Annotated in this window: 49 protein-coding genes and 2 pseudogenes (2 of these 51 cut by a window edge); 39 read left to right on the top strand and 12 right to left on the bottom strand. The window is 69.8% G+C overall.

The window, feature by feature from the left end; all coding sequences use genetic code 11:
• Both BM417_RS28405 and BM417_RS28400 read left to right on the top strand, forming a co-directional pair.
• Positions 1 to 1,836, top strand: partial view of a heavy metal translocating P-type ATPase gene (locus BM417_RS28405; protein WP_093601420.1) — the 3' portion only. The gene continues 411 nt to the left of window position 1, outside the view; 1,836 of the gene's 2,247 nt are visible here — the last part of the coding sequence; its start codon lies beyond the left edge, outside the window; its stop codon occupies positions 1,834 to 1,836.
• Positions 1,837 to 1,893: 57 nt separating this feature from the next.
• Complete coding sequence (locus tag BM417_RS28400; RefSeq protein WP_093601418.1) at positions 1,894 to 2,682, top strand: alpha/beta fold hydrolase; 789 nt, start codon at positions 1,894 to 1,896, stop codon at positions 2,680 to 2,682.
• A 45-nt stretch (positions 2,683 to 2,727) separates the two neighbouring features.
• On the opposite strand, the gene BM417_RS28395 is transcribed toward BM417_RS28400, so the two are convergent.
• Positions 2,728 to 3,306 carry a TetR/AcrR family transcriptional regulator gene (locus BM417_RS28395; RefSeq protein WP_093601416.1) on the bottom strand — a complete coding sequence of 193 codons (579 nt, stop codon included), beginning with the start codon at positions 3,304 to 3,306 and terminating at the stop codon, positions 2,728 to 2,730.
• 180 nt (positions 3,307 to 3,486) lie between these two features.
• Here BM417_RS28395 and BM417_RS28390 point away from each other — a divergent pair, with 180 nt between their 5' ends.
• Positions 3,487 to 3,966 (top strand): DUF2269 domain-containing protein, encoded by a 480-nt coding sequence (locus tag BM417_RS28390; protein WP_093600940.1) that lies wholly within the window; start codon positions 3,487 to 3,489, stop codon positions 3,964 to 3,966.
• On the opposite strand, the gene BM417_RS28385 is transcribed toward BM417_RS28390, so the two are convergent.
• Together BM417_RS28385 and BM417_RS28380 are read right to left on the bottom strand one after the other, a co-directional pair.
• The gene (locus BM417_RS28385) at positions 3,956 to 4,531 is read right to left on the bottom strand and encodes a TetR/AcrR family transcriptional regulator (RefSeq protein ID WP_177320651.1); all 576 of its coding nucleotides are present in this window, start codon (positions 4,529 to 4,531) and stop codon (positions 3,956 to 3,958) included. The genes BM417_RS28390 and BM417_RS28385 overlap by 11 nt on opposite strands.
• A 20-nt stretch (positions 4,532 to 4,551) precedes the next feature.
• Positions 4,552 to 5,955, bottom strand: a complete 1,404-nt coding sequence (locus BM417_RS28380; protein ID WP_093600936.1) for a DHA2 family efflux MFS transporter permease subunit — start codon at positions 5,953 to 5,955, stop codon at positions 4,552 to 4,554.
• A 136-nt stretch (positions 5,956 to 6,091) separates the two neighbouring features.
• Between BM417_RS28380 and BM417_RS28375 the strand changes: the two genes are divergently transcribed.
• The 5 genes and pseudogenes from BM417_RS28375 (at position 6,092) to BM417_RS49330 (ending at position 8,890) form a co-directional block, all read left to right on the top strand.
• On the top strand, positions 6,092 to 6,454 hold the full coding sequence (locus BM417_RS28375) for a BlaI/MecI/CopY family transcriptional regulator (RefSeq protein WP_093600934.1): 363 nt from the start codon (positions 6,092 to 6,094) through the stop codon (positions 6,452 to 6,454).
• Complete coding sequence (locus BM417_RS28370) at positions 6,451 to 7,380, top strand: M56 family metallopeptidase (RefSeq protein ID WP_093600932.1); 930 nt, start codon at positions 6,451 to 6,453, stop codon at positions 7,378 to 7,380. Before BM417_RS28375 ends, BM417_RS28370 begins: the two co-directional genes overlap by 4 nt.
• Before the next feature lie 558 nt (positions 7,381 to 7,938).
• Positions 7,939 to 8,412, top strand: a complete 474-nt coding sequence (locus tag BM417_RS50340; protein ID WP_093600931.1) for a peptidase inhibitor family I36 protein — start codon at positions 7,939 to 7,941, stop codon at positions 8,410 to 8,412.
• 183 nt (positions 8,413 to 8,595) lie between these two features.
• Positions 8,596 to 8,673: pseudogene (locus BM417_RS50335) on the top strand (peptidase inhibitor family I36 protein); the annotation flags it as partial.
• A 1-nt stretch (position 8,674) separates the two neighbouring features.
• A complete protein-coding gene (locus BM417_RS49330) occupies positions 8,675 to 8,890 on the top strand; it encodes a hypothetical protein (RefSeq protein ID WP_245822211.1) in 216 nt (71 codons plus the stop codon).
• Between the two features lie 9 nt (positions 8,891 to 8,899).
• Here BM417_RS49330 and BM417_RS28360 read toward each other — a convergent pair whose 3' ends face one another.
• Positions 8,900 to 9,892, bottom strand: a complete 993-nt coding sequence (locus BM417_RS28360; RefSeq protein ID WP_093600930.1) for an ArsR/SmtB family transcription factor — start codon at positions 9,890 to 9,892, stop codon at positions 8,900 to 8,902.
• 379 nt (positions 9,893 to 10,271) lie between these two features.
• Positions 10,272 to 10,629 (bottom strand): annotated as a pseudogene (locus BM417_RS28355) (tetratricopeptide repeat protein); the annotation flags it as partial.
• Between the two features lie 242 nt (positions 10,630 to 10,871).
• On the opposite strand from BM417_RS28355, the gene BM417_RS28350 reads away from it, so the two are divergent.
• Positions 10,872 to 11,063: a hypothetical protein gene (locus BM417_RS28350; RefSeq protein ID WP_093600928.1), complete on the top strand. Its 192-nt coding sequence runs from the start codon at positions 10,872 to 10,874 to the stop codon at positions 11,061 to 11,063.
• 11 nt (positions 11,064 to 11,074) lie between these two features.
• On the opposite strand, the gene BM417_RS28345 is transcribed toward BM417_RS28350, so the two are convergent.
• Positions 11,075 to 11,671 carry a nucleotidyl cyclase domain-containing protein gene (locus tag BM417_RS28345; protein ID WP_093600926.1) on the bottom strand — a complete coding sequence of 199 codons (597 nt, stop codon included), beginning with the start codon at positions 11,669 to 11,671 and terminating at the stop codon, positions 11,075 to 11,077.
• Positions 11,672 to 11,917: 246 nt separating this feature from the next.
• Here BM417_RS28345 and BM417_RS28340 point away from each other — a divergent pair, with 246 nt between their 5' ends.
• Both BM417_RS28340 and BM417_RS28335 read left to right on the top strand, forming a co-directional pair.
• Complete coding sequence (locus BM417_RS28340) at positions 11,918 to 12,994, top strand: helix-turn-helix domain-containing protein (protein ID WP_093600924.1); 1,077 nt, start codon at positions 11,918 to 11,920, stop codon at positions 12,992 to 12,994.
• Positions 12,991 to 14,163, top strand: a complete 1,173-nt coding sequence (locus tag BM417_RS28335; RefSeq protein ID WP_093600922.1) for a hypothetical protein — start codon at positions 12,991 to 12,993, stop codon at positions 14,161 to 14,163. Before BM417_RS28340 ends, BM417_RS28335 begins: the two co-directional genes overlap by 4 nt.
• Here BM417_RS28335 and BM417_RS28330 read toward each other — a convergent pair.
• Entirely contained in the window at positions 14,144 to 14,629 is a 486-nt protein-coding gene (locus tag BM417_RS28330; RefSeq protein WP_177320648.1) for a GNAT family N-acetyltransferase, read from the bottom strand. The genes BM417_RS28335 and BM417_RS28330 overlap by 20 nt on opposite strands.
• Before the next feature lie 116 nt (positions 14,630 to 14,745).
• Here BM417_RS28330 and BM417_RS28325 point away from each other — a divergent pair, with 116 nt between their 5' ends.
• From BM417_RS28325 to BM417_RS28310, 4 genes are all read left to right on the top strand, one after another.
• Positions 14,746 to 15,858 carry a TIR domain-containing protein gene (locus BM417_RS28325; protein WP_177320647.1) on the top strand — a complete coding sequence of 371 codons (1,113 nt, stop codon included), beginning with the start codon at positions 14,746 to 14,748 and terminating at the stop codon, positions 15,856 to 15,858.
• 80 nt (positions 15,859 to 15,938) lie between these two features.
• On the top strand, positions 15,939 to 17,357 hold the full coding sequence (locus tag BM417_RS28320; protein ID WP_177320646.1) for a 5'-methylthioadenosine/S-adenosylhomocysteine nucleosidase: 1,419 nt from the start codon (positions 15,939 to 15,941) through the stop codon (positions 17,355 to 17,357).
• Positions 17,358 to 18,007: 650 nt separating this feature from the next.
• Positions 18,008 to 18,691 carry a response regulator transcription factor gene (locus tag BM417_RS28315; RefSeq protein ID WP_093601414.1) on the top strand — a complete coding sequence of 228 codons (684 nt, stop codon included), beginning with the start codon at positions 18,008 to 18,010 and terminating at the stop codon, positions 18,689 to 18,691.
• Positions 18,688 to 20,127: a HAMP domain-containing sensor histidine kinase gene (locus BM417_RS28310; RefSeq protein WP_093600914.1), complete on the top strand. Its 1,440-nt coding sequence runs from the start codon at positions 18,688 to 18,690 to the stop codon at positions 20,125 to 20,127. Before BM417_RS28315 ends, BM417_RS28310 begins: the two co-directional genes overlap by 4 nt.
• A gap of 41 nt (positions 20,128 to 20,168) precedes the next feature.
• Here BM417_RS28310 and BM417_RS28305 read toward each other — a convergent pair whose 3' ends face one another.
• Positions 20,169 to 22,316 (bottom strand): MMPL family transporter, encoded by a 2,148-nt coding sequence (locus BM417_RS28305; protein WP_093600912.1) that lies wholly within the window; start codon positions 22,314 to 22,316, stop codon positions 20,169 to 20,171.
• Between the two features lie 204 nt (positions 22,317 to 22,520).
• Between BM417_RS28305 and BM417_RS48005 the strand changes: the two genes are divergently transcribed.
• The 3 genes from BM417_RS48005 to BM417_RS28295 are packed head-to-tail and all read left to right on the top strand — an operon-like array spanning position 22,521 to position 24,846.
• On the top strand, positions 22,521 to 23,717 hold the full coding sequence (locus BM417_RS48005) for a hypothetical protein (protein ID WP_093600910.1): 1,197 nt from the start codon (positions 22,521 to 22,523) through the stop codon (positions 23,715 to 23,717).
• Between the two features lie 14 nt (positions 23,718 to 23,731).
• Positions 23,732 to 23,896, top strand: a complete 165-nt coding sequence (locus tag BM417_RS48000; protein WP_177320644.1) for a hypothetical protein — start codon at positions 23,732 to 23,734, stop codon at positions 23,894 to 23,896.
• Positions 23,893 to 24,846 carry a Rieske 2Fe-2S domain-containing protein gene (locus BM417_RS28295; protein WP_093600908.1) on the top strand — a complete coding sequence of 318 codons (954 nt, stop codon included), beginning with the start codon at positions 23,893 to 23,895 and terminating at the stop codon, positions 24,844 to 24,846. The genes BM417_RS48000 and BM417_RS28295 overlap by 4 nt, the downstream gene beginning before the upstream one ends.
• A 162-nt stretch (positions 24,847 to 25,008) precedes the next feature.
• Here the strand turns inward: BM417_RS28295 and BM417_RS28290 are convergent, their stop codons facing one another.
• Both BM417_RS28290 and BM417_RS47995 read right to left on the bottom strand, forming a co-directional pair.
• Entirely contained in the window at positions 25,009 to 25,674 is a 666-nt protein-coding gene (locus BM417_RS28290) for a response regulator (protein WP_093600906.1), read from the bottom strand.
• A gap of 437 nt (positions 25,675 to 26,111) precedes the next feature.
• Positions 26,112 to 26,519 (bottom strand): hypothetical protein, encoded by a 408-nt coding sequence (locus BM417_RS47995; RefSeq protein ID WP_177320643.1) that lies wholly within the window; start codon positions 26,517 to 26,519, stop codon positions 26,112 to 26,114.
• A 437-nt stretch (positions 26,520 to 26,956) separates the two neighbouring features.
• Here BM417_RS47995 and BM417_RS28275 point away from each other — a divergent pair, with 437 nt between their 5' ends.
• Positions 26,957 to 27,529 carry a DUF3885 domain-containing protein gene (locus BM417_RS28275; protein ID WP_177320642.1) on the top strand — a complete coding sequence of 191 codons (573 nt, stop codon included), beginning with the start codon at positions 26,957 to 26,959 and terminating at the stop codon, positions 27,527 to 27,529.
• A 126-nt stretch (positions 27,530 to 27,655) separates the two neighbouring features.
• Here the strand turns inward: BM417_RS28275 and BM417_RS28270 are convergent, their stop codons facing one another.
• Positions 27,656 to 28,018, bottom strand: a complete 363-nt coding sequence (locus tag BM417_RS28270) for a DUF4440 domain-containing protein (RefSeq protein ID WP_093600902.1) — start codon at positions 28,016 to 28,018, stop codon at positions 27,656 to 27,658.
• A gap of 77 nt (positions 28,019 to 28,095) precedes the next feature.
• Here BM417_RS28270 and BM417_RS28265 point away from each other — a divergent pair, with 77 nt between their 5' ends.
• From BM417_RS28265 to BM417_RS28185, 17 genes are all read left to right on the top strand, one after another.
• Positions 28,096 to 28,911: a MerR family transcriptional regulator gene (locus tag BM417_RS28265; protein WP_093600900.1), complete on the top strand. Its 816-nt coding sequence runs from the start codon at positions 28,096 to 28,098 to the stop codon at positions 28,909 to 28,911.
• Between the two features lie 656 nt (positions 28,912 to 29,567).
• Positions 29,568 to 32,987: a penicillin-binding transpeptidase domain-containing protein gene (locus tag BM417_RS28260; RefSeq protein ID WP_093600898.1), complete on the top strand. Its 3,420-nt coding sequence runs from the start codon at positions 29,568 to 29,570 to the stop codon at positions 32,985 to 32,987.
• Positions 32,984 to 35,077, top strand: coding sequence for a protein kinase family protein (locus BM417_RS28255; protein ID WP_093600896.1), 2,094 nt, complete (start codon positions 32,984 to 32,986; stop codon positions 35,075 to 35,077). Before BM417_RS28260 ends, BM417_RS28255 begins: the two co-directional genes overlap by 4 nt.
• Positions 35,078 to 35,081: 4 nt before the next feature.
• Complete coding sequence (locus BM417_RS28250) at positions 35,082 to 35,366, top strand: hypothetical protein (protein WP_093600894.1); 285 nt, start codon at positions 35,082 to 35,084, stop codon at positions 35,364 to 35,366.
• Positions 35,367 to 35,379: 13 nt separating this feature from the next.
• The gene (locus BM417_RS28245) at positions 35,380 to 37,119 is read left to right on the top strand and encodes a hypothetical protein (RefSeq protein ID WP_093600892.1); all 1,740 of its coding nucleotides are present in this window, start codon (positions 35,380 to 35,382) and stop codon (positions 37,117 to 37,119) included.
• Positions 37,116 to 39,038, top strand: coding sequence for a hypothetical protein (locus tag BM417_RS28240; RefSeq protein ID WP_093600890.1), 1,923 nt, complete (start codon positions 37,116 to 37,118; stop codon positions 39,036 to 39,038). The genes BM417_RS28245 and BM417_RS28240 overlap by 4 nt, the downstream gene beginning before the upstream one ends.
• Positions 39,039 to 39,040: 2 nt before the next feature.
• Positions 39,041 to 40,399 (top strand): hypothetical protein, encoded by a 1,359-nt coding sequence (locus tag BM417_RS28235; RefSeq protein WP_093600888.1) that lies wholly within the window; start codon positions 39,041 to 39,043, stop codon positions 40,397 to 40,399.
• On the top strand, positions 40,399 to 40,899 hold the full coding sequence (locus BM417_RS28230; RefSeq protein ID WP_093600886.1) for a hypothetical protein: 501 nt from the start codon (positions 40,399 to 40,401) through the stop codon (positions 40,897 to 40,899). Before BM417_RS28235 ends, BM417_RS28230 begins: the two co-directional genes overlap by 1 nt.
• Positions 40,899 to 41,507, top strand: coding sequence for a hypothetical protein (locus tag BM417_RS28225; RefSeq protein WP_093600884.1), 609 nt, complete (start codon positions 40,899 to 40,901; stop codon positions 41,505 to 41,507). Before BM417_RS28230 ends, BM417_RS28225 begins: the two co-directional genes overlap by 1 nt.
• Complete coding sequence (locus tag BM417_RS28220) at positions 41,500 to 44,202, top strand: P-loop NTPase family protein (protein ID WP_093600882.1); 2,703 nt, start codon at positions 41,500 to 41,502, stop codon at positions 44,200 to 44,202. Before BM417_RS28225 ends, BM417_RS28220 begins: the two co-directional genes overlap by 8 nt.
• Before the next feature lie 102 nt (positions 44,203 to 44,304).
• The gene (locus BM417_RS28215) at positions 44,305 to 45,909 is read left to right on the top strand and encodes a serine/threonine-protein kinase (RefSeq protein ID WP_093600880.1); all 1,605 of its coding nucleotides are present in this window, start codon (positions 44,305 to 44,307) and stop codon (positions 45,907 to 45,909) included.
• Positions 45,906 to 47,447, top strand: coding sequence for an SPFH domain-containing protein (locus BM417_RS28210; protein ID WP_093600878.1), 1,542 nt, complete (start codon positions 45,906 to 45,908; stop codon positions 47,445 to 47,447). The genes BM417_RS28215 and BM417_RS28210 overlap by 4 nt, the downstream gene beginning before the upstream one ends.
• Positions 47,434 to 48,990 carry an Hsp70 family protein gene (locus tag BM417_RS28205; protein WP_143138830.1) on the top strand — a complete coding sequence of 519 codons (1,557 nt, stop codon included), beginning with the start codon at positions 47,434 to 47,436 and terminating at the stop codon, positions 48,988 to 48,990. The genes BM417_RS28210 and BM417_RS28205 overlap by 14 nt, the downstream gene beginning before the upstream one ends.
• 1 nt (position 48,991) lies before the next feature.
• A complete protein-coding gene (locus tag BM417_RS28200; protein WP_093600874.1) occupies positions 48,992 to 51,463 on the top strand; it encodes a hypothetical protein in 2,472 nt (823 codons plus the stop codon).
• Positions 51,460 to 52,320 carry a hypothetical protein gene (locus tag BM417_RS28195; protein ID WP_093600872.1) on the top strand — a complete coding sequence of 287 codons (861 nt, stop codon included), beginning with the start codon at positions 51,460 to 51,462 and terminating at the stop codon, positions 52,318 to 52,320. The genes BM417_RS28200 and BM417_RS28195 overlap by 4 nt, the downstream gene beginning before the upstream one ends.
• Before the next feature lie 3 nt (positions 52,321 to 52,323).
• Positions 52,324 to 53,565, top strand: coding sequence for a GTPase domain-containing protein (locus tag BM417_RS28190; protein WP_143138829.1), 1,242 nt, complete (start codon positions 52,324 to 52,326; stop codon positions 53,563 to 53,565).
• Positions 53,566 to 53,620: 55 nt separating this feature from the next.
• The gene (locus tag BM417_RS28185; protein ID WP_093600868.1) at positions 53,621 to 54,067 is read left to right on the top strand and encodes a hypothetical protein; all 447 of its coding nucleotides are present in this window, start codon (positions 53,621 to 53,623) and stop codon (positions 54,065 to 54,067) included.
• Positions 54,068 to 54,089: 22 nt separating this feature from the next.
• Here BM417_RS28185 and BM417_RS28180 read toward each other — a convergent pair whose 3' ends face one another.
• Entirely contained in the window at positions 54,090 to 54,527 is a 438-nt protein-coding gene (locus BM417_RS28180; protein WP_093601411.1) for a nitroreductase family deazaflavin-dependent oxidoreductase, read from the bottom strand.
• A 133-nt stretch (positions 54,528 to 54,660) separates the two neighbouring features.
• Between BM417_RS28180 and BM417_RS28175 the strand changes: the two genes are divergently transcribed.
• From BM417_RS28175 to BM417_RS28165, 3 genes are all read left to right on the top strand, one after another.
• A complete protein-coding gene (locus BM417_RS28175) occupies positions 54,661 to 55,071 on the top strand; it encodes an ATP-binding protein (protein ID WP_093600866.1) in 411 nt (136 codons plus the stop codon).
• Positions 55,072 to 55,250: 179 nt separating this feature from the next.
• On the top strand, positions 55,251 to 56,900 hold the full coding sequence (locus BM417_RS28170) for a SpoIIE family protein phosphatase (RefSeq protein WP_093600864.1): 1,650 nt from the start codon (positions 55,251 to 55,253) through the stop codon (positions 56,898 to 56,900).
• A gap of 77 nt (positions 56,901 to 56,977) precedes the next feature.
• Positions 56,978 to 57,671 carry the 5' portion of a GAF and ANTAR domain-containing protein gene (locus BM417_RS28165; RefSeq protein ID WP_093601409.1) on the top strand. It continues 95 nt past the right edge of the window, so only the first 694 of its 789 coding nucleotides appear in the window; the start codon lies at positions 56,978 to 56,980; its stop codon lies off the right edge, out of view.

The raw sequence follows: 57,671 nt of genomic DNA, 5'->3' as shown, positions 1-57,671 counted from the left end.
CCGTTCCACAAGGCCGCGTGGACCAACCTGCGGCACGGCGCCGCGACGATGGACACGCTGATCTCGATCGGCGTCGGCGCTGCGTTCCTGTGGTCGCTGTACGCGTTGTTCCTGGGCACCGCCGGTGTACCGGGCATGACGCACGGCTTCTCCCTCACCGTCGAGCGGATGTCCGGCGCGGGCAACATCTACCTCGAGGTCGCAGCGGGCGTGACGACGTTCATCCTCGCCGGCCGCTACTTCGAGGCCCGCTCCAAGCGTCGCGCCGGCGCCGCACTGCGTGCCCTGCTCGAACTCGGCGCCAAGGAAGTCGCGGTGCTCCGGGATGGACGCGAGCAGCGCATCAGCATCGACGACCTGTCGGTCGGCGACCGGTTCGTCGTGCGGCCGGGCGAGAAGATCGCCACGGACGGCGTGATCGAGGAGGGCAGCTCGGCGATCGACGCGAGCATGCTCACCGGCGAGTCGGTGCCGGTCGAGGTCACCACCGGTGACGCGGTCGTCGGTGCGACCGTCAACGCGGGTGGCCGGCTCGTCGTACGCGCGACCCGCATCGGCGCGGACACGCAGCTGGCGCAGATGGCCAAGCTCGTCGAGGACGCCCAGAGCGGCAAGGCGGAGATCCAGCGCCTGGCCGACCGGGTCTCCGCGGTCTTCGTGCCGATCGTGATCGCACTCGCCGTCGGAACGCTGGCGTTCTGGCTCGGTGCCGGTTCGGGTGCCTCGGCGGCGTTCACCGCCGCGGTCGCAGTGCTGATCATCGCCTGCCCGTGCGCGCTCGGTCTCGCCACGCCCACCGCGTTGCTGGTCGGCACCGGCCGCGGCGCGCAGCTCGGCATCCTGATCAAGGGTCCGGAGGTGCTGGAGTCCACCCGGCGGGTTGACACCGTTGTGCTGGACAAGACCGGCACGGTGACCTCGGGGCAGATGAGCCTGGTCGAGGTCCACTCGGCAGACGACGTGACCGAGGAGGAGGTGCTGCGCCTGGCCGGTGCGCTGGAGCACGCCTCCGAGCACCCGATCGCCAGGGCGATCGCCACCGGTGCCACCGAACGCGTCGGCGAGCTTCCCGCGGTCGAGGGCTTCCAGAACCTTGAGGGCCTCGGAGTCCAGGGTGTCGTCGGCGAGCACGCCGTCCTCGTCGGCCGCGCTCGCTTGCTCGAGGAGTGGAGCGTCCGGCTCAGCGAGAAGCTCACCACCGCCAAGAAGGAGGCGGAGGACAAGGGCCGTACCGCCGTGCTGGTGGCCTGGGACGGCGAGGCACGCGGTGTGCTGGTCGTGGCCGACACGGTCAAGCCCACCTCGGCCGAGGCGATCACCGGACTGCGAGCGCTCGGTCTGCGTCCGGTTCTGCTGACCGGGGACAACGAAGCCGTAGCCAAGGCCGTGGCCGCAGAAGTCGGGATCGACGAGGTCATCGCCGAGGTCCTGCCCAAGGACAAGGTCGACGTGGTCAAGCGCCTGCAGTCCGAGGGCCGCGTGGTCGCGATGGTCGGCGACGGCGTGAACGACGCCGCCGCACTGGCCCAGGCCAACCTCGGGCTCGCGATGGGCACCGGCACGGACGTCGCCATCGAGGCCAGCGACCTCACGCTCGTGCGGGGTGACCTGCGGGCTGCGGTGGACGCGATCCGGTTGTCGCGCCGCACGCTCGGCACGATCAAGGGCAACCTGTTCTGGGCCTTCGCCTACAACGTGGCCGCCCTGCCGCTGGCCGCACTCGGCCTGCTCAACCCGATGATCGCCGGGGCCGCGATGGCGTTCTCGTCGGTGTTCGTGGTGAGCAACAGCCTGCGCCTGCGGGGCTTCCGCAGCGCGAACAAGCACACCGTCTGACCAGGTGGTCCGGCTCGCATCCGCGAGCCGGACCACCTGCACACTGAGGGGGCAGTGATGCAGGACAGCTACGTCACCAGGGCAGGCGCGAAGATCGCCTACGAACTCACCGGATCCGGACCACTTCTCGGCTACGCCCACGGCGTCTTCCTCAGCCGCGCCGCAGTCCGCCGCCTGCACCTTCTCGACTTCGACGCCCTCGCGGCCGATCGCCGGCTGCTGACCTACGACCAGCGCGGCCACGGGCACTCGACCGGCCGCCCGATCGCGGACGACTACCGCTTCGAGAACTTCACCCTCGACCTGCTCGCCCTGCTGGACGGGCTGAGCCTCGACGAGCCGATCGACTTCATGGGCTCCTCGCTGGGCTGCGACGTCGCGTTGCGCGCCGCCCTCGCCGAACCCGAACGCTTCCGCAGCCTCGTGCTGATCATTCCACCGGTGGCGTGGGAGGAAGGTCCGAACCAGGCACGGCAGTGGTACACCGACAGCGCCGAGGTCATCGAGTCGCGCGGCGCCGCGCACTGGCGGCAGGAGTGGGCCAGGAGGGAACCTTTGCCGATCTTCGCCGACTACCCGGCCTTCGACCTGACGCCCGACATCCCGGACGAGCTGCTCGCCCCGATCCTGCGCGGCATCGGCGAGTCGGACCTTCCGGCGCCGGAAGAGATCGCGACGCTCGCTCATCCAGCGCTGATCCTCACGTGGGACACCGACCCGTTGCATCCGGTGTCGACTGCGAAACGTCTGCACGAGTTTCTGCCCGACTCGACTCTGCACGTGTCGACCACCGTCGCGGACGTGCAGACCTGGACGACCCGAATCGCCGACTTCCTGGCTCGTTAGGAACTACCTCGAATACCGGCAGGTGGGGCGAACAACGAGACAAGGTCAGGCGATCGGACGAAGGCCGGCGAGCGTGACCGCGACAAGCCGGCGAACAGCAGCCTTGGAAGGCAAGGTGCCGGCCGCGGCAAGTGCGTGAACGCAGTAAGCAGCGAGTTCCGCAGGAGCCACGTCTGCTCTGACCTCACCGGCCGCCGCGGCCTCGGCCAGCAGGTCGCGGATCACGTGACGAACCTGCTCCTGTGCGTGACCGACCTGCTCGTCGCGGTGCAGGAGCGCCACGAGGTCGGTGTCGAAGTGGCCATGCGAGCCGTGCGAGATCACAGCGAACGCCTCGAGGACTGCTTCGAGGCGCTGGGCAGGCCCGACCGCCTGGTCGCGAACGTCGATCAGATGGGCGAGGTGGTGAGCGATCCGCTCCGCATGCCAGGCGCGCAGGATCGCCTCGACATCCGGGAAGTACTTGTAGAGCGTCGCGCGCCCGATGCCAGTCTGCTCCGCGATCTGCGACATCGTCACGTTCAGCAGGCCACGCTCGGCCACCAACGCCGCAGTGGTGGCCAGGATCGCGTGACGCACGTCGCGGCGGTGTGTCTCGATCGTCTCGTTCCACAGCTTCGGCACGTTCACATCCTACGGGATCGAGACACTACGTCTTGATAAATACAGAGTGTCTCGTAAACTGTCGTTCATGGCTGACACACCGCGTTGGGTGAAGATCATGGGCATCGTCATTGCCGTGGTGATCGTGTTGTTCCTCGTCTTGCTCGGTCTCCCCATCGAGCACGGCCCAGGCATGCACCGATGAAGCCGCGCCTGCGCAAGCTCGCCCTGGCCCTGCACATCGCGTCCTCGGTGGGCTGGTTCGGCGCCGTGCTCACGTTTCTGGCCGTGGCGGTCGTCGGGGTGACCACTCAGGACGATCGCGTAGTGCGCGCCGCGAACCTGATCGCGGAACCGATCGTCTGGTACGTGGTTCTGCCGTTCGCGGTCGCGTCCCTGTTGACCGGCCTGGTTTCGTCGCTCGGCTCCGCATGGGGCCTGTTCCGGCACTACTGGGTGATCTTCAAGCTGGCGCTGAACGTGTTCGCCACCGCGGTGCTGCTCATCTACACGCGCACGGTGGATCAGTTCGCCGCGGTCGCGGCTGATCCGGCTTCCGACCTGGCGCCGCTGCGGTCGCCGACGTTCGTGGTGCATGCCGGTGGAGCCCTCGTGGTTCTGGTCGTGGCGTTGACACTCGCTGTCTACAAGCCACGCGGTGCGACCGGGCTCAGGATTTGAGGGCGGGCAGCAGGGTCGCCTCCAGCACATCGGCTGCGTCGTCTGCCTTGAGCTGTCCGGTGTTGACGTCCTCCGCGGCCGCGTGCAGCAGGCTGTAGACGGTGGTCACGAGCCAGGTCATCGGCAGGTCGGACCGGATCACGCCCTCCAGCCGGCCCCGTGCGAGCAGGCCCTCGACGTGGTCGACGACCTCGCGATGCCGTTGCCGCAGCCGGACCGGGCCAAGCTCGCGCTGGGCGAGTTCGAAGAGCTTGCGGTGCTGGTTGAGCACGTGCCAGGACGTCCGCAGCAGCCGCCCGAACGCCTCGGTCGCGGAGCCTTCCTCTGGCGCCGCTTTCCTGATGACCTCGCCTGCCTCAGCGATTGTCCGGTCCAGCACTGCTTCGAGCAGCACCTCGCGGGACGGGAAGTGGGCATAGAGGGTGACCCGGCCGACGCCCGCGGCACGCGCGATCGCCACCATGCTCGACTGCGGTTCCTCGGTGAACAGCACCAGGGCGGCGTCGAGGATGGCGGCGATGTTGCGTTCGGCGTCAGCGCGGCGCCGGGTCTCCGTAGTGGCCACGTCCGGAAGCCTACGGCCGATCAGTGCGCGAACACCGGACCATCGGTCGCGGGCGGACGGCCTGCCGGAACGAGCAGCGTCGCGCCCACCGCGGCCACGGCTGCCGCGATCGCGGTCGCGGTGAACGCGGCACCAAAGCCGGCGATTGGGCCGCCTCCCTGCAGGCTCTGGGCGGCGATGGTCGACACGAACGCGATGCCGAGGGTGGCCCCGAGCTCGTGCCCGGTGTTGATCAGGCCCGACGTCGTGCCCGCGTCATGGGGACCGACGTGCGCCATCGCCGTAGTCGTCGCCGTGACGAACGTGGCCCCGAGGCCCAGACCGGAGATCAGGAAGCCGGGCAGGACCGCCGTCAGGGCGTTCCCGGAGGCCGGCACCTGGGCCAGCAGCACCGCACCCACCGCAGCGAGGCCGAACCCGACGGCGACGGCCGGGCGTCCGCCGAACCGGTTCACGACACGAACACCGAGGTGGGTGCCGAGCCCGATCACCAGCGCCACCGGCAGGAAGATCAGCCCGGTCTCGAGGGCGTCGAGGCGCAGCACGTGCTGGAGGTACTGGGAGTTGAGGAAGAAGTTCGCCAGCAGCAGGCCGGAGGCGGCCAGCATGACCAGGTTGCCGGCCACCACGGGGCGCCGGGCAAGCAGCTCCAGCCGCACCAACGGCTCGGCGACCCTGCGTTCGACGACGACGAACATCACGAGCAGCCCAAGGCCGGCGGCGAGGAAGTACGGTGTGCTGCCGCCACCCCAGCCGGTGTCCCCCGCGCGCACCAGCGCGTAGATCAACGCGCCGATCGCCAGCACCACGATCAGCGCACCTGGAATGTCGACCTTCCCCGGTGTCCGTCCACTTCGGCCGGACGGCACCAATCGCGGCAGCAGCACAGCGACGAAGACGCCGACGGGCACGTTGATGAAGAACACCCACTCCCAACCGGGCCCGGCGGTGAACAGGCCGCCCAGAAGAACTCCGACTGCGGCGCCCGCTCCGGCGATCGCCGCCCACACGCCGAGCGCACGGTTGCGCTCCTTCCCGTGGAAGGTCGTGGTGACGATCGACATCGCCGCCGGGGACAGCAATGCCGCACCGACGCCCTGTGCGGCGCGCGCGACCACCAGTGTGGTCGCGTTCCCGGCGAACCCGGACGCCAGCGACGCGACCGTGAACACGGCCAACCCGACGAGGAACACGCCCCGTCTGCTGATCGTGTCGGCCAGCCGGCCGCCCAGCAGCATCAGCCCGCCGAAGCACAGCGTGTACGCCGTGACCACCCACGTCAGCGCTGCGCGGTCCAGTCCGAGATCGGTCGCGATGACCGGAAGCGCGACGTTCACGACCGTCACGTCCAGGATCACCATGAACTGGGCCAAGCACAGCAGCACCAACACCCACCAGTTCGTTCGCACGGCGATCTGACTCATACCTACCCCTTAACCCGAACACGTATGTTCGAGTTAACGTACGCCAAGGCAAGCCATAAGTCGAACAGTGATGTTCAGTTTAGTGTGCTGTCTCGATGCCCAGGCATACTTCCCATCTGCGGAAGGGGTATCGACGATGCGCGGACTGGGTGAGCTGGAAGCCGCGGTGATGGACGTGCTGTGGCACGCCCGAGAGCCGCTCAAGGTGCGCCAGGTGCTCGAACGGCTGGACACCGGCAAACAACTCGCCTACACCACCGTGCTCACCGTGCTGGACAACCTGCACCGCAAGGGCTGGGTGTCCCGCGAGCTCGAGGGCAAGGCCTACTCGTACCAGCCCACCATCAGCCGCGTCGAAGCCGCTACCAACGCCGTGCGCGACGTGCTCGTGGCCTCCGGCGATCCCGAGGCAGCACTGCTGCACTTCGCGCAGTCCGCGACCGCCGAGGAGTCCGCGGTGCTGCGCCGGGCCTTCCGCAAAAAGGCCACCGGGAAATGACTGTCGCGCTGGCCCTGCTGCTCGGGTCCGCCGCGGTGGGCTGGCTGGCACCGCGCCTGCTGCGGCGACTCAGCGACCCTGCGGTCGCCGTCGCCGCCTGGCTCAGCTCGATCATCGCGGTCGTGGCTACCTCGGCCGTCGCCATGGTGCTGCTCCTGCTGCCCGAGCACGGCCTCGCCGCCCTCGACAACCTGCACCACTGCTGGGAGTCGGTGACCCACGGCACCACACCCACGATCGAAGCGATCAGCGGCATCGCCGGCGGCACTCTGGTGACCGCGCTGCTCATTCGGTGCGCGATCGTCGGCGCACGCGGCGCCCGGCAAAGGGCCCGCGCCCGCGAGGAACACCTCTCCGTCCTGCGCCTCGCCGGACGACGCGAACCCGGCGCGCACCCCACGGTGTGGCTCGACCACGACCGCCCGCTCGCGTTCAGCCTCGCGGGCAAACCCGGCATCGTTGTCGCCACAGAAGGACTACACCGCCACCTGAACCCCGACGAGGTCGACGCCGTCCTCGATCACGAGCGAGCGCACCTCGACGGACGTCATCACCTGCTGGTCGCCGCCGCGAACGCGGTAGCCGCCGCACTGCCGATCCTGCCGCTGTTCAAGCGCGCGGCGAACGCGATCGGCGAACTCGTCGAGATGTCAGCCGACCTGACCGCCGCGCGCACCCACGGCGCCGACACCGTCCGAGCCGCCCTCTTGCGCGTGTCGTGCCACGGCGCTCCGAACTCCGCCCTCGCGATGAGCAGGGACGCATTGGAGGTGCGTCTGGACCGCCTGCAGCGGCACCGGCTGCCGAATCGCACGCGCAGGCTGGTTTCGGGCGGGATCGCCAGCATCACCGCCATGGCGCTCCCCCTCGCCGGCGCGTCCGCGGCGATGTTCACACTGATGCTGCTGACCTGTTCGCCGAACTGACGGTCGCCGACGCGAACAAGCCGACGGCCGCACCAGTTGATCCAGCGAGCACGATCGCGCCCGCCCACAGCGACACCGGCCAGCACGGGGCGAGCACGTGCCACCAGAAGGTCTGCGGCGATTGCACCGACCGTGGCCCCGACAACAGCGCCCACCGGGATCAAAGGGAACCCGATGACGGCTACCGGCGGCCACGCGTCGACATGCCTCTTCCATCGATATGGGCCTCGGCATCCAGCCCTACCCCTACCGGGTATCGAAGTCGAAGACGCCGGCACGACCATCAGCGCGTGCCCGCGGAACGGGATCGCCGCATCTCCGATCATGGTCGTCGCCGGCAGCGCCTCGGCCTGGTCCGCACAGCGGTAATCCCGCCCTCAAGCTACGAGAAGCCCAAGTTCGCGCGGCACGCTGGAGTATCGAATTTCGCGCGACGAAAGTTGACGCCGCGGTCAGTCCGGGTCGGGTGGAAGGGCTTCGACCAGGTTCGAAGGACCCTCTCGGCGCGTGGCGGTCTCGGCATACTCCGCGTCCCGCACATCAATCTCAGGGGGCAAGATGAGAAAAGCATTGTGTGTGCTGTTGGTTGTTCTCGGAGCCTTGGCCAGCCTGGTGAGCACCGCCACCGCCGACACCAGCCCCACCGACACCGCCACGACCCGGCCCGCCACGACGGGCAGGGCGCAAACGCCCGATTCCGGTGTCACGCCGCAGGCTCTGAGCTGTTCCTCGGGCAACCTCTGCGTCTGGCCGGTCACCGATGGCAGCCGCAACCGCTGCAGTTGGCTGAACAGGGACAACGACTGGTGGAACACCCCCGTCGTGTGCAGCTGGTCGTCCAGCCAGACGGTGAAAGCCATCTACAACAACGGCACCAGCTCGAGTTTCAGCGGTGTCTGCCTGTACGCCAACGCGAACTACAGCCACTGGCTGTACTACGTACCCCAAGGCCAACAGTACGTGCCCGGCCCCCAGTACATCGTCAGGTCACACCGCTGGGTGAGTTCTGGCAACGAGTGCTTCAACTCCTAGCCGACGTCGTACAGGGCTACTCCGCCGCGCCGACAGAGTGCGCTCAACGCGGCGGGGTGGCCCTCGGCCGCCTCCACGTCTCAAGGATGAACAAGGGAAAAGCACTGTGCGTGCTTGTTCGCCGCAGCATTCGCGCTGTCGTCGTCGGCGGGTATCGCGGCGGCGAAACCGCAGGACGTCTCGGTGCAGGTGTTGTCGTGCCCCAGCGGCGACTTGTGTGTGTGGCCGGCCATCGCCGGCAGCGGCAACCGCCGCAGCTGGGATGCCGTCGACCCCAAACTGGCTCTGTTCGTGGTCGCGGTCCAAGCCGGTGCGGGTCGTCGACAACAACACGAGTCCGAACTCGGCCGGGGTGTGCTTGCACTCGGCCCCGTACATCGCCTACTTCCTCCGCCACGGCGGGCAGGCCCAGGGGTGGCCGGGAGTGATCGTCCGCTCCCACCGGTGGGTCGAGGAGGCGAACGAGTGCTTCCGCTGAACGCCGCGCTCAGCGATCGGCGGCGAGCATCCTCAGCCCCAGCGGCGTGATCAGGTGATGGGCGAAGTTCTCCTCGCGCTCCGTGGCGATGAGACCGGCCTCGCGCAGGACGCCGGTGTGGTGGCTCACCGTGGCCGGGGCGACGCCCACCAGCTTCGCGAGCCTGGTGGTGGTGCTCCCGCCGACCACCGACCGCAGGATCGACGCCCTGGTGGAGCCCAGCAGCGCCGTCAGGTGGTCGCCGCCGGCTCGCCCGGCCGCCAGGAGCCGTGACTCGGTGCGGATGGGAAACGCCAGCGCGGGAGGCAGCTGGGGATCCGCCAGGGCCACCGGGTGGTGCAGGACGAAGTAGCACGGGATCAGCACCAGGCCTCTGCCGTCCAGGTGCAGGTCCCGGTCGACGGGGTAGTCGACGAACAGCACAGGCAGGTCCCACCGGGTGCCGCGCCCCAGCGCGTCCAGCAGCCCCTCCGGGCCGTCGTGCAGGTACCGCTGGATCCAGGGCGCCACGTCGGAGCACAGCCCTTCCTCGATCATCGGCAGGTGCGGCGCGATCACGGACCTGAAGTAGACGCGCAAGGCCTCACGCAGCTGCCGGAGTGCTGGGGATCTCCCCCTGGCGAGGTCGTCCAGCCAGCTCGCCTCCGGCCCCGACCCGGGGCGAATCAGATCGATCTCCGCGCGCAGGCGGTCCGACTCCGTCGACAGGACCGCGTCAACGCACTGGTCGATGCCGCACAGGTCTTCCGGCGGCGTGAGCAGATCCGGGAAGTAGGCCGCGTGCGGCGCCACCGTCACCACGGTGTGCAGCGCCGCTCGCAGCTCCGGATCACGCGCGGCGAGCTCGCGCACACTGCGGCGCCACGCACCGAACGACAGGTCGCCGTCCTTGTGCTGCAGGATCTGCGCGCTGCTGACGATCTCCCACATCAGGTCCGGTTTCAGCCTCAGCCGCGTGCGCGCGAAGTCCCGATCGGTGAAGTGGATGCGCAACTGCGGCATGTCCGCCCCCCAGAGCCGCCGTGACCTCCACCTGAGAAGTCATCCGCACCCCGGCGGAGATACAGCTCCGACGCGAAGTCACACCAGCCGCGCGGCAAAGCCCGTCCTGCACGCACGCCAGGAAGCGACCACCACACCGCTGATCAGCACGCCGAGCGGGTGCCGCCGTGGATGGCGCAGACCTACCTGACGGCGCTCGCCCCGGCATTCCTGCCGATCTTCGGCCGCACCCTGGTCTACGCGGTCTTGTGCAGCGGAGCTGAGCCGGCTGCGCCCGAGCGGCGGCGAGCTGAAGTGACCAGGGGCTAGTTGGCGGATTCGGCATTCCGAGGTGGCTGATCAGCGTCGTGGCGCGAGCCGAGATCGTCGAGTTGCCGTGGGCACGCGCCTCGGCGCGGCTGAACACGTCCAGTTGCAGGTGTCGGGTGCCGTGCCTGTCAATCAGAGAGGCCAGCCTGGCGCGGCCGGTGACCAGCACGGTGCAGGCCGGGCAGCAGTGGGACGACTTGGTCGGCGGTGGCGGCGTTGTCCAGCACGATCAGCATCCGCCGGTCGGCGACCAAACTCCGGTACAGCGCGGCTTGCGCGTCCAGGTCGGTCGGGATCCAGCTTGGATCGATCCCCAGAGCGTCGAGGAACCTGCGCACCGCCACCGCCGGGGCCATCGGCTCTTCCGCGGAGCTGAACCCGTGGAGGTCCATGAACAGTTGCCCGTCGGGGAACTGGTCCAGGTGGCGGCGGGGTCGAGTGCAGATGCACGTCACCAATGCGGCCAGCACCGCACGATCAGCCCAGTCCAACCGCGGACGACGATGACCTCGGCGTAACACCGAGGTCATCTCGTGCCGCAACACCAACAACTCCACGTCCTTCGCCGCCGACGACCGACTCGGTCGTCGCGGGCCGGACCGCGCTGCGCGGCTACTCCTGGATCACCGTCGTCCCAGCCGAACTGGTCGACCTCGTGGATCCGTCCACAATGCACAAATCCGTCGCACTCCCGGGCGGTGGCCTGATCCTGCAGGCCACCGAGACTCCCGCCGAGTACGACGAGACCGCGATGCGCGAGGTGTTCCGCGCCGTTGCACGGGCGCTGCCACCCGGTCTGCCGAAACGACTGCCAGGCAGCAACATTCAGGTCGTCTTCGAGAACGCGACCACAGCCGGGTAGTCCGAAAACCTTCAGCCGGGCACGTGCACCCAGCCGCGGCACTGCAGACCCGCGACCCGGAGTTCGATCAGCGGTGTGAACGCGCCCGCGTCGATGCCGTCGTAGCCGTGCCTGACGACCGAGCGGTGGATCTGTTCGGACACCACCAGAACGAGCGGCGAGGAAGTCTGCTGGAGGCGGGCTTTGAGAGCTGGAGCGGCGAGCAACCGGTTGGCGATCTCGATCTCCTCGCCGAACCATCCCGCGTAGTCGCAGGCCACGTCCCCGGAGTGGATGGCGACCGCGAGCCGCAACGGCTGGCGCTCGCCGGCGTTGCGCTCGTCGAGCAGTGCCCGCAGCCGCGGCGCGAACCTGGTCAGCAGCCAGGTCTTCGGGAAGCTGTCCGAGGGGTGCAGCAGCGCCATCGGCCCGTCGACCCGGTCGACGTACCGGTCGCGGAGATCGGTCGTGCTCCCACTGTCCAGCAACGCCTGCTCGAACAGGTCGTACGTGTCCGACCGCTGGTGAGCTTTCACCGAGTTGGTGCTCACCGCGGTGCCCTGGATGGCCGCCACGAGGATCACGCGCGGAATCGGGTAGATCGGCTGAATCGACGACAGGGTACTCATGCTCCCCGCCTCCTGACCTCGTCAGCTGGGAGGGCACTTCAGAAAACTTCAGTTTGATCTAGGTTTAGGTCTAGACTTCAGAGTAAGGCCCGTGTGAAGTCGGAGGCAAGAGGCTAGACGAGTTGCCACGGACGGACCGGCCGATGACCAGGATGACTGAAGTCGGCTGTAATGCTGGCGTGGCGAGCGGCGACAAATCAGCGTTGCGGTACCTTTCACTGAATTTCAGCTGAAGGACGTGATGGCGTGACCTCCGCTGAGGATCCGGCACTGGAACTCGCGCGGCGACTGCGGTCGCTGCGCAAGTCGTGCTGGCCGGGTAAGCGCATCACGCAGGAACAGCTGGCCAAGGCGTTCGACGTCAGCGTTCCGCTGATCTCCTCCTGGGAACGGACGAAGGACCCGGTTCTGCCTCCCCAGCACCGGCTCGACGCCTACGCGATCTTCTTCGCGACCGCCCGTTCCGTCGACCAGAAGCAGTTCCGGCTGATCGACCCGCTGACCGAGGACGAAGAAGCGCGCAGGGACTCGCTGATCGCGGAACTCACCGGACTGCGCAACCAGGTGACGGAAGCGGCTCCCGCCGCCAGTCCCCCGTCGGTCACCGACAACCTCTGGAAGTTCCCGACCGACGAGAACATCACGATCGTCTGCTCCGAGCTGCCGGAATATCTTCTCGCCCCGCTTCCCTTCACGGACCCGGAAGATCCCGACTACGTGGAGCTCTACCGGTACTCGGACCTGGACTCGCTGCTGGAACTGCACGGACACATCCGGGCGCTGAACCCCGACAACAACGTGTACATCCGCGCGGGCTCGCTCTCGCTCACCCCGGACGACTACTCGAGCCATCTCGTGCTGCTGGGCGGTGTCGACTGGAACCAGGTCACCGCCGAGGTTCTGCACCGCATCGACCTACCGATCAAGCAGCAGAACCGGCCCGACGACACGAACCTCAGCGGATTCGAGGTCACGGAGAACGGAGTCCGCAGAACGTTCAGGCCCGTGTTGCGCGACATGGGCGGTCAAAGGGTCCTCGAGGAAGACGTCGCACACTTCTACCGTTCGCCCAACCCGTTCAACAGGAACCGCACGGTCACCATCTGCAACGGCATGTTCTCCCGGGGAACCCTCGGCGCGGTCCGCGCCCTCACCGACGCGCGATTCCGCGTCCGCAACAACGCCCACGTGCACAGACGCTTCGCGGGCCACGACACGTTCAGCATCATCAGCCGGGTTCAGGTTCTGGCGGGGTCCGTCGTGACGCCCGATTGGACCAGTCCCGATTTCCTCCTGCATGAATGGCCTGAGACCACCACGTGACCAAATCCATCCGGATCCGTTCCCAGCACCACCACGGCTCACACCGCGGTCTGCTGTACCCCGCCCAGAGGGACTCACCTCTGGCGCCGGTGGACGCGATCATCGTGCCCACCGCCCGCGACCCGCGGGCGATGGAGCACGCCATCAATCTGGCCGCAGAGCTCCGATGCATCCTGGTAGCCCTGTGCAGCAAGCAGTCGTCAGCCGACGGCGTGGCCGACCGCGCAGTCGATGCCGACGTGGAACTGCTCGCCATCGACGCGCACAAACTCCCCACGAACCTGCTGCCGCGGTTCCGCACGTGCGATCTGCTGGAGGGCACCAGGTTCAGCCGGCACGCCGACACCAGCCAGAAGCGGAACCTCGGCTTGCTGATCGCACGGATGGCAGGCTGGGAACGAATCGTCTTCCTCGACGACGACATCCTGATCCCGGAACCACTCGATCTGAGCAGAGCGGCGGCACTCACCGAGGAGTTCGCCGGAGTCGGCCTCAACATCCACGGATTTCCGGACAACTCCGTGGTGTGCCACGCCTATCGCGAAGCCGGCGGCGCACAGGACGTGTTCGTCGGCGGCGGCGCGCTCGTAGTCCACTCGACGTCGAATTCCTCGTTCTTCCCCAACATCTACAACGAGGACTGGCTCTTCCTGACCAAGAACGAACGGCTCCCTCCGACAGCCGTCACGGGCGTCGCGGTGCAGAAGCCGTACGACCCGTTCGCCTGCGACGATCGGGCCCGGAAGGAGGAGCTCGGCGACGTTCTCGCGGAAGGGCTGTTCTGGCTGCTGGACGAAGGACGGTCACTTCGTGAGGCCGACATGACCTACTGGCGGCACTACCTGGCCAAGCGGCAGAGCTTCATCATGGAGACCATCACCATGGTGCGGCGCTTGAAGAAGGACTCCGAGCGGCGGGACAGGATGCTCAGCTCGTTGAGGGCGGCGTGCGAACAGTCCCAGTACATCAAGCCCGAGCTGTGCAGGGAGTACGTGCGGTCCTGGTGTGCCGATCAGAGCACGTGGCAGTGCCATCTCGAACGGCACCAGCCGAGCAGGAAGCAGAACCCCCGCGCGGGTGACGTCGGCAAGGTGCTGAGCGAACTGGGTCTCGCGGTGCGCAGCAGGTACCTGCCCCGGCAGCAGGCGTTTATCCCGGCAGGGGTTTGACGAGGACCTTGCAGGTCTCCACGATCCGGTGCCCGTTGCCTTCGGCGGAGCTGTAGCACTTCACCTGCGAATGCGGCCACTCCCGGAAGCCGAGCCGGGTGTAGAGCCTCTCCGCGCGCTCATTTCCGACCTCGACCGCGAGCGCCACCTCGCGGTAGCCCTTGCACGCCAGCAACCACTCCGAGGCGTGGAGAAGACTCGTCCCCGCACCCCGGCCCTGATGGTCGGGGTGGACCTCCAGGTGGGTGACCAGCGGGGTGCCCGGCAGGTGTGTCCGGATCTCCCGTTCCTCGGCCGGCTCCAGCCACAGGTAGACGGCACCGATCACCACACCGGCGTGCCACGCCGTGAGCAGGATCCCGCGGTCGTCGAGCTGCCGGTCGAGGCGGTCGGCGAAGTACCCCGCCTGCCCCAGGCTCCCGGCCAGGGACGGCAGGTCCTCGGGTTGCGCCGGTCTGATCCTCAAGCCACGCATGACACCCCTGCACCAACAGTACCGAACCGGGTCAGTCGATCTACCGCACCAGGGCTCACACGTCCTAAGTGGACAGAGATCGCGCGCGACCGCCGTACGCTGGAGGTGTGGCCGCCGTCTTCGTCAACTACCGCGTCCAGGACCAGCCCGGATACGCAACGCTGGTCCACCAGGCGCTGGCCCAGCACCTCGGCGGAAGCCAGGTGTTCCTCGCCCCGCGGTCGATCAGGCTCGGCGACGACTTCGTCGACCAGGTCTTCGACACCCTGCGGACGTGCCGGGTGCTGATCGCCGTCATCGGCTCGGCGTGGCGAGACCTGCTCGGCGATCCCCGCCACGACTGGGTCCAGCGGGAGATCAGTGATGCGTTTTCCCGCGGAGTAAGGGTGATACCGGTTCTCATCGAGGACGCGGAGGTCCCCTGCGAGGAGGACCTTCCCGACGGCATCGCGGCACTGGCACGTTGCCAGCGCCTCAGGCTGAGGCACTACACCATCGACGACGATCTGGCTCATCTGGTGCAGGAGCTGCGCGATCTCCTGCCACCTCCGCCCGACGAGACCAGGGCGTCGGGCGCGGCCTCCGTCTTCCGCCTCACCGACGGGCCCGAGTGCGAGCTCGCGATCGTGCCCGGCGACATCCTGCGTTGCACCACCGCCGACGTCTGGGCCAACAGCGAGAACACCGACATGCGCATGGCCAGGCCGACGGACTTCAGCGTGTCGGGTGTCATCCGGTTCTGGGGGTCCGTCCGCGAGGAGTCCGGGCAGGTGGTCGACGATCTGATCTCCGCCGAGCTCGACGCGAAGGTGGGAAGGCGGCCGGTGGCGCCCGGCACGGTGATCGCCACCGGGGCCGGGGAGCTGGTGCGCACGCACAACGTTCGGCACGTGATCCACGTTGCCGCGGTGCACGGCGAACCCGGCGCCGGCTACCGCCAGGTGGGCGACGTCGGCCGCTGCGTGCGCAATGTCCTATCGGTGGTGGAAGAACTGGATCCCCTGCCCCTGCGCGGTGTTCTGTTCCCCTTGCTGGGCACAGGCGCCGCACGCGCGGACGTTCTCAGCACCACCGAGGCGATGGTCGCCGCCGCGATCGATCATCTCGTCGATCACCCGGACACGAGGTTGCGTCGCATTCAGTTCCTCGGCTACACACGCCGCGAGCACGAAGCCCTGACGAGTACGTTCCACCGGCTCCCGCTCAGCCCACTTCATTGACAGAAACCTGACACCGCAAGGAGAACACCCGCGGAGCAGGTACCTTCCCGGCAGGAGTGAACTGTCTAGGCAGGATCACGGTGACGACGGAACCGACAGACACAGTTCTGGTGCTGACCGCCCTGGAGCCCGAGTACATCGCGGTGCGGGACCTGATCGAGTCCCCGGAGGTGCAGGGCCACGCCGCCGGCACCCGGTTCGCGACGGGGTCGATCCGGGGCCGCGCGGGGCGAGTCGTCCTGGCGCTGGTCGGTGTCGGCAACCAGTCCGCGGCGGCGCTGGCCGAACGCGCGATCTCGAGGTTCCAGCCACGCGCGGTGTTCTTCGCCGGAATCGCCGGTGCGCTGCACGACGACCTGGATCTCGGCGCGGTGGTCGTCGGCACCAAGGTGTACGCCTATCACGGCGGTTTCGAGGAGAGCGCGGGCTTCTCCGCCCGGCCCCAGGCCTGGGACGCGGATCACGAGCTCGAGGAGATCGCCCGCGCCGTGAGCCGGGACGACTCCTGGCACGCTGGACTACCTGACGCGCCGGCCGTGCACTTCCGCCCGATCGCGGCCGGCGAAGTGGTGATCAACTCCCGGGACACGGCCCTGGCCGAGCACCTGCGCCGGACCTACGGGGACGCCGCCGCCGTCGAACTGGAAAGCGCGGGGTCCGCGAAAGCCGCACAGCTGAACCGCACCCCGTTCCTGACCGTCCGCGGCATCAGCGACAAGGCGGACGGCGACAAGCACAAGACCGACGCCAAGGGCTGGCGGTCCGTCGCCGCCAGGAACGCCGCCGCGTTCACCATCGCCGTCGTGACCCAGGTACTGCTGCCGAGCGAGCGGAAATCCCTCCCTCCCAAAGCCATTGCGTGGAGCAGCCTCCTCAGGCCCGTGGACGTCAACTGGCGCACGGATCTCACCGGCAGCAGATCCGCTGTCGAACGCTGCGCGGTGGAGCTCCACATCGTGCCGGTGGACGACTTCGGACGACTGGAAGACCACGGGCTGGACCTCCTGCGCGACATGCTTCCTGCTCATGGCAGGGCGCGCCTGCTGTTCAAGGGCACCGACCAGCTGACCACCGCCGTCACGAGCCAGGTCGTCTGGGTGCGTTCGGCACCGAGCCCGTACGGCCACAGCGGGCTCGCGGTGCATCGCACTGGCCAGCGCACGACGTGGTCGCCCCTTCCCAACGACCACCTCGGCTCGATGCTCGACCGCGACGACCTGGCCGAGCGAATCGAACAGGCGCTGCGGCTGCTGGCGGAGATCCCGGATCTCCCCACGCCCGCCTCGGTAGCGCTGGCCGCGGGACTGGAGCCAGTGGCCGGACTCACCGAGGACGACGCCCACACACCCAGGCGACACGCGGGCAGCTCTCGCGTCGCACCGCATGTCAGGGTTCTTCCCGCGGACATGGTGCCGTTCACCACGCTGCTCGCTCACCCGGCCGAGGTGGCCGACGAGATCTCTGCCCGGCTGCACCTGGCCTTCCAGCAAGCCCACTGACGCCTCGGCCTCGCCACCCGGCCTTCACCGCGCAAGACCATTCGCCCGAAGGTTTCGAGCAGGGGCGCGACACGACGATTCAGCCTACGACGGACAGTGACTACCGCTACGGTGAGTGCGTGCTGACAGCGTGGGGCTGACCAAGGCGCACGAGGGACGCAGGGTCGTCGACATTGCGCATGATCACCGGGCTGACCCGGCCGGACCACGGCCAGGCGACGGTCGCGGGCAGCCCGTTCACCGCGTGGCCGAACCCGCCGCACGTGGCCGGGGTGATCCTCGATCGAAGCTGGGCAGAGGTGGGCGGAACGCGAGCGTGTTCTCGGTCTGTGCGAGTACCTCGATCTTCACTTGCCTGGGATTACCTCGTCGCAGTACCAGTCCGGCCCCATGCCTCGACCCTGCCGCGACCCGTGCACGGGTCTGGGCGAGCCGGTACTCGAGCTCCCACCGCGGACCTCTTCCGGCATGTCGACCTGCGGCCGCTGCGTCGCCTACTGCGGTGTCATCCGCCAAGATCGACAGCTGCGGCAAGCGTGGCTGGTCCAGCCCACTACAGCCGTGGCCACAGCGGTGACGCTCTAACCCTGGCCTCAGGTTGATCGGGGACCATGAGCGGCAAAAGCATCGACTGGAAGGGGCGGGCCGGCGTGCGGATCATGATCGCGGATGACGAGGCGGCCATCCGCGAGTCGCTGGAGCGGGTGCTCCAGGTCGAGGGTTACGACACCAGCACCGTCGCCAACGGTCTCGCCGTGCTCGACGGGGTCGACGGCGAAGAGCCGGATCTGCTGATCCTCGACGTGATGATGCCCCGCCTCGGTGGGGTGGAGACCTGCCGGCGGTTGCGGGCAGCGGGTCGGGATCTGCCGGTGCTGATGCTGACCGCCCGGGATCAGGTCTCCGACCGGGTCGCGGGGCTGGACGCGGGCGCCGACGACTACCTGCCCAAGCCGTTCGCCACCGAGGAGTTGCTGGCCAGGGTCCGGGCGCTGCTGCGCCGTCGCGCGCCGGGCGACGACGAGTCGCAGATCCTGACGTTCGCCGACGTCCGGGTCGATCCCGACAGGTTCGAGGCGTGGCGGGGCGGGCGGCCGCTCCGCCTGACGCGGACCGAGTTCTTCCTGCTGGAGGTCCTCGTGCGCAACGCGACCCGCGTGTTGACCCGAGGCGAGCTGTTCGGGGCGATCTGGGGCTTCGACATGAGCGTCACCTCCAACAACCTCCAGGTGTACGTGAGCTACCTGCGCCGCAAGATGGAGGCCGAGGGTGAGCCGCGATTGATCTACACGCGGCGCGGCTTGGGGTACACGTTGCGGGAGACTCCTCCGTGAACAGGCCCGCGGGCCGGGGCTCGCGGCGGCTGACCCGCTGGTGGCGTCGGCGGTCCCTGCGGACCAGGCTGACGGTGATCGCGGCGACGGCCATCGCGGCCAGCGTGTTCATGGCGTTCCAGGTGGCCAGCGAGCTGCTGGACTGGGAGCTGCGAGCTACCGCGGAGGACCAGCTGCGCGCCGACTCCCGCGCCCTGGCGGCGAACGCGGAGCGCGCCGGTCTGGCGCAGGTCCAGCTACCGCCGTATCCCGGAGCCGGTCGGCTGGTGCGGGTCATCCTGCCCGACGGCTCGATCCGGACGCCGGTCGGTCAACCCGCGCTGCCCCCGGTCAGCGAGCACGCCGGGCGCGTGGCGCAGGGCGCGTCGGCCGACCTGATGGAGTCGGGCGACAGCGACGACGACGGCTACCTCATCTACACGCTGCGGGCAGGCGGCGGCGCGGTCCAGGTCGCCCGCGCCGCCGACGACACCCCGATCAACCGGTTCGGGTTGGGTATGCTGCTGATCGGGCTGTTCTGCGTGGTCTGCGGCGCCCTCGTCGGGCGGGCCGTGGCGCGGACCGGGCTGGCACCGATCGACCGGCTGACCGCCGCCGCGGTACGTGTCGCGCACACCCGGGATCTCGACGCCGACATCCCGGATGAGGGCGGTGGGGAGATCCGGCAGCTGATCCAGTCGATCAACGACATGCTCGCCGCGCTCCGGGACTCCCGGCAGGCCCAGCGGCTGCTCGCCGAGGACGCCGCCCACGAGCTCAAGACCCCGCTCACCAGCCTGCGCCTCAACATCGAACTGCTGATCCGGCTCGATCGGCGCGGCATCCTGGACAGCGCACTGCCCTCGGAGAGCCGGACCCGGCTGCTCAACGATCTCGGCGCCCAGGTGGTCGAGTTGAGCACCCTTGCCGCCGAGCTGACCGACCTGGCGCGCGGTGACGTCAGCGACGAGAGCACCGAACTGCTCGACCTCGCCGACGTGGTGGTGGCCGCCGCGACCCAGGCGTGTTCCCGCGTGCCCGACATCGAGGTCGCGCTCGACGTGACCTCCGTGTGGGTGAGCGGGCGTCCCGCTGCGCTCCAACGGGCGGTGCTCAACCTCATCGACAACGCCGGTAAGTGGTCCCCCGCGGACCAGCCGGTCCAGGTCCGGCTCCGTGCCCAGGACGCGTCGGCGGTGCTCGAGGTCGACGACGCCGGGCCGGGCATCGACGCCGCCGACGTACCGCGGGTGTTCGACCGGTTCTACCGTGCCGACAGCGCCAGGGCGTTGCCGGGATCCGGTCTGGGGCTGTCGATCGTGCAGCGGGTCGTCGACGCCCACGGCGGCCGGGCCACCGTGGGCCGCTCCGCACGCGGTGGCGCGTTGCTTCGGGTCGACCTTCCGGCCGTCCCGATCGCGCGGCTCACCGCCGGGGAGGACACCGCGGTGCGCTGATCCGGGACGGGCACGGGGCCCGTCCCGGATCTCGTCCGTGCTCACCGTTGCAGCGCGGGCTCCTCGTCGTCGGCGCGCGGCCGTTGACCGTCCGGCGGCTCCACCGGCCGGGACAGCCGGCTCGGCCACCACATCCGCCGGCCGATCAGCAGGGTGAGGGCGGGCACCAGGACCGACCGCACCAGCAGGGCGTCGAGCAGCACGCCGAAGGCGACCAGGAACCCGACCTCGATCAGCATCACCAGCGGAAGCGTGGTGAGGACCGCGAACGTGGCCGCCAGGACCAGGCCTGCCGAGGTGATGACGCCACCGGTGGCGGAGAGGGCTTTGAGCATGCCCTCTCTGGTGCCCAGACGCGCGGTCTCCTCCCGCGCCCGGCTGGCCAGGAAGATGTTGTAGTCGACGCCGAGCGCCACCAGGAACAGGAACGCCAGCAGCGGCACCGAGTAGTCGATGCCCTTGAACCCGAGGATCGTGTCGAAGACGAACACGCTGCCGCCGAAGGCCGCCGCGAACGAGACGACCACGGTGGCCATCAGGATCAGCGGCGCCACGATCGCCCGGAGCAGCAGCGCGAGGACGATCAGGACGACGGCGAGCACCAACGGGATCACCAGCTTCTCGTCCTGGCTGGCGGTCACCTCGGTGTCGAGGTTCTCCGCGCTCGGCCCACCGACCATCGCCTCGGCCCCGCTCACCGCGTGCACGGCGGTGCGCACCCGCTTGATCGTGTCGTACTCCGCGGCGGTGTCCGGCGCGTCCGTCGGGAACACGGAGATGTCGGCCCAGCCACCGCTGGTCTGACCCGGGATGGCCACTGCCACGCCGGGAGTGCCCTTGACGACGTCGAGCACCCGCTCCTGGTGCGCAGGCCGCGTGAAGATCGTCATCGGCTGGCCGCCGAGCTCCGGGAAGTGCTGGCGGAGAACGGTGAAGCCGGTGACCGACTCCGGCGCGGACACGAACTGGTCCTGCTCCCGCAGGGCACCGGTGTTGCCGGTCAGCCCGAGGGCGAGCACGCCCAGGACGCCGAGCGAGCCGAGCGTCGCCACCCACCGGCGGCGGTTGATGGCGGCGCCGAGCCGGACCCACAGCCCCGGCTTCTCCACCACGGCCGTGCTGAACCGCGGGATGGCCGGCCAGAAGATCCGCCTGCCGAGGACCACCAGCAGCGCCGGGAACAGCGTCAGCATGGCCACCAGCGCGCACAGGATGCCGGCCGCGCCGATCGGGCCCAACCCGCTGGTGCTGTTGAGGTCCGCGACGAGCAGGCAGAGCAGGCCGGCGATCACGGTGGCCGCGGACGCGATGATGGCCGGCGCCGCACCGCGCAGCGCGTGGATCATCGCGACCCGGACGTTCTCGTGGTGGTGCAACGCTTCCCGGTATCGGGCGATGAGCAACAGCGCGTAGTCCGTGCCGACACCGAACACCAGGATCGTCAGCAGCGCCGAGTTCTGGTCGTTGACCACGATGCCGAAGCCCTTGACGAGCAAGTAAACGGTCGCCATCGAGGTCAAGGCGGCCGCGCCCACGGCCACCAGCGGGATGAGCCACAACACCGGGCTGCGGTAGGTGATGATGAGCAGGAGCGTGACGACGACGATGGTGGTGAGGAGGACCTGCAGGTCGATGCCGTCGAAGACGGCGTCCATGTCGCCGTCGACCGCGGCCGGGCCGGTGACGTCGAGTTCCAGGCCGGCGGGGCGGTCCTTCGCGGCGTCGCGCAACGGGCCGACGATGGCCTCCGGTGCGCCGTAGGTCGTGCTCACGTCGAGGGTGAACATCATCGCCTTGCCGTCGCTGGAGGGGCTTGTCTGCGGGCCCTCGTCGTCCTCACCGGTCGGGGCCACCACCTTCGGCGGGTACCGCGTGGCAAGGGTGTTGTAGTGGCGCTCGACCATCGCGCGGTCGGCGTCGGTGATGCCGCTGGCGCGGTGGTACACGAAGACGAACGTGTTGTCGTCCCCGCCAGGGAGACTGTCCTCCAGCACCGCGACCTTGGTGGACTCGGCACTGGCCGGCAGGGTGTCCGCGGCGCTGTCGGTGGTGACCGAACTCAGCTTTCCGCTCAACGGCCCCATGACCACCGTCAGCACCAACCACAAGCCGATCACCAACCACGGCACCCACCGGCCTGCCAACCGACCGGCCGGTGTTCTCCCGGACGGCGCTGCGTTGACTGCCATTACCAGCCTCCTCCATACGTGTTGCTTCGCCTGTCTGGCGCCGACTTCCTACCGAGCGAATCTGAGAGGACCGTTAACGCGGTGCTCAGGCCCGTCGGCAGTCCTAAGAGGACCCAACGGAGTAGTACCGTCGTACCGCCTCCCTCCCGAAGTGACGACCGAGGTACGACGAAACGGGACGGATTTCGTCCTAGCGTTGAGACCATGACGAGAACTGAAAGTCCACTGTGGAGGTTCGGGGCGACCACCGTGGCGCTGGCAACGGCGTTCGCTGTCGTCGCCTGCGGGTCGAACGCCGGCGGCGGCGCGGCGCCCGTTCCGCACAACGCGCACGCGGGTCAACCGCCGGCTCCAACGCAGCCGTTGCGCGCCGGCGAGCGGTTCGTCGACCTGAAGATGGCCGAGGCCTACACGCCCGCGCCGCCGGAGGGCGGCGGCACGGACGAGTACCGGTGCCAGGTGATCGATCCGGGCCTGACCAAGGCGGCGTTCCTGACCGGGACCCAGGTCACGCCTGAGAACGTCGCCATCGCGCACCACGCCATCGTGTACGCGGTGCCGCCAGGTGGCGCCGCCGCCGTGCACGAGCAGGACGCGAAGACCCCCGGCCTCGGCTGGCAGTGTTTCGGCGGGACCGGTGTGGCCGGCGCCGAAGTGGAAGAGGGGGAAGCGGCGTGGGTGGACACCTGGGCACCGGGCGCCGCGGAGACGCTGTTCACCGAGGACGCCGGCTTCAAGCTGGAGCCGGGCAGCCTGATCGTCCTCCAGCTCCACTACAACCTGCTCGCGACCGACGGCAAACCGGCCGGGTCCGACCGCTCGGCGGTGCGGCTGCGGCTGACGGACGGCACGCCACAGACCCGGGAATTCGTGACATGGCCGCTCGACGCGCCGACCGATCTGCCCTGCGCCCCCGACGAGTCGGGTCCGCTCTGTGACCGGGCAGCCTCGATCGCGGACGTGACGAAGCGGTTCGGGCCGGAGGTCGGCGGCACCGCGGACGAGCAGCTGGAGGAGTGCGGCCAGAGCGCGCCGAAGCCAGGCAACACCCAGACCTGCGACCACAAGGTGCCGGAGCCGATGACGCTGTTCGCCGGCTTCGGCCACATGCACCTGCTCGGGCGGGCCATCAAGGTCGAACTCAACCCAGGTACGCCGAACGCCAAGGTCGTGCTGGACGTGCCGCAGTTCGACTTCGACAACCAACGGCTGCTGAAGATGCCGTCACCGGTGGAGATCGGCCCGGAGGACACGCTGCGGGTGACGTGCACGCACGACGCGGGGTTGCGCAAACGGTTGCCGCAGCTGAGCAAGCTGCCGCCTCGCTACGTGGTGTGGGGCGACGGCACCAGCGACGAGATGTGCACGGGCATCATGACGGTCTCCCCCCGCAAGTCCTGACGTAAGGGTCGAACGTGCGTGAACTCATTGAGGTATCGCATCCCACGACGGTGCACTCGGCGTTGGGACACATGCACATGCTCCAGTTGAGCAAGCTCCCGCCGCGCCATGTGGTCTGGGGCGACGGCTCCGACGACGAGATGTGTGCGAGCCAGATGATGTCCTCGGCCACGACATGACCCGGTTGCGTTTGGATTCCCCGAGGCGGTCGCCGGTCTGGGTACTGCTGCCGCTGCGTGCTTTTCTCGGTGGCACCTTCTCCTACGCCGGTCTCTCCAAGCTCCTCGACACGCACTACTTGGATGGCACCTCGCCACTCGGTGTCCACGCGCAGATGGTGAACGCCGCCGCGACCTCCCCGATCGGCCCGCTGGTCTCGCTGGCCGCCGACCACGCGACCGTCGCCGGGCTGGCGATCGCTTTCGGGGAGATCGCGGTCGGGCTCGCCACCCTGCTCGGGCTGTTCACCCGGCTCGCCGCACTCGGCGGTGTCCTCCTCTCGCTCGGCTTCTTCCTGACGGTGAGCTGGACGACTCGGCCGTACTACGTCGGGGCCGACATCGTGTTCGCCTTCGCCTGGACCCCGTTGCTGATCGTGGGCGACGCCGGGGTGTTGTCACTGAGTGCCCGGCTGCGTGCGAAAGTGCGGCACGGGCTCGGCCTGCCAGTGCACCCCACGCCGGGCGAAGACGGGACAGTGCAGGACGACGTCGAGCGGCGCACCGTGCTGCGGAGCGGTCTGATCGCGGGGGCGGCGACCGCTGCCGGAGTCACCGCGGGCAGCGTGCTGGCGCTCGCCCGGCGCCCTGCCGGCCCGCCTGCGGACTCGGTGACCCACGGCGCGGTGATCGCTGCGGTCGACGACATCGTCGTCGGCTCGTCGAAGAGCTTCACGATGCCGAACGGGACGCCCGCCCATCTCCTGCGCCCGGCGCCGGACACCTTCCTGGCGTTCAACGCCACCTGCAGTCATCAGGGCTGCCCGGTCTCCTACGTCGGCCCTGGATTCCGGTGCCCATGCCACGGCGCCACCTACGACGAGAACGGACAGGTGACCGGAGGGCCGGCACCCGCACCGCTGATCAAAATCCCGATCAAGGTCGTTGAGGGCCAGGTCGTGCTCGCCTGATCTTCGGAGCTCCGGCGGATCAGTCAGACACCGTGGCCGGGTGTGCGTGAGCGGTGCTCCGATGCCGCGAACGAGATCGAGGCCACGTGGTTGGGCTGACCAGTCCTGTTCGGTAGGCGATGACCGGCAACGATGATGTCGTCTTCAATTCCTGACGAAGCGCTAAATCGGCCGGGTGAGTCTCAGGTCGTAGGCGAGGATGACGGCCTGGATCCGGTCCCGCGCGCCGATCTTGGCGAGAACCCGCCCGACGTGGGTCTTCACCGTCGACTCCGACAGCGTGAACCGGTGCGCGATCTCGCCGTTGGTGAGGCCGTGGCCGATGGCGACGAGGATCTCGCGCTCGCGGCCGGTCAGGGAGTCCAGCCGGGCATCCTTCCGCACGGTCTCGCAGAGGTCATCGTCGAGTTGGTCGGCGAACGTGTCGAGCAGCCGCCGAGTCAGCACCGGCGCGATCACCGCGTCCCCGGCGGCGACGGCCCGGATGCCGGCGAGCAGTTCCTCCGGGCGGGTGTCCTTGAGCAGGAAACCGCTCGCCCCGGCTCGCAGCACGGCGAACGCGTACCGGTCCACGTCGAACGTCGTCAGCACAAGGATTCGCGAACGCCCACCTGCGGCGACGATGCGCCGGGTGGCCTCGATCCCGTCGACGCCCGGCATGCGGATGTCCATCAGCACCACGTCGGGTTGCAGCTCGGTGGTCCGCCGAACGGCCTCGGCGCCGCTCTCGGCCTCGCCGACGATCTTGGTGTCGGGGGTGCTCTCCAGCAGCATGCGAAACCCGAAGCGCTGCAGCGGCTGGGCGTCCACCACGAGCACAGAGATCATGAACGGCTGCCTTTCAGGGTCGCGTGGACGGTCCAGCCGCCGTCCGGTGCGGGGCCGGCGCTGACCGTGCCGCCGTAGCCGCAGCGAGTTCGGCCGTGCCGCCGAGGCCGACACCGCGTCGCCCGGCGATGCCTAGTTCATACCGAGCGGACCTGAGACGACCGTTAAAACGGTGCTCAGGCCGGTTGGTCGCCGGCGCGAGTTCGTCGTCGGGCGGCCCGATCCTGCTCAACCTGCGAAGCGTGCGCATGGACCGGCACTGCGCAACCCGACGGCTGCTCAGGCTGTCCGAGGTATCGGTGGTACGGCTACCGCGGATGCATCCACACATGCTGTGATCGACACCCGAACTACATCCCGGCTGCGTACATGGCCTCCGCAACCTGACACCGGACGCACTGTCTTGCCGATGATCGGACAGGCCAGGCGGTGACTGATCACGCCAGGTATGGGTAGACCTTGACCTTCTCGTGTGGAAGGTGAAGTTCGACCCATGAACCAGCCATTCCTTCGGGCAGGCCGTTGATGTGCCCGAGAAGGATCAACGCGTCGGCGAACTCCAGGTGCGCAAATGCCGATCCCTGATCAGCTGCTTCAAGGCCCAGCTGGCCCTGGACGAAGATCCCACGCTCGTTCTCGCGCACAAGGGGTTCCCCGACCTCGACCTCCGAGCAGTTGAGTCCCCACCGGAACTCCTCGTCCAGTTCCCATTCAACGTGGTGCGCGCCCGGCGTCGCCTCCAGCTCCCCGCACCAGCGGGCTACCACCAACCCGACCGAAGTCCGCACGTAGGCCAGCACAACATCATCCGAAGAACGGACGACCCTCTCCACCTGAACCAACACCAGATCATCGTGCCGCATGCCGACTGCTGCGGAAGTCCAGCGTCGCGGGGCATCGCGGTGATCCGGGCCAAGCCGACGGCATCAGGTAAGCCGTCGATGCAGATGAAGATCTCAAAGTGCTGCCGCCCGATCACCTCACCGGCAATCGCAGTTCCAACAGGGAGTTGCTCGACTGTCGTGCTCCACGCAGCGCTGCTGCGTTTCGCGAGCCGCTGGCCGTCATCACGCCAGGAGTAGCCGTTCACCGCACCGGTGCTGCACCGCCTGCCAGGCCTACACCCGACCATCCGCTCATGCCGCTGTGAGGTGAGTGGCCTCGTCATGCAGATCCGACAACAAGGAATGACTGCTGATGCGGCCGGCGGTCGCCGCGCGATGGCCCAGTTCTGGGCGTAAACCTGATGAGCGGGCGACGGTCGGCGGGATAGCGTGTCCCAATGCCCGACGAAGAACTGCTGCGCCGATGGGAGAAACGATGGCCGGACTGCCCGCCCATCGGCCACGAACTGCGCTGTGAGCGGGACCGATGGGTGCGTTTCCACAGCCTGCCGGAGTCCAAGCGCTACCCGGACACCGAGGACGAGTGGGCGATCGTGCTGGACCGCTACAACACTGTCCTCGACGAACTGTTCGCAGGCATTGACGTCTACGTCGCCACATCGGACTGGTCCGGGACCCCGGTGCCGCCCGAACGCCCGCACGAACGGACACAGTGGCACCCAGGGGCCCATCACTGGACTTCGATCCACACAGATCCGGATCCGGACGATCCGATCTACACGCACGTGTACGTCAGCCAGATCCCATGGGAACGCGGCCGCATCGACGCACTGCTGCGTGCCGTCGCTGACGACGCCACCGCGGGAGTGCTGATCACCGATACCGGCCTGCAACGGATCTACTGCCCGTACGACGGCGGCGCCGACGTCATCCTCACCACGAGCGCCGAACGCGACCAACTGCGCTCGCGGCACACCGACTGGCTCTCCGCGCACCCCGCGGGGCTGTAGAACCTCAGCGGTCTGATCGCCGCAGGACCGCCGGCATCCGCCGAGTCAGAGGCGATGAGCCTTGGGAGCGTTGAACGTGCCGGAACGGTCCTCAATGGACCTGAACGGAACCGCGCCGACCTGCGGTCAAGGCTCGATGGCCAGCCTAGCGATCGAGGCGTCCCGCAGCACGAACCGGTAGTGCAGGTCGATCACCCCGCCGGGGAAATTGCCTTCCAAGTGTTGAACGACGTCATAGTGCAGGTCGCTGATTTGCGTGACGGCGCGCAGTTCCGTGGAGTAGGTGTACTCGGTCGCCGCGTGGGCCAGCCAGGTCCGGATCTCGTCGATGCCGTTATGCGTGCGGCCGTCGTCGGTCACCTCGGCGTCGGCGGTGAACGACGTGATTGCCTTGTCCACGTCGTTGACGCGGTGCGCGGACAGGTAGTTGGAGACCGCTGCGGGCAGGTGTTCCGGCGGGATGCCCTTGGTCCGATCGGCTTCGCTCATTCCCCGACTGTGCGGTCTCCCCCGGGGAGAGGGTCAAGTCACCCGGCTCTCTCGCTGGATGAGGGGACACTGGCACCATGCGAGAGGGACTCACCATCGGGCAGTTCGCCGCGCTGACTCACTTGAGCGTGCGCACGCTGCGCCGGTACCACGAGGCTGGTCTGCTCGAACCCGCCACGGTCGACGCGGGCACCGGCTACCGGTACTACACGGCCGCGCAGATTCCGCCCGCACAGGTCATTCATCAGCTGCGTCAGCTCGACGTGCCTTTGGCCGAGGTGAAGTCCATTCTCGCCACCGATGATCCGCACCGGCGCGCGGACCTGGTCGCAGATCATCTGCGTCGGCTCGAGGAGTCCCTGAACCGCACCCAGGCCGCCGTGGTCTCCCTCCGGAAGCTCCTGAGTCCTGACCACGGCGGTCAGTTCGAGGTCGAGTTGCGGACGGTGCCCGCTCGCACGGTCGCGGCCATCACCGGCGACGTGGAGCTCGAACATGTGGTGGCGTGGTACGACGCGGCCATGGCGGAGCTCGATGCGGCCTACCCGCCGGCCGAACGGACCGGGCCGCCCGGTGGCCGCTACGACAACGAGTTGTTCGCTGAAGGCTCTGGCCGGATGTCTGTTCTCCGGCCCGTACGCCGGCCTCGTCGATCTGGCCGGATCGACGTCCTCGAACTGCCTGCCGTGGATCTCGCGGTGACCGTCCACACTGGATCTCACGACAGCATCGACGTCACCTACGGCCGCCTCGGCGCGTGGGTGGTCGAGCATGCGCTCACCGTCGTCGGGCCGATTCACGAGACCTACCTCGTCGGTCCACGCGACACCGCCTCGCCCGCACAGTGGCGCACCGAGATCGGCTGGCCCATCTTCCGCGTCACCGCCGGCTGAGGCTTGCCACGCTTCGCTGATCACGTGCGCGTGCCGGAACCGCATTTCCGCGGAACTCGGCAGACCCTGACGACAGCACGCTCACCAACCTGCGCGCCGTCACCCGAATGAGTTGAACTTCGGGTGCAACAAGGACGGGGGACAGTGCGTTCAAGCAGCGTGCGGAGGCCGCCCTCGGCGTCGCACTGGCAACGACCTGTCGACAGGGAGGAAATTGTCCACCTTCTGACAACGAACCCGAAGGCGCGTTCTGTTGGCGCGCAATCTGTCGGGATGACCCGGAACCCAGCCGACCCTCTCGTCAGCCGGCACCTGCGGTCCCTGCTGTGACGTCGACTCGTTGCGGCACAACGAACTCCGCCGGGCCAACGAGGCCATAGGAGTCGCCAATAAGCGGCGCTCAAAGGCCTTTTGACGCGCAGAAGAATGTCGAGTCTAAGTCGCCGGGAATATCCGGAACGGCGGTTGGGCCGTCATCATCGGCGACGTACGACGCCGCGTTACGACTCCAAGTGAGTGAACCAAGAATGTTTCCTGGTGCCGTAACGCGGATCGGCAACAGGCCGATCAGCAATGTGGTTCGAGGGGAGCGTGGATCGCCGTGTCTCCCCATTCAGCAATAACCCCTGTTCAGGAATCGGAGGGCTGCAGCGGCGATGAGTAACGGCCTCTCCGCGTACTTGTCGATGTTTTTCGGCGGGACGGCAGGTTTCAGCCGGCTGTTCGTGCTGCTCGGGCTGGCGCTGGCCGTCGGCAACGGGCTGCGGTTCCTGACCAGCAGGCCCTCGGCCGCGATCGGTGCGGCCGGTTCGCCGCAGCCGGGGCAGTTCTTCACCGTGCCCGCGGTGCTGGTGCGTGGTGGCGTGCCCAGCCTGTGGTGGCCCTTCGGGTTGTTGTGGCTGGGGTTCTGGTTCGGCACCGGGTTCCGGACCACGCATTGGTCTCTTGCGGTGCTGGTGCTCGTGCTGGTCGCGGTGGCCTGCGGGCTGCATCTGTTGCGGGCGGCGCATGGGCGGCGCGGGGACGAAGTGGTGTCCGGGCCGGCGTTGGCGGTGTTGCTGACGACGGGGGTGCTGGTTCTTTTCGGGTTGTTGCTGACCGTGCGGCTGGAGGTCGTGCGCGATCCGGCCGTCGGGTTTCTCGGTGCGCTCGCAGGGGATGCGCCGACGGCTGCGCTGACCAAGGTTCTGTTGCCTGCCGCGGTGCTCGCGGCGGCGTTGGGGCTGCTGGCGTTGAAGGTTCGGCCTGGGCGGATTCGGTTCGAGCGGCCGCGGCACGACCGGTGGCACGCCGGCGGGCTGGTCGTGGTCTTTCTGCTGTTCGCGGCGCCGTTGCTGGGCGACGGGCAGCTCACGCTGGCCGGGATCGCCACGCCGGAGTACGGGAAGATCGTTTATCTCGCGGTGCTCGCGATGATGCTGGCGGACCACGCTTACGGGTTCCGGATCGAGCGCGACCGGCTGCGGAACGCGAAGACCGATCCGAAGCTCGCGATCAAGGCACGGCGGCATCTGCTGTACCCGTTCGCGTTGTTCGGCGTGGTCGGCGTCGCCAGCACGCTCAAGTCCGACATCGGGCCGTTGATCCCCGTGTTCGCGGCGACCGTGACCATGGTGTGGCTCGTGGTCCGCGCCGAGGTGTCGAAGTCGCTGTACGTGAGCGGGCAGCGCGGGGCGAAGCGGTCGGTGGCCGCTACCCAGACCGCGTGGACGTTCGTCAAGCCGGCGGTCGTGCCGCTGCTCGCGCTGGCGGCGCTGGGTTTTCTCGTCATGTTGAGCACCTCGTACATCACGACGCGCTGGGAGACGCAGCGCAACCCGTGGGTCTACAACTGGGCTCAGTCCTGTGTGGACGCTCCGGAGGGCGCGGTGGCACCCGCGGTTCCCGCGGGCACGGCGGCGTGCCGGGAGACGCTCGCCGGTGGCTTCGCCAGCACGAACTCGCAGATCGCGCAGTCGCTCGCCACCATCGCCGACGGCGGTATGTGGGGTCGCGGGCTCGCCGACACGACCTCACGTGGGTTGCCCGCGGGCAGTTCCGACCTCGTGCTCGCGGTGATCTGGAGCAAGCTCGGCGGTTTCGTGGTGCTGTTGCTCAGCGCGTTGCTGGCGCTGCTGGCCTCGGCGCTCGCGAAGCTGTCGCGCACCACGGGCAAGGCGGCCTCGCCGGAACGGCTGTTCATCGGCGGGTTCGCGGGCATGGTGCTGGTGCAGTTCCTCTTCGTGCTGGCCGCGACGGTCAACGCCGTGCCGCACTCGGGCATCACCGCGCCGTTCCTGTCCTACGGCGTGCAGTCGACGGTGGCGCTCGGCCTCGGCGTGATCATCGCGGTCGCGCTGCACTACCGGTCGGAACCGCGACCCCAGCCGCAACCAAGACCGAAACAGGCGCTGAGCCTGAGTCTCTCCCCCTCGCTGCTGGCTTTCCTGACCTGTCTGATGCTCGCGTGGGGCGTCACGGTCTGGCCCTACACCGGTCTCGCGGAGAACCGGCCCTTCTGCGCCACGACGTCGGCCGTGGTCGACGCCGAGCGGTGTTCGACCGACCGGATCGCGAACGCGCGCACGTCGGTCGAACTCGTCGTCGGCGGCAAGGTGCAGTACGTGCGCAAGGGCGCGGACCCGACCTGGGCACCGGTGGGGCAACCCACCGTCACGCTGGCCGATCTCGCCGGGATCGTCGACGGCAGTGCGTTGAACGACGCGCTGTCGAGCGGATCCGGCACGTCGCTCGGCGAACGCGTCGGCCCGGCGGCGCCCGCGACACCGGGTTCGGTCGAGCTGTCCGTCGACCCGGTACTTCAGGCCGCCATGGCGACGGCGCTGCGGACACCGACACAAGGCGTCGGCCCGCTCGCCGGCGGACTGGTCGTGCTGGACGCGCGCTCCGGGCACGTGCTCACGTCGGCCAGCGCGCCGACCGAGACCGCCCGCGCCACCCCCGGCATCACGGTCACGCAGGAGATGGAGAACTTCCTCGCCGCGCACCGGACGTACTACCACCCCAGGTCGGACGGCACTCCGGACGAGACGCGCCCCTGCGACACGGCACAGCCGACCGCCGAGGAACGAACGAACTGCGTTCGCTGGGGCCTGCGCACGGACCCCGGCCCGCGTTCACCCGAGGAGCAGGCGGGTCTGCGTGCCTACGTGGGCGGTCTGGAGGGCGTGACGCTGCCGGGTCCGACGGTCAACCGGGCGCTCGGCAACCGGTACGGACTCGGCTCCACGTTCAAGGTGGTCGTCGCGGCGGCGTACCTGCGCCAGCCGGGCACGACCGCCCAGGACCTGATCCCGGCGCCGCTGTTCCTGCAACTCGGAGGCCAGCGGATCAACAACTACGACAAGGTCGCCTGCCCCGGCACGACCTCCGACGGGCAGATCTCGCTGACCCAGGCGCTCGCGGTCTCCTGCAACACCGCGTTCGTCCAGCTCGCGGGCAAGATCGGGTGGCAGAGCATCGAGGACACGGCGAAGGCGTTCGGGTTCTCGCTCGCCGGGTCCGAGCCGGGGCACGCGTGGCTCGCCGGGGTGGTCGCGGGGGTCGACTCCGTTGTGCCGCACGGCCTCGCGGCCTCAGACATCGGCAACCCGGTGCTCGGCGGCGGCGCGGTCGAGGGCACGCCATTGCAGATGGCCGCGGTCATGGCCGCGGTCGCCAACAACGGCACGACGGTCCAGCCGTCGCTGGTCACCTCGGTCACCGATCCGAACGGCGGCGAGCACCGCCCGGTCACCGGCGAGACGCGCGAGGTCCTCGAACCCGCGCAGGCCGAACAGCTTCGACTCGCTTTGTCCGCCACCGCCACCACCGGCACCGCGGCCGAACTGTCCACAGTGGATGGACGAGAGCTGTGGGTGAAGACCGGCACGCACGTGCTGGTCGAGGACGACGTGGCGACGCCGGCGGGACAGTTCGTCCGGCAGATCGCGTGGCTCGTCGGCGCCATGCCGACCCCGAAGGGGCCGGTGTCGTTCGCCGTCGCCGTCGAGACGGGCGACGAGAAGGCCGGCGCCGCGCGAGTCCGCCTGCTGGCGCAGCAGGCGATCGACAAGGTCACGGAGGTGCGCGGATGACCGCCGACATCGACCCCCGCTTCGAAGAGGCGGCGCGGATCGAGGCCACCACGAGGTTCCACGAGTTCCTGGTGCGCCAGAAGGCCCCGGCGAACGGCGTGTGGCTGGTCAAGATCCGGATCGCGACCTCGCGCCCGCTGTCCGACCCGGTCCGCGCGAAGATCCGCGAGTCGCTCCTCGACGTGCGCGGCGGCCACCGCGACATCCGCACCAGGGTCACGTTCACCGTCGACCCGAGCGTGCCGCGCGGCTGCGAGGTGCGCTGCGACGCGGCGGAGACCGGCAGGGACGAGGTCTCCGAGCCGCCGCCGGAGTTCGACGACGACGACCAGTCCGAGCTGCTGGTGCTGAGCTGGGGCGCCCTGCGGTTCGAGTTCGTGCTGTCGGCGAGCCCGAAGTGGCTGCCGTTCGGCCGCCCGCACGCCAGGGACGACTACGGGCCCGGCGTGGTGCTCCCCCGCTCGATGCTCGCCGTGCCGTCGGGCAGGCTGCTGGACTTCCGCTTCCACAACGGGGACCTGGAGCTGCGCCGGTTCCCGCACGGCCCGCACATCGCGGTGTCCGCCGACGACCACCTGCTGATCACCGACCAGAGCCCGCACGTCGTCGGCCGCCGCGGCCGGATCACCTTCACCGACGTCAACACCGGCGAAGGCTGCACGCTCGACTACGAGCTCCAGGACTGGCTGGTCGGCCAGCCGAGCGTGCCAGGCGAACCCGACCACCTGGACGGCTCACCGCACCCCACCGTGCACGAGACGGGCCGGATCCTGCTGATCGAACCGCCGTCCACCGCGACCAAGCCGGAGGAACGGCTCTTCCCGGTGCCGTCGAGCAGCCCGGAACGGCCGATGCGGCACCTGGTGACGCAGGTGCTCTACTCCGTGGCCACCGAGCAGGACCGGCCCGCGAACCGTTGGCACGTCAAGATGTACCGCTGCGCGACCCCGCAGCACGCCGCCCAGCTGCGCCGGTACCTGCGCACCCAGGCCGTGCTCATCGAGCAGGTCAACGCCTCGGTCGGCGGCACCGCGCAGGCACCGCCGTGGGTGATCACGCCGGTGCACGTGCTGTCCGGCCGGACCGGCCTGACCGGACCACCGCAGGCGACGGATCTCTCGATGCCGGAACACGAGGTGGTGTCCGATCCGGAGAACCGGCTGTCCGCGTGGTTCGGCGTCGCCGACCGGCCGCAGCCCGCCTGTTTCGTCCTGGTGGTGTCACCGCTGCTGACGCCGGTCGGCTGGCCCAGGGCGGACATGCGCACGGTCGCGCCGGGCGTCGAGCAACTGCCCGAGCTGCGCACACTCGCCATCGGCCTGGACGCGATGCACAAACGGGACATCGCGCACTGCGACATCAAGCCGGCGAACGTCTGCCGCTACCTCACCGCGAACAACCGCAGCGGGTACGTGCTGATCGACGGCGACTCGGTGGCGCGTGCCACCGCGCAGTTGCCCGAGCTGAGGTTCAGCGCCGCCTACGCCTCGCCGGAGGTGCTCTACCAGCGGCACCGCATGCGGGCGCCCGGCAGGGAACGGCAGGAGATCGACCTGCGCGAGCACGACCGGTTCGGCTTCGCGCTGGTCGTGCTCACCGCCGTCGCGGGCGAGGACCGGGTCGCGCCGATGCTCACGCAGGACGACGACGGCAGGCGCACGGTCGACTCGCCGGACGTCGTGGCGGGTGCGCTCGCGGCCTACTGGCCGGAGCACTGGCGGCCGTTCGCCAGGATGCTCGCGGCGCCGTTCCAGCCGAGCGCGCTGGGCGGCGACGAGTGGAGCGCGACCAAGTGGATCGACGAGCTCCAGTCGCTCATCCGAGCCCGTCCATCCACAAAGGACGATCGACCCGAGGACGAACCGCTGCCCCCGGTCGGCAGGCACGCGCGGCACGTGGACGAGATCCGCGCGGAGGTGCGAGCCGACGCGACAGGGCACAAGAACCGCGTCCCGGCGGTCGCCGCGGCGGTGCAGCGGCACCAGATGTCCGTGGCACGGCACGCGTACTGGCGGGAGGTCGCGGTGCGCGGCCTGCTGCCGATGGCCATCCCGCTGATCCTGCTGTTCGGCCTGTTGATGGGGAGGTGATGTCGTGCGCTACGAGGAGACGCTGCCCGGTGCGTTGCGCGACGCGGTGCGAAAGGTGTGCCCGCCGCCGGACTTCGACGAGTCGATCCGGCACGTGATCGGCGACTGGGTGCTGTGGGAGGAGCCGACCGCGACGGTCGCGCGGCGGGAGGCCGAGCCGCACGTGCACGGCTATCTCGAGCGGGCCGCGGCGGCGGGAGCGACCTGCGGCAGGGCGTTCGCCCGGATCGTCCTGCTGCCGGTCACGGTGCTGCTGCTGATGTTGTTCGTCCTGCTGGCCCTGCTGTGAACGGAAGACGCGAATGACGTGGTCCCACAACCTCAACCAGCTCAAGCGATGTCCCGCGTGCGACGACGACCTGGGTGTGCCGCCGTCGCACGCCGAGGACGGTGCCTGGCGACGGCCGAGCCTCCTGCTGGAGGTGTGCGGCACCGAGCGCGGCGCGATGGAGTGGCGGCTCAGCTCGTTCGACAACGCCGTCGAGTCGCAGTCGAAGGGCTACCACCGGTCCCGGCCCGGCTGGGTCTACCGGATGTGCGGTGACGGGCACGTCTTCCTCGACCACATCAGGATGACCGGCGAGAGCGTCGGTACGGAGTGGACGGTCGACGACTTCGACGTGGCCGCCACGATCGGCGGTGTGGCGGCCGGCAAGAGCTACCTGGTCCTGCGCACCCTGCACCAGCAGCTGTCGGTGAGCGGCCTGCCGCACATCACCTCGCCGGACCGGCCGATGCAGGTCAACAGCCTCACCGTGGACTGGCTGGAGGACACGCCGTTGCAGGTGCTGCTCCAGAACTACCGCGAGACCGAGGAGAAGGGGCTCCCGCTCGGGCCGACGGTGCTGCGCACCACGGTGCCGTTCCACTTCCTCAGCGCCAACATCTCCCCCGACGTCGTGCCCGCTCTCCTGGAACTGCAGGAGAAGCTCGGCGGTGAGGGCCACCTCGACCGGTCGTCGTGGGGACGGCGGATCCGCCAGCCGATCCTGTGCCGGTACCAGATCGGCGGCAGGCGGGTGCTCGTCGCGATCGCCGACCTCGCGGGTGAGCAGTTCGCGAAGTCGGCGCTGGAGGACGACTACCACCAGCGGCTGCTGCGCAACTACGGCACCCTCACCTGGGTGATCGACCCGGCGATCGCGAAGCCGTTCGCCGCGTTCATGCCCGAGGACACCGCCGAGGAGACGATCGCGGCCAGCGTCCGGCCGGGTGAGAGCGTGAACAACGACCTGCGCGGCGTGCTGAACCAGCGCAACGCGGTGCAGCGCCGGGTCGCGGGCACGCTCGCGCAGGAGGCGGGCGCGTTCGCCGCCAACATCGGGGCCCGGCAGCACGTGCTGGTGTGCATCACCAAGATGGACCTCGTCCACCTGGGGTTGCGGCGGGGCAAGAGGCTCGACGAACTCGGCGCGCCGGGGGCGATCGTCAAGGGTGCCGCGCGGTACCTCGCGGAGCTCGCGGTCCGGTTCAGCGGGCCGGACCGCAGGATGGTCGAGGACGCGGCCCTGCACTCGATCCTCGACCCGATCGACCGGACGCGGCACGAGCCGAACCTGTTCGAGGCGACCGTGCGGCAGTTCGCCACGGCGATCGTGGAACACCACGCGAACCCCGACGCGTGGTGGAACCTGGTGCACGTCGGTGGCGGCGCGGTGATCCAGGTGCGCGAGGGTGAGCACTCGTCGGTGCTGCCCGCGAGCCGGATCCTGTTGCCGTCGCTGGACTCGCACATCGCGGGCGCGCTCACCCCGTACCAGTCGGCGGTGCTGCGCACCAGGGACCTGGTGATGTCCGCGCTGGGGTGCGGCATCGCGTTCGCGCTCGGGTTCGAGCAACGCGTCGAGTCGATGCTCGGGCAGAAGTGGCGCGACGTCCGGTTCTTCCTGTGCTCCCCGTTGGAGCACGCGCCCGTCCGGGTCGCCGCGACGAGCGAGCTGATCGAGCCGCAGGACGCGAGCGCGGTCTTCCCCGATGTCGACGAGAGATCAGCGGCACTGTCCCAGTTGCTGCTCTGCCTGCTCCGGAGGATGCGGCCGTGACCGAACACGTCGTCGTTGAGTGGGGTGACCATGCCGGTGGCGGCTTCGCGCTGTACACCGATTCGCGGCGGGGCACGGCGCCCGCGCCCGCGTTCGTGAGGGCGGCGCACGACCTTCAGGACGACGTCGTGCACCAGCCGCCGGAGGACGCGCGCGACAACGACCGGTTCCCGGTGTGGGGACTGCAGAAGGTCGACGTCGAGGACCACGGTCCGCACTGGTGCTTCACCGTGCAGGGCCGGGGTGGCGCGTTCGGGCGGGCGGGCAGCTGCCAGTTCCTGTTCGCGCCCGCCGCGGTGGATCCCGCCGAGGTGTGGGCGTACGGCGTCGCGCTGGTGGGCCAGGACGGCAGGCTCGGTCACGAACCGCGCCCCGTCTCCCTGCCCGAGGTGGAACCGTCCGTGCTGCTGGGTCCGCTCACGGCGCTGGCCGAACGCCGCAGACGCGTCGCGGTGGCCGGCTCCCCCGCCGAGGTCGCGGCCGTGATCGGCCGCCTCGTCACGGCGTTGCCGAGCGCGGTGGTGGGCGAGCACATCTGGATGACGTTCCCGCTGAGCACGCCGGTGCTGGACAAGCGTCCGAGCGTCACCGGGCAGTGGCCCGCCGAGCAGTCGGACAACCTGAGCGCCCGCCGGGTCGCGCGCTGGCTGGAGCCGGATCGTGACGAGCTGCCGGAGTCCCTTCCGCGCCGCGCGGACGAGGCGCTCGGGTGGCTGGCGCAGCTCGCCGCAGCCGGGCGCCGTACCCCGGCGCACCGCGGTTCGGCGTCGATGCGGGCGTTGCTGGACCTGATCATCGCCGAGGAGCTGGGCATCACCGAGGCGGACATCGCGGGCCTGGTGCACGTGCACGACCCGCGGCTGCGCAACGGCACCAACCCGGACATGGTCGTGCGCTGGGCGGCCCAGCAGAGCGGCTCCGCGATCAGCGAACTGCTCCGCAACCCGCCGCAGTGGCTGGAGGAGCTGCTGTTCGACGGGTTGATGCACGCGCAGCTGCGGGCCGGGCACGGGCAGAACCCAGCGCTCTTCCCGCCCGCGCACGCCGTCGACGGCAGGTGGCACACGTTGCTCGCCGACCTCCTCCGTGCGCGTTACCAGGGGCAGGAGGAGATCCAGCGGTTCGTGCGCGACCACGTGGTCGCGCCCGGCAAGCCGCTCGGCACACCCGATCTCGTGCAGCACTGGCGGAGCTGGCTGGTGAACCTCGGCGTCGCACCGAACGACCCGTCCATCTTCCCGTTGCCCGTCAAGGACATCGCGGCTGCTCTGATCCAGAACGGCCGGATCACCGACGCGCACCAGCAGTTCCTGCGGGCGGGCGATCCGGTCGAGGCGATCAGGTTGGTCGTGGGGCGCATGAACGAGGTGACCCCGACGGGCGCCAACGTGCTGATGGCGGTGCCCGACAACGTCGAGAGCAGGATCCAGGTGCTCAAGATCGTGCTCGCGCACAACACCTTCGGCGAGTCGGAGCCCGCGGCGTGGCTCGTCAAGCTCATCACGACGGCCGGCTCCAGCCGGGTGAAGGAGGCGGTCGTCATCGCCGGGACCCAGCACCTCGAGAAGACCACTTCCGGGCCGCTGCCCGCCGCGTTCCTGGCCTCGGTGCTGGAGTTCTGGAGCGAGCTGTCGGAGAAGGAGCCCGTCGCGCACGTGGTGCTGCGCGACGCGGGTGTTCTGTTGCTTCCCAAGCCATCTACCGGAAGCGCACCCCGACCGGCGCCGCGGCACGACGACCACTGGCCGGTGCGCGAGGAACCGGCCCGGTCGCTGGCGTTCGTTCCCGAGGCTCCGCAGGAGGACGACCCCGCCGACGAAGCGCAGGGCTCGGGGTGGGCCATGTCCGCGGTGATGGCGACGACGGTGGTCGTCGTGCTCTTCCTCGTGGTGAGCGCCGTGCTCGGCCGATTGGGGTAGTGATGACCGAACCGTTGTCCGCGGCCCGGCAGGTGGCCGCGCTGGCCAAGACCGCGATGTCCACAATGGACAATGCGGCCGGGGTGTCCGCCAAGAACCGCCCTCCGCACCTCGCCCAGTTGCACGGCGTCCTGCAGGTGGCCGCGCAGCAGGCCAAGCAGGTCGAGTCGAACCCGGCGACCGCCGACCGCGACGCCGACCTGTGGCGGTTGCGCGAACCCGGCTACCTGCGCGCGATCTGCGAACACCCGCCCGCACACCCGAGCAACGTGCTGGTGCTGCTGCCGGTCGTCCTCACCTGGTCCGCGCTCGGTTTCGCGGAATGGCGCTACGTCGAGCAGTACACGTCGAGCGATCCCGGTGCCCGCCCGTCGTTCTTCGCGGACTGGCTCTCCCAGCCCTGGTACCTCGGTCCGGTCATGCTGTCGCTCGTGATCGTCGTGACGGTGCTGTGGGTCATGCTCAACCACCGCCGCACCTGGTCGTCCCACCGCCGCGCCGACACGATCGACCGGATCGCCCACCAGCTCGAGGTGGACCTGCTCCCGCCGCTCGCCATCCTGCGCGCCCAGCTGAGCACCTCGTCGCCGGAACAACAGACGCGCGAGGCGGCCGCCACCCTGGCAGGCGCCGCGGGACGGCTCGGCGAGGCCTCCTCCCGCCTGGCCGCCGCCTCCGAGGTGGTGGACCGCCTGGGCGCGGTGGCCAGGGAGCTCGTGGCCGCCCTGCCCGACCTCGCCCGCCAGGTGGAGGCGTTCTCCGGGGTCCAGAAACGGTTCGGCGAGCAGGCCGGCCAGATCGTCGCCGCGGTGGCACCCCTCGAGACCGTGGTGGCCGACGTCGGCGCCGCGGCGGGCCTGGCCCGCGAGGCCTCGGCCACCTCCGGGGAGGTGGTGCGCGCGGCGGCCGTGCAGAACTCGCTGGCGCACGACCTCTCGACCCGCAACGCGGCACACCGCGAACTGCTGGAGGAGGCCCAGAAACCGTTCTCCGCGGCCGCCGACTCGGTCGCGGGCGCGGCGGATCGCTTCCAGGCCACCGTGTCCACGCTCCAGGAGACCACCTCCAAGCTGCGCGAGGCGATCCGCGAGGTGAACTGGCTCGCGATGGTGTCCGACGGGCTGCGCCATCCGACCGAACACCCGGATCACATCCAGCCCGGCCAGCCGCCGGCGGACCCGGCCGCACCTGCCGACCACGAACCACATCCCGGCCGCACCACCTCTCCGGACGAGGCGCCACGTCCGGACTTCACGGCATATCCGGACCACGCGACGGGACCGGACCACTCCACGCCGCCGACCCCCGCGGATCAGCCCCGGCGTCCGGGCCGGTTCAGGCGTCCGGGCCAGGTGGCGTGATGGCGCGCAGGCAACCGGTCAACGCGCTGGGCGTGGCCGGCTGGCTCTTCGCGGAGCTGGCCCTGGTGCTGATGATCGTCGCCCTCGGGTCGGACGAACACGTGCCGGCGGCCGAATCGAGCACCCCGTCCGCGTCGGCATCGCTAACCCCTACGACCACGAGCGCCGCTGCCGCGCCGGAAGGTCTCTCGCTGACCACTAGGTCGTTCATCATGTCCGTGGACGGGTCCGGCACGGGCGTGGTGGACGAGTTCCGCCGCAGGCTTCTCGACGAGGTCGGGCCGGACGGGCGCGTCGGGTTGATCCTGGTGTTCGGGAAGTCCCGCGACCCGTCCGTGCCGACGCAGGGAACCCTGGTCTCGCAACAGCTCAAGGACCTGGTGGTGGCGGCTGGCCTGCCTCAGCTGAGCACCATGAACGACATGCGCGCCTACCTCGGCTCGGAAGGTGCGCCGGGTGACGCCAAGGTCGAGCTGTTCCTGTTCAACGGAGGCCGCTGATGCGCCCGCGCGGTCCGGACGTCGTCGTGGTCGACGGGTCAGGTGCGGAACGAGGCCCTGCGCTGTGCTCAGCCTTGGGGCGAAACGGACTGCGCGCGGAGGCGATGTCCGCGTTGGACATCAAGGCGGATCCCTGGGCGTGCGTGCTGTTGCTGATGCCCGTCGACGAGCTGCCGGACGACGGGCATCACGTGCTGTCCGTGGTGGCCGGGCTGCGCGGCCGGTTCCGGGGGCGGTTCGTGGTGGCGTGGCACGTGCCGAACCGCGTTCGCGCCAAGGTGGCCGCCACCGCCGGGAACCACGCCGCGTTGCTGCTCGGCACCAGCTGGCAGCGGGAGCTGGTGCGGCACGCCACGCCGTTCGACGCGGTGCGGTGCCGGGACCGGCAGGTGCGCGAGCTCATGTCGGCGCGGCGGATCGGCGGCAAGGCAGTCGAGGGGTTCCTCACCGACCTCGACGCGGTGGACCCGTTGGCACTGCACGACATCACCGCGCAGGTAGCCGACCACGGGGACGAGACGCGGCTGTTCTGGCCGCCGCCGGAGTCGATCGTCGAGGCGGTCCTGCTCCGGAGTGTCCCGGAGAACGCGGTGGTGGGCGGTGACTGAGTACCGGAGCGTCTTCAAAGGAACCGCCGACACGGTGTTGCAGGCGGGCTATGTGCGGACCGTGCGGTTCGACGCGTCCGGGGACGTGCCGGTCGACGAGGCGGTGCGCGACCTCGCGCCGCTGTTCGCCGACGTGCTCGCCGGCGGGTTCACCGGGCGGCGGTGGCTGATCGAGCAGATCGACCGGTTCGTGGCCGAGCAGCCGTGCGGTTATCTGTGGGTGGAGGGTGATGCGGGGGTCGGGAAGACCGCGCTCGCCGCGCATCTCGTCGAGGAACGGGGCTGGGCCGGGCACTTCTCGCGGCTGACGCTCGGCGGTTCGGCTCGCGTCGCGCTGCGCAACCTGGCGGGACAGATCGCACGCGATCACGATCTCGCGCGCGGTGGTCTGCTGCCCGAACGGTGGTGCACGCCGGAAGGGTTCCCGGGGTTGCTCTCCAAGATCACCCCTCCGCTCGTCCTGGTCGTGGACGGCGCCGACGAGGCCGAACAGATGGCGGGAGCACAGCCGTGGGGACTGCCGATGGAGCTGCCGCACGGCGTCTTCGTGGTGGGCACCTACCGGACGGGCAGTCCGCCGCCGAGGTCCACGGCACCCGCGTCGGTGGTGCGGCTCTCCGCGAGCGATCCCCGCAACGTCGCCGACGTGGCGGAGCACGTGGCCCAGGTCCGGCCCGACGCCGCCGAACTCGTCGAACGCTGCGGCGGCGTGTGGGTCTATCTGCGGTACGTCCTCAACGAGATCCAGCAAGGCACCCGTACGACCGCCGGCCCGCTGCCGAAGGACCTGTTCCGGTACTACGTCGACACACTGGAGCGGTGGAGCCGGACGGACGCACTGCTGCCACTCCTCGCGACCCTGGGCGTCGCGGGCGAACCGGTTGACGCGGGAACCCTGGCCGCACTGTCCGATGTGGACGAACGCGCGGTGAGGGAACACGTCCACCGGACGCTGCGGCCGTTCCTCGGCGCGGTCGACGGGCAGGCCGGGCGCGGTTTCGCGCTGTACCACGCCAGTCTGCGGGAATTCCTCGCCGGCGTGCGTCCCGGCGACGAGAGTCCGGAGCAGGACTGGAAGTGGTGGGACGTCCTGCGGTCGGCCACCATCGCCGCGCATGACCGGATCGCCGAGCACTACCTGACCGGGACGGTCGACGACGGCTACCCGCTCAGACACCTGGCACGCCATCTCGTGGGCGCGGGCCGTGACGAGGACCTGCACCGCCTGCTGCGCGCGGACGACGAGAGCGGACGGCCCGAGTGGTTCGCCGCGCACGACCGCGCCGGTACGGTCGACGGTTTCCTGTCCGACATCGCGGTCGCACGCGACCTTCGCGCCTGGACGACCGACCAGGCACTGGCGGAGAACCAGCCCGCGCTGACGCTGTGCGACGAGCTGTTCTACGACCTGGTCACGGCTTCGGTCACCAGCCGCACCAACGCGATCCCCGCCGAACTGGTCGCCGCACTCGTCGCCGGCGGTCTGTGGACGCAGGCCCGTGCGGTCGCGCACGCGCTCAGATTGCCCACGGCCACCGCGCGAGCACACGTGCTGGCCGTGCTCGCAGCCGAGACCGGCGACGACGACGTCCTGGACCTGGCGCTCGCCCAGGCCGAGCAGGTCACCGCCCCGTACCCGCGCGCCGAGGTGCTGCTCAAGCTGGTCCCCCACCGCCGAAGCCTCGTCCCGGAGGCGTTGCGCACCATCACGGACATCACCGGCGAGCACGAACGGGCAGGCGCCATCGCGGACCTGGCTCCGTGGCTGAGCGATCTCGGCACCGCGCGGACGCTGGCGGAGGACCTCACCAGTCCCCACGCCCGCGCACGGGCGTTGACCGCGCTGGACGACCAGACTGGTGCCCTGCAAGCGATTCGCGCGATCAGCGGCGAGCAGGACCGGGCCGAGGCACTGGCCGCCCTCGCGCCCCGCCTGTCCGACCCCCAATTCGCCGAAGCCCTGGCCGTGGCCGACACCATCACCGGGCACCACCGCGTCGCCGCCGTGGCAGCGCTGACCCAGGCCGACGCACTGACGACACCCGATCCCACGCCGGTCCGCGAAGCACTGGAAGCGGCCTCCGCGATCACCGATCCACACGACCGTGCCGAAGCGTTGACACGACTGGCACCCATGTTGCCCATCGCGCAGCGACGAGAAGCGCTGGCCGAAGCGCTCGCCGCTGCCACCGCGCCGGACGACGGCGGCCGGGACCTCCCCGCGAGGCTGGACTGGCCGGGCCTCACCGCGACCCGCAACCGGCCGATCACCCTGACGACCGTGTCGACCTACGTGGGAACTCACAGAAGACAAAAAGCCGTTGTCCCGCAACGAGATCAACTCGACAGTCTGCTGGCGGACGCGGCGGCCGCCACCGACAACCGCTCCCGGTCCCGCGCGCTGACCAAGCTGGTGCCGCACCTGTCCGCACCCGCCCAACTCGCCGAAGCGCTCGCCGCGACGCCGTACGGGGACCGGGACCTGCTCTGCGCGGTGGTGCAGCGAGCCGGCGACGTGGTGGCTGACGACAAGGCCTTCGTCGCCCTGCTCCGCCACGCGCTGAACAGCGGCGGCCGCGTCACCTGCACGGCGATCCTGGCCGCGGCACTGCCCAGGATCGAGGGCCTCGCCGGGGACGACGCGGCCGAGCGGCTCGCGGCGGCGCTGCACGACGTGCACCGGTGGTGGCCGTGACCCAGTGGCCAATAAGTGGACAAAAGCCCAGTTCAGAATCGTTTGATCCTACGATTCACCCATCAGGCGGCACCTGTTGCGACATCACGACGAGGACGACCGATGAGTGAGGTGACCGGCCTGGGGCCCGGTGATCCACGACGACTGGGGCCGTACCGGCTGCTCGGCAGGCTCGGCGCGGGCGGCATGGGCGTCGTGTACCTCGCCGTCTGGCCCGGCACCGACCGGCAGGTCGCGATCAAGGTGATCAACCGGTCCTACGCGGAGGTCCCGAAGTACCGCACCCGGTTCGAACGCGAGGTCCGGACCGCGACGTTGATCAGGTCCCCGCACGTCCCCCAGTTGCTGGACTCGAACCTGGAGTCCGACGAGCCGTACGTGGTGACCGAGGTGGTCCGCGGCACGAGTCTCGCGGGCCTGGAGCGCGGGCTCACCGCGGATCGGCTGCTGACCGTGGCGAGGGACACCGCGCAGGCGCTCCTCGACATCCACGCGCACCAGATCGTTCACCGCGATCTCAAGCCCTCCAACGTGATGATGGCGGGAGAACGGGCGATCGTGATCGACTTCGGGATCGCCGCCGACCTGTCCGACCTCGTCCGCGTGACCACTACGGACCACGTCGTCGGGACGCTGCCGTACCTCGCGCCCGAACTGGTGGACCCGCGGCGGACCGCGCAGGCGTCGCCCGCCTCCGACGTGTTCTCCTGGGGCTGCCTGCTCTACTTCGCCGCCACCGGCCGGGCCGCGTTCTCCGGCGTGGGAACCACGCTCACCCAACCGATCCCGGACCTCGTCGCGGTTCCGGGCGTCGTGCGCGAACTGGTCGCGCGCACCCTCGACAAGCGTCCCGAACAGCGCCCGTCGGTGCGGAGCATCCTGGACGAGCTGGCCACCGTGGGCGCGGAAGTGGTGCTGTGCGGCGGGAAAGGCAGAAGCTACACCGCACAACTGCTGTCCCGGCTCGTCAACTTCGGACTTGCGGTGCGGGTCTCCGCCGACCCGGATTCCCTTGCCGATGCGCGGGTTCTGGTCGTGGTCGTGTCCGAACGGCCGGACGCGGCGGTGCGGGACATGCGACTCGCGGCGGTGCAGCGCGGGGTGACCGTGCTCGTGGTGCTCGTCGGCGGTCACCACGAAACGGACGTCTTCCTCGACGCCCGCACGGGTGCGCTGCCCGATGACGCTCAGCTGCGAGCCTTGCGTGAGCTCGCAGCGGGCCGGAACGACTCGGTCACGACAACACCTCGTGAAGCGACGACCGACCCGGCGGTGGCCGAGATCGCCGCCGCACTCGCCGAAGGCGACCTGGTGACGGCGGATCTGCACACCACGGCGGCACTGCTGGCCGCGGCGGGCTGTGCGAGCCTCGGCTGGGCAGGGCTGGACGAGGTCGCGTCCATCGGCGAACGACTTCTGCGGGACTGCGCGCGCGTCTGGCACGAAGGCACCGACGGCAAGCACGGCTTCCGAGCGCAGCGCCTGCTCATGGCGGACGGCAACGGAACCGAGGTCGCCGACCTGGCACACCTGTTCGGCTGGGGCGACCCGGCGAGCATTCCCGCCGACTACCCGGCCTGGGTGACGGGCGCGGGACCCGGCTTCTTCCCGACCCTGCGCCACGAAGTCCCGTCAGGCGCCTGGTTCGACGACTGGAACGTCACTGTTTCCGCACTCTACGGGCGAATCCGGAGTGAGTTCTCATGATCGTGGTCATCGTTGTCCTCGTCGTGCTGGCCGTCGTGTTCGTCGGCGCGGCGGTGCCGATCCTGCGCAGGTTGCGGTACCTCCCGCTGCACCGGTACGCCGTCGCGACCCGCAGGTGGGGCCTGCCCGCGCCGAACCAGACGCGGGAGGAGTTCCTGCTCCGCCGCACGCGGATCGTGCGCGGCGGGCAGACGGTCCCGCCGTGGTCGTGGCTGTACGACATCCACGAGTACGACTACGTCACCATCCCGACGGGCACCGTGGGACTGGTCAAGGCCAAGATCGGTGCCAACGCTCCGGCAGGCCGCCGGCTGTCCAGGTACGTCGACTGCGACCGCTTCCAGAACGTCACGAAGTTCCTCAAGGGCGACTGCGAGCAGGGTGTGCAGCCGGAACTGCTGCGCGGCGGCGAAGCGTACGCCATCGACCCGCAGGTGTTCGATGTGTACACAGTGGACACTCTGCCCGCCGACTTCCCGGCCAAGCCGGACGACCTGAGGCTGGTCGCCATCGACGCCGAGGACGTCGGTGTCGTCGTCGTCACCGACGCGCCGCCACCCGACGACCTGCGCGTGCCCGCGCCCACGGTGAAGGGGCACAACAACTTCCAGAAACCGTGGGAGTTTCTCTGGAACGGTGGGCGCAGCGGACCGCAGACCGACGTCCTGCCGGGCGGCGCGACCTACGCCATCAACCCGCTGTTCGCCAGGGTCGTGCACATCCCGACCCGCGAGCTGACCCTGACCTGGGGCACCAAGTCCGTCAAAGAGGACCGCTACGACTCGGAACTGGGCCCGCTCAAGGTGATCATCCAGGGCTTCGAGCTGGAGGTCGAGCTGACCCAGACGCTGTCCATCCCTCCGTACGCCGCGCCTTTCCTGGTCAAGCGGTTCGGTGAAGACGCCTACGGCGACGTCGGCGTCCAGAAGTCCACCGCGGTCAAGCGGTTCGTGGGCCGGGTGCTCGGCGAGAAGGTCAGGGGCTACTTCAACGAACGCGCCAGCGGCGGCGAGATCGACAGGTTCCTCCACGAGCTCGCCGAGATGCGCGGGAAGCTGAGGGTCCAGATCACCCAGGCGCTGGCCGAGGTCCAGGTCGACGCCCGCGAGACGACGATCGGCGAGATCCGCTTCGCCTCCGACGAGCTCAACAAGGAGTACCGGGAGTACGTGCGGCTCCAGCAGCGGTTCCGGCAGCTCGAGCAGGAACTGCTGAACCAGCACGTCACGAACAACATCGAGCGCGTCCAGCTGGAGGTGCACAAGGAGAAGCTCGCAGCCAAGCTGGAGGTGCTGATCGACCTGATGGGGCCCGATCACGTCAAGCGGATGGAAGCGGAGAGGATCCGGGCCGGGGCGACCCACGCTCCGATCATCCTCACGGGTGGCATGCCCGCCGCCGTTCCGGTCGGCCCGTCGCAGCCTTCGGAGCGGATCGCGATCCCCGTTTTCGACGCCGCGGAGGGGCTGGACGTGTTCGACATCAGCCCCGGTCTGCTGTCCCCGGACGAAAGGACCGAGACCGGTGCCCCCGAATGAGCAGGCCCGGCCGGTGCTGGGCATCGATCTCGGCACCACCTACACGTGCGTGGCCGCGATGGGCCGGCTAGGCGAGATCGTGCTGCCCAACGCCGACGGCGAGTCGATCACCCCGTCGGTGGTCTACTTCGCCGACGACGGCACGGCTCTGGTCGGCAGCGCCGCCGTGGCCCGGCGCGACCAGGAACCCGGCCGGGTCGTCTCGCTGATCAAACGCGAGATGGGCAGGGCCGACGTCACGGTGGACGCGGGCGGGCGCCGGTACCACCCGCAGCAGGTGTCGGCGGTGATCCTGCTCAAGGTCGTCCAGGACGCGCTGGCGCACCTCGGCCGCCCGATGCCCGCGACCGGACCGGTCGCCGACGCGGTGGTCGCCGTGCCCGCCTACTTCGGCGCGGCCGAGCGCAAGGCCACCGCCCAGGCGGCCCAGCTGGCGCGGCTCAACCTGCTCGACCTGGTCAACGAGCCCGTTGCCGCGGCGGTGGCTCACGGCCTGCATCGCGGCGGCGAGCGCACCGCGATGGTGTACGACCTCGGCGGCGGGACGTTCGACGTGACCGTCATCCGGGTCAAGGCGGACGGCGCGGCCAAGGTCGTCGCCATCGAGGGGAACCACCGCCTCGGCGGGGCCGACTGGGACCGGCAGCTGACCGAACTGCTGCTCGGCCGGCTGAACTCGGCCGCGGACTCGTTGCGCGGCGACCCGAAGCTGATGGGCGGCCTGGTGCGGCAGGTGGAACAGCTCAAGATCGCCCTGACCGGGGCCGAGCGCCACACCGCGCTGGTCACCGTTCCCGGCGGCGCGGAGCACGTCGTGACGATCACCCGCGACGAGTACGAGGAGGCCACCGCCGACCTGCTCGGCCGCACCGTCGAGCTGACCCGGGACGCGCTGGAGAAGGCGCGCCCGCACGGCGTCGAGAAGATCGACGACCTGCTGCTGTCCGGCGGTATGTCCCGCACGCCGGCCGTGGCGCGCAGGCTCGCCGAGGAGCTGCCCGAGCTGCCCGCCGCCCGGCTGGCGCACGACGCCGACCACACCGTCGCCAAGGGCGCGGCCCGGCTGGCGTGGCACGCCCTGGGACACGACACCACCGACGAGATCGCCACGGTCACCGCGAAGGGATACGGGGTGGCGGTGGTGCGCGACGCGGCCCGTCCCGCGCTCGGGCACGGGATGCTGTGGATGATCCCGCCCGGTGCGGACGCCCCGGCGGTGCGCCGGCACCAGGTCTGCACGATCCGCGACGACCAGCGCCGCATGGCGATCCGGGTCTACGAGTCGGCCACCGGCTTCGTGCACGGAGACCTCGCGGACGATCCGGCGGACCACGTCAGCCTGGTCGCGGGCGAGATCACCGGGCTGCCCGCCGGTCTGCCGAAGGGCGCGCCGGTGGAGATCGGCTTCGAACTGAGGGGCGACGGCGTCCTGAAGGTGCACGCCCGCGCGGGCAACGGCGCGTCGCTGCGGCTCGAGGCGGAGGTGGCCGGGGCGATGACCGAGAGCGAGATGAGCGCGCCGCTGCCGGGAATCCGCCACTGACATGACCTTCGCCGAAGAGTCCTATGTGGACGACGTCCTCGTGCCGGTGCGGACCGGCTGGTCCCCGCACCGCAACTACTTCCGGGTGTACCGCCTCCCGCCACACCCCCGTCAGGCCGAGGTCGACGCGGCGCTGACCGACCTGCCCGCACGGTGGGGAACACTCGAGCTGCGTCTGCACGCCGTGGCCTGCGAACGCCTGCACGCGTGTCATTCCACGGCCGTCGCGGTGCTCGGCGACCCGGCCGCCCGCACCCGGCACCGGGAGTTCGTCGAACAGGAGCACCAGGCCCTCGTCGAGGTCGTCCGCCATCGCCTGCACGGAGCGCCCGCCATGACCCGCGACGACGTCGCCGCCGTGGTGCGCGTCGCCGGTGGCCGGTGGAGCACTCCCGACGTGGTGGCCGCGCTGGACGCCGCCGGCGCCGTCGTACGCGAGCCCGTCCCGCTGCCGCGCATCCCCCGGCCGAAGCGCTGGCCGACGTTGCGCGAGCACCTGGCCGACCTTCCGCACGACTCGTTGTGGGAGTACCTGTCCCGCACGGCGGAACTGCGCGGCGCGGACACCACGCCCGCCGAGGTGGAGACGCGACGACAACGTCTGCGGGTCTCGCGAGACCGGGCCGCGGACGCCGAACGGGCCGTTCTCGCACTCGTCCGGCTGTGGGCGGCAACGCCCGGCGGCCTGTCCGCCGCACTCGCCCACGACCTGCTGGCCGCGCTCGCCGCCGCGACGGTGTGCGGCTATCGGGCCGTGCGGGAGCTGGCCACCCCACAACGTTGTGCCGCAACCCTTTCCACCGATCCCGATGCCGTCGCGTACGCCGTGTGGTGTGCCCGCGAGGAGGCGGCGTGGGCGGAGACCTACTTCGAGGCGGTCGACGCACACCGCCTCCCCGCCGCGCTGGACGTGCTGGAGTCACGCCCTTTGCCCGAGTCGTGGGCCCGCGTCCGGGACGGGCTGCGCGCCGACCTCGACCGCCTGCGCGCCTCGCTGACCCAGGCCCGCGAGGCAGAGGACGCCGACCCGGAGGACGCCGCCGCCCGTTACCTGGCGATCGGCCGCGAGCTGACGGACCCGGCTGTCGACGAGGGCCTTCGCCGTTGCCCGGCCGCCGCTCCTCCCGCGGTCTCGGCCACTGTGGACGGTGCCGCGGTCGTCGTGGACTGGCAGCCGTCGCCGTCCACCGCGGGCAACATCACCTACCGGGTGTGTCGCGGGTCGACGGTGTTGTCCGAGAAGGCGACCGCGCCGCTCGTCGACCTCGAGGCTCCGGTCGGGCTGCCCCTGACCTACACCGTGACGGCGGCACGTGATGGCGCTCCGGGAGGAGCCACGTCGTCCGAGCCGGTCGCCGTGCTGCCCGAGGTGACGGACCTGCGGCTGGTCACCGAGCCCGGAGTCGTCTTCGGGCAGTGGCGGCTGCCGCCGGGGGCGTTGCGGGCGGTCGTCCGGCGCACCGGTTCGGACTCCGAAGTTCCCGTGCACGAGAACGGCTTCACCGATCGGGACGTGGAGCCCTGGACCGCGTACACCTACCGGGTGCTGGTCGAGTACGCGGCACTCCGCAGCCACGGCATCGACATCCCGGTGGTCTGCCTCGGCGAGCCGGACGTCGTCACCGACCTCCTGGCCGTGGCGGCGGGCGACGTCGTCGACCTCACCTGGACACCTCCGCGCGGCGACGAGGTCGAGATCCGGCTGCTCACCAGCCCCGAGGCCGCGCCCGCGGGCGTGGTCCGGCTCGACCAGGCCGCCGTGGCGGGACCGGTCGTCGCCACGAGCCGGTGCGGACGCGTCCGGGTGCCCGCCGCCGACCTCGCGGGCGGGCGCACCCTGGTACCGGTGACCGTGTCCGGACCGGTCGCCACCATCGGCACACCGGTGACCGTCGACATCTCGTCCGTGCACGTGACCGGACTGAGCGCGGTCCGGCTCGGCCCGCAGGTCCAGCTCTCCTGGCACTGGCCCGCCTGGGCGCGGGAGGTGCTGGTGGTGTGGCGGCACGGCGGCCCGCTCGCCGACCCGGCCGACCCGGCGGCACACCGTTGGCGCGTCACGAGAACGGCCTACCTGAGCCGTGGAACGCGACTGAACGCGGCTGAGCCGGGCAGTCACTGGTTCGGGGTGTGCGTCGTCGGCGACGGGCAACTCGGTCCACTTGCGACGGTCGAGTCGCCGTGCCCGGTCCAGCTGCGCTACCGGCTGCACGGACGAGCGCGCGCACTCGCGGTGGAGGTCGAGTGTGACGCCGACCTTCCCGACGTCGTCGTTCTCGGGAAGGAGGCCCTCCGGCCACTGGCTCCCGACGACGGTGTCGTGCTCGCGACGGTGCCGGGAGGCCAACGGGCCGGCCGGGCCGAGTTCACCGTGCCCGCCGAGTGGCGCGGACCGGTGCACCTGCGGGCGTTCGCGCTGGACGACTCGATGTGGGTGTGCCATCCCGACCCGCGCGACCTCGTCGTGCGGTGATCGGGGACGCCGTGATCTGCCCGTACTGCCGGACTCGGTGCTCTGCCGACCAGCTGCTGATGAGCTGCGGTCCGCTGTGCGCGTCCGCGCCACCGTTCCCGGCGAAGACCTTGCGCCGCAACCGATGCCCGCACGGCCGCGTTCCGCTGGCCCGCCGCGTATGCCCGGCCTGCGGACGAGCCGTTCCGCGTGAGTACGCCGAGGCACCGGGCCGCGCGATCGTCGTCGTGGGAGAACGTGAAGCGGGCAAGAGCACGTGGATCTCGGCGGCCGTCCGCCAGTTCGAGACCGGCGAGGCCGCGCTGGCGGGACTGTCCTTGCACCTGCTCGGCGAGAGCTCCCGCAACCGGTACGCGGATCTGCGCACACCTACGACAGAGCCGATGTTGATGAGCATCCGGTCGGTGAGTGCCAAGCCGGCGGTGCTCGCGCTGTACGAACTGCCGGAGGACGACTGCCCACCGGACATCATGGCCACCGCGGCGGGAGTGGTGCGCGTGATCGACCCGATGTGGCTTCCCGGCGTCCGCACCCTGTTCGGCCTGGAGCCTCGGCCGACGCGACCCGCGCCGTGGGCGCACCACGTCCCGACGGCGTTGACGGTGAGCAAGCTGGACCTGATCCGCGACATGTTCACCCACGGCTCTCCCCTGCGGCGCCCCGGTCTTCAGGACCGTGGTCACGTGGAGTCGGACAGCCTGGACGTGCACCACGAGGTCGAGGCCTGGCTGGCCCGCTGGGGCGGCATCGACGTCCCACGTGATCACCGCTGCTTCGCACTGTCCGCAGCAGACGGACAGCGGGTGGCGGAACCGTTGCTGTGGCTGCTCTCCCGGCTCCGCGCGACGAGGACCTGAGCCGTGGGCGCCTTGGCTGTGGTGGGATTCGTCGTCCTCGCGCCGTTCGCCCTCGTGGCGTTCGTCGTGGCGTTTGCGGCGAGCACGGCGATCGGCGTCGCGACCGCGGTCGGCAGCCCTACCCGCCTGGAACCGGTGGCGCACCGGGCCGGCGAGGACCCCGCGCACCGGCTCTACCTGGCGGGCCCCGCTTTCCAGGACGTCTGGCGGCTGAGCGGCGCCGCCGTTCTCGCGACCTATCACCGGCTCGTGGCCCTGCCGGACGAGGATCTCCCGGACTCGATGTTCGCCCGGATGTGGCGCAGGCGGTCGATCAGGAACCTGGACGGACCGCTAGTCCTGCCGCCCGCGGGCCTGGCGGGCGGGTACGCGCTGGGTTTCCTGACGGTGACGCTGCTGATCGCGTTCGTCACGGCACTGCACGCGGTGCTGGCGGGCACGGTCGTCCTGGCCGTGCGCGCGACGGCGTGCGGCCTGCGCTGGTTCGAGATCATCACGCTGACCCTGCGCGGAATCACCACCGAGTGCGGCACGTGCGAGCAGCGGGCCCGCCCCGCGTTCACCTGCGCGTGCGGACGGGTCCACCACAACCTCGTCCCCGGCGCCCAGGGCGTCTTCCGGCGCACCTGCCTGTGCGGCCACCGTTTGCCGGCGCTTCTGCTCAACGGCAAGCACTCCCTGCCCGCGAGCTGCGGCCGCTGCCACAGCCCGTTGCCACCTCTGGCGCAGTCGGTCCCCGCCGTGCACCTCCCGGTGGTGGGCGGCACGACGGAAGGACGGTCAGCCTTCCTGCACGCCGTGCTCTCCCCTCGGCAGCCCGCGCCCGTGCACAGAATCCTCTTGGGAGAAAAGAACTCCCGGCGCCTGGTACACCTCTACGACACCGCCGGCGACACCTTCGAACACGCCGCGTTCCTCGGCCTGGCCGGCGGCGTGATCCTCGTCGTCGATCCGTTCCCCGGCCCCGGAAGCACCGACCCGAAACTCACGCTCGACCGCGTGACCGAGTCACTGACCGAACTGCGCGGAACCGCGATTCCCCTGGCCGTGGTCATCACCAGGACGGACGCGCTGCCAGGCACGGGCGACCGCTCGATGACCATCAGGCGGTGGCTGCTCGACCACGGCCGCGTCGACCTGGTGAACACCGCGCAGAACCACTTCACCCGAGTCCACTACTTCGTAGCCGCCGACGACCCCTGGGCGCCCGTCCACTGGCTGCTCGGCGCCTTCGTCACACGATGATTCACTCATCGGGGGACCTCCGCCCAGGGCGGCCGGCGGTACGATCCCGCACATCATGGGCGAAGGCACGGAAGACCCCGCCGGCAAGGGCGACTCGGTCATCAACGACCCCCTGCTGACCACCCCGCTGGCCAGAATGATGGCGCTGGCGATGGGCACGGACGTCCGCGTGTTCGAGGTGCCGGTGGCCCAGAGCGCGGGACTCGCGGGCCTGGTCGGCGTCGGCACCAGCGAGAACGGCGAGCCGCAGTGCAAGATCGGCCTCACCGACGACCTGGACGACGGCCTGCGCGCCGACGTGCTGGCGTTCGGTCTGGCGGTGCTCGTCGGCACGCCGGAGATCCTCGACGAGAGCCCGGACGGCGTCCTCGGGATCAGCAGGGAGCGCCTTCCCCAGGCCGGCAACGGCCCCGGCAACCTGGCCTGGCACATGCTGGAGACGTGCGGGCGAGAGTCGCCGTCGGCCACGTTCCGGCTGATGATCATCCAGCCCGACGAGTAGACCCCGGCCGAGGGCGAGCAGGTCAGTCCTGGGGCGTCAGCACGAAGATCGGCATCTTCCTGGTGGTGTTCTTCCGGTACTCGGCGTAGTCCGGCCACGCCTCCACGGCTCGCTCGAACCACGTGTCGTACTCGGCGCCGTCGACCTCTCGGGCCGTGTAGTCCTTCTTCACCGGGCCGTCCTGAAGCTCGACGTGCGGGTGCCCGACGACGTTGAAGTACCAGACGGGGTGCTTGGGGGCACCGCCCAGTGACGCGACGACGGCGTACTCGCCGTCGTGCTCGACCCGCATCAGCGGCGTCTTGCGGATCTTGCCGCTCTTGGCGCCCAACGTGGTCAGCACGATCACCGGCTTGCCCTGGTTGTCGGTGCCCTCGGTCCCGCCGGAGCGTTCGATCAGCTCCACCTGCTCGCGTGCCATGTCGAACGAGCTCGGCACGTATTCCCCGGTCAGAGGCATGATCATGTCCTTGTCTGCGCTGTGATGCCTACGAATCGGACTATACCCCGTTTTGGCGGCCACGGTTTGCGCGGTTCGGCCAGCGGGTAACGCAGGGCTTCGAACGTCTCCGCGGAAGAGGGCCGGTTCGACCATGGACTCGAGTGACGAACCTCCCTCCGCACCGGCGAACCTCTCGCTGGAGCTGCACGAGCACACACCTCCGCTGGCCGCGCTGCGCCGCCGGATCTCCGAGGTGTTCGGCGACCTGTCGCAGGACCTGATCGAGGACGTGCAGCTGGCCGTGACCGAGCTGGTCAGCAACGCCTACGACCACGGACTGCATCCGCGCCGGCTCCGCCTCCGGCGCGTCGAGGTGTCCCGTCGTCTCCGCGTCGAGGTCGACGACGCCTCACCGAACCAGCCGGTCCTGGGCCGTTCCCGGATCAGTGCCACGCGGGGACGAGGCCTGATCATCGTGGACAAGATCGCCGAGGACTGGGGCGTCGTCCGGCGGTCGATCGGCAAGACCGTCTGGGCCGAGCTCCTCTTCGACGAGGCCTGAACCGGCCGAGACGTCGCGAACCCGTCGTGGAGGTCCTCTGTGGACCTCGGCGTTCCTCCGTCAGGACTGAGTCCGTGTTTACCCGTGCTCGCAGCCGGGTATGTGAATGGCCGGAACCAAAGCCGTGCCAAGGAATCTGGAGCCGAGCCTGTGTGGTGAGACAGGAGGAACGACCAGCCATGTGGTTCGTGGACGGGAAAGACGCGCAGTTCCTCGACGGCGCGCCGGTGGGCAGCATCGACCTCGCCCGCGGCCTCGCGGGGTCGGGACGGTCGCTGCCGGAGATCACGGCGGTGATCGAACGGGCGCCGGTGGGCTTCGCCGTCGTGGACGAACAGATGCGGTTCCTCTACGCCAATCCGGAGTTCGTGTCGCTGCACGGTCTGGCGGCGCGTGACCACGTCGGGCGAACGCTGAGCGAGGTGGTTTCCCCCGCCTACGAGGCCGCGGTGGAACGGCACGTCACCGAGGTGCTCGGGGCCGGCGCCGTGCACCGCGACGTCGAGACGAGTGCCGAGGTCGGGAACACCAGGAAGCAGCTCCTGCTCAACCTGTTCCCGTTGTGCGACAACGAGGACGAGGTGATCGCCGCCGTGATCGCGGTGCAGGACCTCACCAGGTCCCACGAGGTCGCGGAGCTCGAAGGACTGCGCGTGCAGGCCGAGTGGACCGACCGGCTGGACCGGACGCAACGCGCGGGCGGCACGGGGTCCTGGGAGAGCGACCTGCGCACCGGAAGGGTCGTGTGGTCGGCCAACCTCTGCCGCATCGCCGGTGTCACCCACTCCCCGAACACGCTCGACGAGGTTCTCGCGCTCGTGCACCCCGACGACGTCGAACGGGCCAGGGCGTCCCTCACCCTGCACACCGCGACACCGGACATCGAGTACCGGCTGTGCACGTCCGACGGCCGGGTCGTCGTGGTCAACTCGATCGCCGAGCCGGTCATCGACGTCTCCGGGTCCGTGGTCGCGCTGCGAGGCATGTGCGTCGACCGCACCGCCCGGCGCACCGCCGAGGCCGACGCGCGAGCGGCCGCGGTGCGAGCGGACGAGATGACGGCGCGACTGAGGGACGAGCGGCAGATCGTGCTGCAGTTGCAGCGGGCTCTGCTGCCGCCGAGCATCCCCGCCGTCGAAGCGACCGAACTGGCCGTGGCCTACCAGCCCGCGAACAGCTCGGCCGGTGTGGGCGGCGACTTCTACGACGCGTTCCCCCTGTCCGACGGCAGGCTCGCGATCGCGGTCGGCGACGTGATCGGCCACGACATCGAGGCCGCGGTCACGATGGGCCGGGTCCGCAGCGCCATTCGCGCCTACGCGATGCAGGACCCGCTGCCCGACCGCGTGCTGCGTGACCTGAACCTGCTCGTCTTCTCCAGCGGCGACATGACGATGACGACGGTGTTCTACGGCGTCTACACCCCGTGGGACGGCACCCTGCGCTACGCCAACGCCGGTCACCCGCATCCGCTGCTGGTCCGCGGCGGCGTCGCCCGTCCGATGGCGCACCGGCACGGGCTGATCGCGGGCGCCGTGCACCACGCCGAGTACCTCGCGTTCGAGACGTCCCTGCGACCGGAGGACCTGCTGATCGTCTACACCGACGGACTCGTCGAACATCGTGACGAGGACATCGACACGGGCGTCGAGAAGCTGTGTGCCGCGGTGACAGCGCCGCACCTGCCGGAACGCCTCGACGACCTCGTGCCGGCGGTGATCAGCGCCGTCGCTCCCGAACAGGGTCGCGACGACGTCTGCGTGCTCGCCCTGCGCCACAGACCGGATCCGCCCAAGTTCACCGCCCCAGGTCCGGCACCAACGCGGTGAACGGCTCTACGATGCAGTGGCGAGCGTCCAGCAGCCTGCGCCGTGCACTCCCCAAGGCGGTGAAGGAGTGCGGCGGCATGGCCGACGAACCAGAAACGTTCCCGCCGTCAGCGGCTCACCCGAACGGCGATCGGCCCGATCCGGTGGAACGCCTCGACGAGACGACAGAGGCACTCGCGGTGCTGCGCGACGCGTTCACCGGCGAGGAGGACCTGGACGAGGCGCTCCAGCGGCTGGCGGAGACGGCGGCCAGGGCGATCGTGGACGCCGACGCGGTGACCGTCTCGGTGCTCAAGCTGGACCAGACGCGCACGGCGGCCGCGACCGACGCGCTTCTCGTCGAGGTCGACGAGAAGCAGTACAGCTCCGACCGCGGCCCGTGCCTGGAGGCCGCCCGCACCCTGAGCGCCGTCCGTGCGGTGGTCGGCGAACATCGCGGTGAGTGGCCCGAGTTCGAGTCGGCCGCGGAGGAACACGGCATCCGCGCCTACCTGTCCGTGCCCGTGGTGCTCCCGGCGTCGGAGAGATCCGAGGCGCAGCACGTGGGCTCGCTCAACATCTACAGTCGTACCGCGGCCGCTTTCGACCCGTTCGACGAAAGCCTGATGCGCCTGTTCACCACCGCGGCCTCCACCACGATCACCAGCGCGCAACGGTGGCAGCGCTCCCGCAAGCACATCCAGCACCTGGAGCAGGCGCTCGAGTCGCGTGCCGTCATCGAACAGGCGAAGGGCGCGCTGATGGCCGCACACGAGTGCACGGCGGACGAGG

The organism is Lentzea waywayandensis (genome assembly GCF_900115955.1).
Taxonomy (GTDB): domain Bacteria; phylum Actinomycetota; class Actinomycetes; order Mycobacteriales; family Pseudonocardiaceae; genus Lentzea; species Lentzea waywayandensis.
This window is presented reverse-complemented; position numbering and strand designations above follow the sequence as displayed.

Excerpts from the sequence above, each read along its gene's own strand:
- BM417_RS28400 (WP_093601418.1), top strand. The coding sequence starts at position 1,894 with ATGCAGGACAGCTACGTCACCAGGGCAGGCGCGAAGATCGCCTACGAA.
- BM417_RS28390 (WP_093600940.1), top strand. The coding sequence starts at position 3,487 with ATGAAGCCGCGCCTGCGCAAGCTCGCCCTGGCCCTGCACATCGCGTCC.
- BM417_RS28380 (WP_093600936.1), bottom strand. The coding sequence starts at position 5,955 with ATGAGTCAGATCGCCGTGCGAACGAACTGGTGGGTGTTGGTGCTGCTG.
- BM417_RS28375 (WP_093600934.1), top strand. The coding sequence starts at position 6,092 with ATGCGCGGACTGGGTGAGCTGGAAGCCGCGGTGATGGACGTGCTGTGG.
- BM417_RS28370 (WP_093600932.1), top strand. The coding sequence starts at position 6,451 with ATGACTGTCGCGCTGGCCCTGCTGCTCGGGTCCGCCGCGGTGGGCTGG.
- BM417_RS50340 (WP_093600931.1), top strand. The coding sequence starts at position 7,939 with ATGAGAAAAGCATTGTGTGTGCTGTTGGTTGTTCTCGGAGCCTTGGCC.
- BM417_RS49330 (WP_245822211.1), top strand. The coding sequence starts at position 8,675 with ATGCCGTCGACCCCAAACTGGCTCTGTTCGTGGTCGCGGTCCAAGCCG.
- BM417_RS28360 (WP_093600930.1), bottom strand. The coding sequence starts at position 9,892 with ATGCCGCAGTTGCGCATCCACTTCACCGATCGGGACTTCGCGCGCACG.
- BM417_RS28350 (WP_093600928.1), top strand. The coding sequence starts at position 10,872 with ATGCACAAATCCGTCGCACTCCCGGGCGGTGGCCTGATCCTGCAGGCC.
- BM417_RS28345 (WP_093600926.1), bottom strand. The coding sequence starts at position 11,671 with ATGAGTACCCTGTCGTCGATTCAGCCGATCTACCCGATTCCGCGCGTG.
- BM417_RS28305 (WP_093600912.1), bottom strand. The coding sequence starts at position 22,316 with ATGGCAGTCAACGCAGCGCCGTCCGGGAGAACACCGGCCGGTCGGTTG.
- BM417_RS48005 (WP_093600910.1), top strand. The coding sequence starts at position 22,521 with ATGACGAGAACTGAAAGTCCACTGTGGAGGTTCGGGGCGACCACCGTG.
- BM417_RS28295 (WP_093600908.1), top strand. The coding sequence starts at position 23,893 with ATGACCCGGTTGCGTTTGGATTCCCCGAGGCGGTCGCCGGTCTGGGTA.
- BM417_RS28290 (WP_093600906.1), bottom strand. The coding sequence starts at position 25,674 with ATGATCTCTGTGCTCGTGGTGGACGCCCAGCCGCTGCAGCGCTTCGGG.
- BM417_RS28275 (WP_177320642.1), top strand. The coding sequence starts at position 26,957 with ATGCCCGACGAAGAACTGCTGCGCCGATGGGAGAAACGATGGCCGGAC.
- BM417_RS28270 (WP_093600902.1), bottom strand. The coding sequence starts at position 28,018 with ATGAGCGAAGCCGATCGGACCAAGGGCATCCCGCCGGAACACCTGCCC.
- BM417_RS28265 (WP_093600900.1), top strand. The coding sequence starts at position 28,096 with ATGCGAGAGGGACTCACCATCGGGCAGTTCGCCGCGCTGACTCACTTG.
- BM417_RS28260 (WP_093600898.1), top strand. The coding sequence starts at position 29,568 with ATGAGTAACGGCCTCTCCGCGTACTTGTCGATGTTTTTCGGCGGGACG.
- BM417_RS28255 (WP_093600896.1), top strand. The coding sequence starts at position 32,984 with ATGACCGCCGACATCGACCCCCGCTTCGAAGAGGCGGCGCGGATCGAG.
- BM417_RS28245 (WP_093600892.1), top strand. The coding sequence starts at position 35,380 with ATGACGTGGTCCCACAACCTCAACCAGCTCAAGCGATGTCCCGCGTGC.
- BM417_RS28235 (WP_093600888.1), top strand. The coding sequence starts at position 39,041 with ATGACCGAACCGTTGTCCGCGGCCCGGCAGGTGGCCGCGCTGGCCAAG.
- BM417_RS28230 (WP_093600886.1), top strand. The coding sequence starts at position 40,399 with ATGGCGCGCAGGCAACCGGTCAACGCGCTGGGCGTGGCCGGCTGGCTC.
- BM417_RS28225 (WP_093600884.1), top strand. The coding sequence starts at position 40,899 with ATGCGCCCGCGCGGTCCGGACGTCGTCGTGGTCGACGGGTCAGGTGCG.
- BM417_RS28215 (WP_093600880.1), top strand. The coding sequence starts at position 44,305 with ATGAGTGAGGTGACCGGCCTGGGGCCCGGTGATCCACGACGACTGGGG.
- BM417_RS28210 (WP_093600878.1), top strand. The coding sequence starts at position 45,906 with ATGATCGTGGTCATCGTTGTCCTCGTCGTGCTGGCCGTCGTGTTCGTC.
- BM417_RS28200 (WP_093600874.1), top strand. The coding sequence starts at position 48,992 with ATGACCTTCGCCGAAGAGTCCTATGTGGACGACGTCCTCGTGCCGGTG.
- BM417_RS28185 (WP_093600868.1), top strand. The coding sequence starts at position 53,621 with ATGGGCGAAGGCACGGAAGACCCCGCCGGCAAGGGCGACTCGGTCATC.
- BM417_RS28180 (WP_093601411.1), bottom strand. The coding sequence starts at position 54,527 with ATGCCTCTGACCGGGGAATACGTGCCGAGCTCGTTCGACATGGCACGC.
- BM417_RS28175 (WP_093600866.1), top strand. The coding sequence starts at position 54,661 with ATGGACTCGAGTGACGAACCTCCCTCCGCACCGGCGAACCTCTCGCTG.
- BM417_RS28170 (WP_093600864.1), top strand. The coding sequence starts at position 55,251 with ATGTGGTTCGTGGACGGGAAAGACGCGCAGTTCCTCGACGGCGCGCCG.